This is a genomic window from Moorena sp. SIO3A2 (assembly GCF_010672265.1).
Taxonomy (GTDB): domain Bacteria; phylum Cyanobacteriota; class Cyanobacteriia; order Cyanobacteriales; family Coleofasciculaceae; genus Moorena; species Moorena producens.
The window spans coordinates 382,481-440,151 of the sequence record NZ_JAAHHC010000001.1 but is presented as its reverse complement, the minus strand read 5'-3'; the positions used below and the strand labels follow the sequence as shown (position 1 = coordinate 440,151).

Annotated in this window: 45 protein-coding genes and 2 pseudogenes (1 of these 47 cut by a window edge); 25 read left to right on the top strand and 22 right to left on the bottom strand. The window is 43.0% G+C overall.

The window, feature by feature from the left end; all coding sequences use genetic code 11:
• The 4 genes in view from F6K64_RS01905 to F6K64_RS01890 are tightly spaced (at most 5 nt apart) and all read left to right on the top strand, a layout consistent with a single transcriptional unit that may run on beyond the window.
• On the top strand, positions 1 to 946 hold the 3' portion of the coding sequence (locus tag F6K64_RS01905) for an aromatic ring-hydroxylating dioxygenase subunit alpha (RefSeq protein ID WP_287264723.1). It extends 491 nt beyond the left edge of the window; 946 of the gene's 1,437 nt are visible here — the last part of the coding sequence; its start codon lies off the left edge, out of view; its stop codon occupies positions 944 to 946.
• Positions 943 to 1,503: a 2Fe-2S iron-sulfur cluster-binding protein gene (locus tag F6K64_RS01900; protein ID WP_287248092.1), complete on the top strand. Its 561-nt coding sequence runs from the start codon at positions 943 to 945 to the stop codon at positions 1,501 to 1,503. The genes F6K64_RS01905 and F6K64_RS01900 overlap by 4 nt, the downstream gene beginning before the upstream one ends.
• A gap of 5 nt (positions 1,504 to 1,508) precedes the next feature.
• On the top strand, positions 1,509 to 2,504 hold the full coding sequence (locus F6K64_RS01895) for an FAD binding domain-containing protein (protein ID WP_287248094.1): 996 nt from the start codon (positions 1,509 to 1,511) through the stop codon (positions 2,502 to 2,504).
• Positions 2,501 to 4,630, top strand: a complete 2,130-nt coding sequence (locus F6K64_RS01890) for a xanthine dehydrogenase family protein molybdopterin-binding subunit (protein WP_287264721.1) — start codon at positions 2,501 to 2,503, stop codon at positions 4,628 to 4,630. Before F6K64_RS01895 ends, F6K64_RS01890 begins: the two co-directional genes overlap by 4 nt.
• A gap of 81 nt (positions 4,631 to 4,711) precedes the next feature.
• Here F6K64_RS01890 and F6K64_RS01885 read toward each other — a convergent pair.
• Positions 4,712 to 6,155, bottom strand: a pseudogene (locus F6K64_RS01885) (aromatic ring-hydroxylating dioxygenase subunit alpha).
• Between the two features lie 371 nt (positions 6,156 to 6,526).
• Between F6K64_RS01885 and F6K64_RS01875 the strand changes: the two are divergent.
• Both F6K64_RS01875 and F6K64_RS01870 read left to right on the top strand, forming a co-directional pair.
• Positions 6,527 to 7,711 carry a nuclear transport factor 2 family protein gene (locus F6K64_RS01875; protein WP_287251463.1) on the top strand — a complete coding sequence of 395 codons (1,185 nt, stop codon included), beginning with the start codon at positions 6,527 to 6,529 and terminating at the stop codon, positions 7,709 to 7,711.
• 185 nt (positions 7,712 to 7,896) lie between these two features.
• Complete coding sequence (locus F6K64_RS01870; RefSeq protein WP_502708025.1) at positions 7,897 to 8,571, top strand: transaldolase family protein; 675 nt, start codon at positions 7,897 to 7,899, stop codon at positions 8,569 to 8,571.
• A gap of 254 nt (positions 8,572 to 8,825) precedes the next feature.
• Here the strand turns inward: F6K64_RS01870 and F6K64_RS01865 are convergent, their stop codons facing one another.
• From F6K64_RS01865 to F6K64_RS01855, 3 genes are read right to left on the bottom strand one after another with little or no spacing between them, the layout of a single operon-like run.
• Positions 8,826 to 9,716, bottom strand: a complete 891-nt coding sequence (locus F6K64_RS01865; RefSeq protein ID WP_008184828.1) for a TauD/TfdA dioxygenase family protein — start codon at positions 9,714 to 9,716, stop codon at positions 8,826 to 8,828.
• A gap of 14 nt (positions 9,717 to 9,730) precedes the next feature.
• On the bottom strand, positions 9,731 to 10,969 hold the full coding sequence (locus tag F6K64_RS01860; protein WP_287263824.1) for an FAD-dependent oxidoreductase: 1,239 nt from the start codon (positions 10,967 to 10,969) through the stop codon (positions 9,731 to 9,733).
• A 2-nt stretch (positions 10,970 to 10,971) separates the two neighbouring features.
• Complete coding sequence (locus F6K64_RS01855; RefSeq protein WP_287251468.1) at positions 10,972 to 11,589, bottom strand: glutathione S-transferase family protein; 618 nt, start codon at positions 11,587 to 11,589, stop codon at positions 10,972 to 10,974.
• A 94-nt stretch (positions 11,590 to 11,683) separates the two neighbouring features.
• Between F6K64_RS01855 and F6K64_RS01850 the strand changes: the two genes are divergently transcribed.
• From F6K64_RS01850 to F6K64_RS01840, 3 genes are all read left to right on the top strand, one after another.
• Positions 11,684 to 12,850 carry an XdhC family protein gene (locus tag F6K64_RS01850; RefSeq protein ID WP_287264719.1) on the top strand — a complete coding sequence of 389 codons (1,167 nt, stop codon included), beginning with the start codon at positions 11,684 to 11,686 and terminating at the stop codon, positions 12,848 to 12,850.
• 29 nt (positions 12,851 to 12,879) lie between these two features.
• Positions 12,880 to 13,533, top strand: coding sequence for a nucleotidyltransferase family protein (locus F6K64_RS01845; protein ID WP_008184821.1), 654 nt, complete (start codon positions 12,880 to 12,882; stop codon positions 13,531 to 13,533).
• Positions 13,534 to 13,718: 185 nt separating this feature from the next.
• Positions 13,719 to 14,225: a hypothetical protein gene (locus F6K64_RS01840; RefSeq protein WP_008184819.1), complete on the top strand. Its 507-nt coding sequence runs from the start codon at positions 13,719 to 13,721 to the stop codon at positions 14,223 to 14,225.
• Between the two features lie 97 nt (positions 14,226 to 14,322).
• On the opposite strand, the gene F6K64_RS01835 is transcribed toward F6K64_RS01840, so the two are convergent.
• Positions 14,323 to 14,691: a translation initiation factor gene (locus tag F6K64_RS01835; RefSeq protein WP_008184817.1), complete on the bottom strand. Its 369-nt coding sequence runs from the start codon at positions 14,689 to 14,691 to the stop codon at positions 14,323 to 14,325.
• A 322-nt stretch (positions 14,692 to 15,013) separates the two neighbouring features.
• Positions 15,014 to 16,759 carry an esterase/lipase family protein gene (locus F6K64_RS01830; protein WP_008184815.1) on the bottom strand — a complete coding sequence of 582 codons (1,746 nt, stop codon included), beginning with the start codon at positions 16,757 to 16,759 and terminating at the stop codon, positions 15,014 to 15,016.
• Between the two features lie 951 nt (positions 16,760 to 17,710).
• On the opposite strand from F6K64_RS01830, the gene F6K64_RS01825 reads away from it, so the two are divergent.
• Entirely contained in the window at positions 17,711 to 17,869 is a 159-nt protein-coding gene (locus tag F6K64_RS01825) for a hypothetical protein (protein ID WP_154659803.1), read from the top strand.
• Positions 17,870 to 17,874: 5 nt separating this feature from the next.
• On the top strand, positions 17,875 to 19,287 hold the full coding sequence (locus F6K64_RS01820) for a reverse transcriptase family protein (protein ID WP_008184813.1): 1,413 nt from the start codon (positions 17,875 to 17,877) through the stop codon (positions 19,285 to 19,287).
• Positions 19,288 to 19,521: 234 nt separating this feature from the next.
• Here the strand turns inward: F6K64_RS01820 and F6K64_RS01815 are convergent, their stop codons facing one another.
• The 3 genes from F6K64_RS01815 to F6K64_RS01805 all read right to left on the bottom strand — a co-directional run bounded on the left by F6K64_RS01815 (position 19,522) and on the right by F6K64_RS01805 (position 22,262).
• Positions 19,522 to 20,238: a hypothetical protein gene (locus tag F6K64_RS01815; RefSeq protein WP_008184811.1), complete on the bottom strand. Its 717-nt coding sequence runs from the start codon at positions 20,236 to 20,238 to the stop codon at positions 19,522 to 19,524.
• 209 nt (positions 20,239 to 20,447) lie between these two features.
• The gene (locus tag F6K64_RS01810) at positions 20,448 to 21,128 is read right to left on the bottom strand and encodes a hypothetical protein (RefSeq protein ID WP_008184809.1); all 681 of its coding nucleotides are present in this window, start codon (positions 21,126 to 21,128) and stop codon (positions 20,448 to 20,450) included.
• A gap of 270 nt (positions 21,129 to 21,398) precedes the next feature.
• Positions 21,399 to 22,262 carry a methyltransferase domain-containing protein gene (locus F6K64_RS01805; RefSeq protein ID WP_287251526.1) on the bottom strand — a complete coding sequence of 288 codons (864 nt, stop codon included), beginning with the start codon at positions 22,260 to 22,262 and terminating at the stop codon, positions 21,399 to 21,401.
• A 181-nt stretch (positions 22,263 to 22,443) separates the two neighbouring features.
• Between F6K64_RS01805 and F6K64_RS01800 the strand changes: the two genes are divergently transcribed.
• Positions 22,444 to 23,778 (top strand): TrkH family potassium uptake protein, encoded by a 1,335-nt coding sequence (locus F6K64_RS01800; protein WP_008183134.1) that lies wholly within the window; start codon positions 22,444 to 22,446, stop codon positions 23,776 to 23,778.
• Positions 23,779 to 23,903: 125 nt separating this feature from the next.
• A complete protein-coding gene (locus F6K64_RS01795) occupies positions 23,904 to 24,599 on the top strand; it encodes a potassium channel family protein (protein WP_044492856.1) in 696 nt (231 codons plus the stop codon).
• Here F6K64_RS01795 and F6K64_RS01790 read toward each other — a convergent pair.
• Positions 24,596 to 25,987 (bottom strand): tetratricopeptide repeat protein, encoded by a 1,392-nt coding sequence (locus F6K64_RS01790; RefSeq protein ID WP_008183130.1) that lies wholly within the window; start codon positions 25,985 to 25,987, stop codon positions 24,596 to 24,598. The two genes, F6K64_RS01795 and F6K64_RS01790, sit on opposite strands and share 4 nt — an antisense overlap.
• Before the next feature lie 99 nt (positions 25,988 to 26,086).
• On the opposite strand from F6K64_RS01790, the gene F6K64_RS01785 reads away from it, so the two are divergent.
• The gene (locus tag F6K64_RS01785; RefSeq protein WP_008183128.1) at positions 26,087 to 27,439 is read left to right on the top strand and encodes a TldD/PmbA family protein; all 1,353 of its coding nucleotides are present in this window, start codon (positions 26,087 to 26,089) and stop codon (positions 27,437 to 27,439) included.
• Positions 27,440 to 28,051: 612 nt separating this feature from the next.
• Here F6K64_RS01785 and F6K64_RS01780 read toward each other — a convergent pair.
• Together F6K64_RS01780 and F6K64_RS01775 are read right to left on the bottom strand one after the other, a co-directional pair.
• Positions 28,052 to 30,070: an ATP-binding protein gene (locus F6K64_RS01780; RefSeq protein WP_071986863.1), complete on the bottom strand. Its 2,019-nt coding sequence runs from the start codon at positions 30,068 to 30,070 to the stop codon at positions 28,052 to 28,054.
• Between the two features lie 5 nt (positions 30,071 to 30,075).
• Complete coding sequence (locus F6K64_RS01775) at positions 30,076 to 31,014, bottom strand: phosphate/phosphite/phosphonate ABC transporter substrate-binding protein (RefSeq protein WP_008183124.1); 939 nt, start codon at positions 31,012 to 31,014, stop codon at positions 30,076 to 30,078.
• A gap of 1,496 nt (positions 31,015 to 32,510) precedes the next feature.
• Between F6K64_RS01775 and F6K64_RS01770 the strand changes: the two genes are divergently transcribed.
• Positions 32,511 to 34,271, top strand: coding sequence for a choice-of-anchor I family protein (locus tag F6K64_RS01770; RefSeq protein WP_287264718.1), 1,761 nt, complete (start codon positions 32,511 to 32,513; stop codon positions 34,269 to 34,271).
• A gap of 466 nt (positions 34,272 to 34,737) precedes the next feature.
• Here F6K64_RS01770 and F6K64_RS01765 read toward each other — a convergent pair whose 3' ends face one another.
• Positions 34,738 to 36,186 carry a hypothetical protein gene (locus F6K64_RS01765; protein WP_008183121.1) on the bottom strand — a complete coding sequence of 483 codons (1,449 nt, stop codon included), beginning with the start codon at positions 36,184 to 36,186 and terminating at the stop codon, positions 34,738 to 34,740.
• A gap of 246 nt (positions 36,187 to 36,432) precedes the next feature.
• Entirely contained in the window at positions 36,433 to 36,873 is a 441-nt protein-coding gene (locus F6K64_RS01760) for a secondary thiamine-phosphate synthase enzyme YjbQ (protein WP_008183118.1), read from the bottom strand.
• A 61-nt stretch (positions 36,874 to 36,934) separates the two neighbouring features.
• Here F6K64_RS01760 and F6K64_RS01755 point away from each other — a divergent pair, with 61 nt between their 5' ends.
• From F6K64_RS01755 to F6K64_RS01730, 6 genes are all read left to right on the top strand, one after another.
• Entirely contained in the window at positions 36,935 to 37,177 is a 243-nt protein-coding gene (locus F6K64_RS01755; protein WP_008183116.1) for a DUF8620 family protein, read from the top strand.
• A gap of 291 nt (positions 37,178 to 37,468) precedes the next feature.
• Positions 37,469 to 38,302, top strand: a complete 834-nt coding sequence (locus F6K64_RS01750; protein ID WP_008183115.1) for a cyclase family protein — start codon at positions 37,469 to 37,471, stop codon at positions 38,300 to 38,302.
• 1,186 nt (positions 38,303 to 39,488) lie between these two features.
• Positions 39,489 to 39,950, top strand: a complete 462-nt coding sequence (locus tag F6K64_RS01745) for a DM13 domain-containing protein (protein WP_008185966.1) — start codon at positions 39,489 to 39,491, stop codon at positions 39,948 to 39,950.
• A gap of 1,491 nt (positions 39,951 to 41,441) precedes the next feature.
• Positions 41,442 to 42,362: an NAD(+) kinase gene (locus F6K64_RS01740; RefSeq protein ID WP_008185964.1), complete on the top strand. Its 921-nt coding sequence runs from the start codon at positions 41,442 to 41,444 to the stop codon at positions 42,360 to 42,362.
• A 280-nt stretch (positions 42,363 to 42,642) separates the two neighbouring features.
• Positions 42,643 to 43,464: a DUF4231 domain-containing protein gene (locus F6K64_RS01735; RefSeq protein WP_044493695.1), complete on the top strand. Its 822-nt coding sequence runs from the start codon at positions 42,643 to 42,645 to the stop codon at positions 43,462 to 43,464.
• Positions 43,465 to 43,558: 94 nt separating this feature from the next.
• The gene (locus F6K64_RS01730) at positions 43,559 to 43,708 is read left to right on the top strand and encodes a hypothetical protein (RefSeq protein WP_154659835.1); all 150 of its coding nucleotides are present in this window, start codon (positions 43,559 to 43,561) and stop codon (positions 43,706 to 43,708) included.
• Positions 43,709 to 43,787: 79 nt separating this feature from the next.
• On the opposite strand, the gene F6K64_RS01725 is transcribed toward F6K64_RS01730, so the two are convergent.
• The 3 genes from F6K64_RS01725 to F6K64_RS01715 all read right to left on the bottom strand — a co-directional run bounded on the left by F6K64_RS01725 (position 43,788) and on the right by F6K64_RS01715 (position 46,628).
• Positions 43,788 to 44,861, bottom strand: a complete 1,074-nt coding sequence (locus tag F6K64_RS01725) for an ABC transporter ATP-binding protein (protein WP_008185960.1) — start codon at positions 44,859 to 44,861, stop codon at positions 43,788 to 43,790.
• Between the two features lie 163 nt (positions 44,862 to 45,024).
• On the bottom strand, positions 45,025 to 45,294 hold the full coding sequence (locus tag F6K64_RS01720) for an Asr1405/Asl0597 family protein (RefSeq protein WP_008185958.1): 270 nt from the start codon (positions 45,292 to 45,294) through the stop codon (positions 45,025 to 45,027).
• Between the two features lie 74 nt (positions 45,295 to 45,368).
• Positions 45,369 to 46,628: an RNA-guided endonuclease InsQ/TnpB family protein gene (locus F6K64_RS01715; RefSeq protein WP_008185956.1), complete on the bottom strand. Its 1,260-nt coding sequence runs from the start codon at positions 46,626 to 46,628 to the stop codon at positions 45,369 to 45,371.
• 497 nt (positions 46,629 to 47,125) lie between these two features.
• On the opposite strand from F6K64_RS01715, the gene F6K64_RS01710 reads away from it, so the two are divergent.
• Together F6K64_RS01710 and F6K64_RS01705 are read left to right on the top strand one after the other, a co-directional pair.
• Entirely contained in the window at positions 47,126 to 47,437 is a 312-nt protein-coding gene (locus F6K64_RS01710; RefSeq protein ID WP_131827085.1) for a hypothetical protein, read from the top strand.
• Between the two features lie 33 nt (positions 47,438 to 47,470).
• Positions 47,471 to 51,568, top strand: coding sequence for a HEAT repeat domain-containing protein (locus tag F6K64_RS01705; protein WP_008185952.1), 4,098 nt, complete (start codon positions 47,471 to 47,473; stop codon positions 51,566 to 51,568).
• Positions 51,569 to 51,705: 137 nt separating this feature from the next.
• On the opposite strand, the gene F6K64_RS01700 is transcribed toward F6K64_RS01705, so the two are convergent.
• The 5 genes and pseudogenes from F6K64_RS01700 to F6K64_RS01680 form a co-directional block, all read right to left on the bottom strand.
• Entirely contained in the window at positions 51,706 to 51,939 is a 234-nt protein-coding gene (locus F6K64_RS01700) for a hypothetical protein (protein ID WP_131827084.1), read from the bottom strand.
• 96 nt (positions 51,940 to 52,035) lie between these two features.
• Complete coding sequence (locus tag F6K64_RS01695; RefSeq protein WP_008185951.1) at positions 52,036 to 52,746, bottom strand: hypothetical protein; 711 nt, start codon at positions 52,744 to 52,746, stop codon at positions 52,036 to 52,038.
• A gap of 143 nt (positions 52,747 to 52,889) precedes the next feature.
• Complete coding sequence (locus tag F6K64_RS01690) at positions 52,890 to 53,024, bottom strand: hypothetical protein (protein WP_267872050.1); 135 nt, start codon at positions 53,022 to 53,024, stop codon at positions 52,890 to 52,892.
• A gap of 130 nt (positions 53,025 to 53,154) precedes the next feature.
• Complete coding sequence (locus F6K64_RS01685) at positions 53,155 to 53,355, bottom strand: hypothetical protein (protein WP_008185945.1); 201 nt, start codon at positions 53,353 to 53,355, stop codon at positions 53,155 to 53,157.
• A gap of 588 nt (positions 53,356 to 53,943) precedes the next feature.
• Positions 53,944 to 55,108, bottom strand: a pseudogene (locus F6K64_RS01680) (CobW family GTP-binding protein).
• A gap of 217 nt (positions 55,109 to 55,325) precedes the next feature.
• Here F6K64_RS01680 and F6K64_RS01675 point away from each other — a divergent pair.
• Both F6K64_RS01675 and cysS read left to right on the top strand, forming a co-directional pair.
• Complete coding sequence (locus F6K64_RS01675) at positions 55,326 to 56,522, top strand: RNA-guided endonuclease InsQ/TnpB family protein (RefSeq protein ID WP_008185941.1); 1,197 nt, start codon at positions 55,326 to 55,328, stop codon at positions 56,520 to 56,522.
• Positions 56,523 to 56,619: 97 nt separating this feature from the next.
• Positions 56,620 to 57,671, top strand: a 1,052-nt coding sequence (cysS, locus tag F6K64_RS01670; RefSeq protein ID WP_287264716.1) for a cysteine--tRNA ligase, incomplete at its 3' end; no start/stop codon positions are given.

The following is a 57,671-nucleotide window of genomic DNA, read 5'->3' as shown; positions in this document are numbered from 1 at the left end:
AGAAGACCCGGACGGTTGGATTTGCTTGAATACGTTTCGGGATTTGCCTTATGATGCCCTAACATTGATGGAAAATGTACTCGATCCCAGTCATATTCCTTACACCCACCACCGCAGTGTCGGTAACCGCGCTAATGTATCTCCTGTGGAATTGGAGGTTGTAGAATCCGGGAAGTGGGGATTTAAAGGGGTTTGGGCAGAAGGTCCCCGTAAAGGAACCCTAGGACGACAGGATACGACCTTTATTGCTCCTGGACTGATGTGGCATGACCTCACCTCCAAGCAGTTTGGCAGGACACTAACAGTTGTGTACGCAACTCCCATTCGCAAGGGAGAGTGTCGGCTATTTGCCCGCTTTCCTTTTAAGTTTTCCTCCAAATTACTAGGGTTATTTCTGAAACTAACTCCTCGGTGGTATTCCCATATTGGGCAAAATAATGTTTTGGAAGATGATCAGATTTTCTGGCATTACCAAGAAAGATATCTCGAACAACAAGGGGGTAGTGGTAATTTTAATAAAGCGTTTTATTTGCCAACTAAAGCCGACCTATTTGTATTCCAGTTGCGTTTTTGGGTGAATCATTATAGTATCGACCCATTTCCAGGAAAAACTCTACCACCATCACTACCTAAGGAAGTTCTATTAGAAAGGTATCATTCCCACACGCAAAAATGCGCGAGTTGTCGTGGGGCTTTAGCGAACTTGCAACGGTTAAGGCTGGGATTAGCTGTAGGGACTGCACTGGTTTGGGTATTGCTTCCGTTACTGGTATTTATCCACCCTGAGGTATCTATTGTTACTGTTATTATTTTGACTGTAGCTGTTTTAATTAGTGGGGGAGTTTGGTTGGCTTTGGGTAAGTTGGAGCGGCAATTTTACAAAGGAAGGGAAATTCCACCCCGTAATTGGCCAGAGAAAGTTTACAAGGAGGCGAAGCCTAGATGAATGTGACTCTTACCATTAATGGTGAACAGCACACCCTCACCATTGAACCCCGTGTAACACTCTTAGATGCCCTACGTGAATATTTGGGATTAGTCGGGAGTAAAAAGGGGTGCGATCATGGACAATGTGGAGCTTGCACTGTTTTAATTGAGGGTCAGCGAGTTTATTCCTGTCTCGCGTTGGCTGTAATGCAGGAGGGAAAAGAAATTGTCACCATTGAAGGCTTGGCAACAGGGGATACTCTCCATCCGGTGCAGGAGGCATTTATTGACAATGATGGCTTCCAATGCGGCTATTGTACCCCAGGGCAAATTTGCGCTTCTGTGGCTCTTTTGGAGGAAGTTAAACGGGGTTGTGTTAGCGCGGTGACACCAGATTTGCATAGTCCTCCGCAACTAGCTGAACTCTCCGAGGCGGAAATTAAGGAACGACTGAGTGGGAATCTCTGCCGATGCAGTGCTTACAATGGTATTGTGGCAGCCGTACAGCAGGTAATTGGACAAAAACCACCTTCTCCTGTGGCAGCGGTTATGGTTAGTGAATCTGGGGATCAGTAAGCATCATGAATAACTTCACCTATACCCGTGCCACCTCCTGGTTAGATGCGGTAAACCAGGCAGTTGCTGACCAAAACTCGATGTTTATTGCTGGTGGAACGAATTTAGTTGACCGTCTGAAAGTATTCTTAGATCAGCCATCGCAACTGATTGATATCTCTCGGTTACAGATGCAGAACATTGAACCGATGGCTGATGGTAGTCTGCGTCTGGGAGCGCTAGTTAGTAATACAGCAGTGGCAGACAATAGTGATATTCGCCGCAACTATCCCATGTTAGCTAGGGCAATTCTATCTGGCGCATCTCAGCAAATTCGCAACATGGCTACAGTGGGGGGAAACCTGCTGCAACGTACCCGTTGTCCCTATTATTACGATACCGCCTTTGCTTGTAATAAACGGCAACCAGGGACAGGCTGCCCCGCAATTACGGGAATTAACCGTAGTCACGCCATCCTTGGGGCCAGCGAGCAGTGTGTAGCAGTCCACCCGTCAGATATGTGTGTTGCCCTAGCTGCATTGGATGCGGTGGTGGAAGTAGCAAGTGCCCAAGGGCAAAGGCAAATACCTTTTACAGATTTCCACCGTCTACCAGGAAATACACCCGAGCAAGACACCAATTTAGAACCAGGGGAGTTAATTACGGCTGTGATTCTGCCGAGCTTATCCTTTGGGAAATCTGGGGTTTATTTGAAAATACGCGATCGCGCTTCCTATTCCTTTGCTTTAATTTCTGTGGCGGCGGCGGTAAACTTGCAAGGGGAGCAAATCCAAGCTGCACGCTTGGCAATGGGTGGGGTAGCACACAAGCCTTGGCGAGCAACAGCAGCAGAAGAGTTTTTGATTGGTAAGTCTGCGGATGTAGCAACATTTACCGAGGCTGCAGAAATTGCCTTGGACTTAGCCAAACCTTTAACTCACAACGGTTATAAAGTTGAACTGGCAAAGCGGGCGATTCGTCGCGCCCTCATGGTTTCTGCTCAAGGAGGAGGGGTAGCATGAATCAAGTAACTGGTACTAATATTAACCGCAAGGATGGACGAGCAAAGGTTACAGGGACAGCAACCTACGCTGCTGAACATCAAATTCCTGGTTTAGTTCATGGTTATCTGGTGACTGCTAACATTGCTCATGGGCAGATTAAAAGTATTGATACCCAAGCAGCAGCAACAGCACCAGGGGTAATTGCGGTTTTCACTCATAAAAACCCGCCGACCGTATCTAAACCAGCTAACGATTTTTTAACCTCAAAAATCTACGAGGCACGACTACCCTTATCAGATGACCAAATTTACTACGCAGGGCAAATTGTTGGTTTGGTAGTCGCAGATACCTTTGAACGGGCACGTCACGCTGCCCATTTAGTTAAGGTAGAATACGTCACCCAAGAACCAATTCTAGAAACCAGCAAAGCCACCTTTAACGAAGCTCCACCCATGCTTGGGCAACAGATGACGTTTGAGAAGGGGAATTTTGCTGCTGGGGACTTTGCCAGTGCCATGGCAGGTGTAGGAGCCGAGATTACAGCTACTTACACAACTTCCAGCGAACTACACGCACCGATGGAACCCCATGCTATCATTGCTCACTGGCAAGATCCAGACACCCTGACTGTCTACGAACCATCCCAGTGGGTAATCGGTAGTCAGCGTACCTATGCAGAGCTGTTTGGACTTCCCCCGGAAAAAGTCCGTATTATCACACCTTTTATTGGTGGGGGTTTTGGTTCTAAAGCCTTCCCTTGTCCCCATGCCATTCTTGGTGCAGCAGCTGCCCGTCAACTGCAACGTCCCCTGAAAGTTGTTCTCAGCCGTCGGCAAATGACCGCCAACGCCGGACACCGGTCTGAAACGGAACAAACGATTCGTTTAGGGGCAAATGCTGATGGTAGCTTGATGGCGATCGACCATGGGGTTAAATCCTGTACCTCACCAGTTGAGATTTTTACTGAACCTTGTACAGGCATTACACCAGCTATGTATGCTGCACCCAATCTGCGAACCCGTCAGGAATTGGCGGTGATGAACGTCGGCACACCTACATTCATGCGTGCCCCAGGGGAAAATCCGGGGTTATGGGCACTAGAATCAGCCATGGATGAATTGGCGTGGGAGTTAAAAATCGACCCAGTGGAACTGCGGTTAAAAAATGAAACTAAGGAACACCAGCGCCAGGGTTTACCTTTCTCTGCCAAGGATTTCGGGGAATGTTTGCGGCTGGGTGCGGAACAATTTGGGTGGCAAGATAGACCAAAACAGGTGCGTTCCCTCACCCGTGATGGTAAGCTGATTGGTTGGGGCATGGCGGCATCAACCTTCCCCGCTTTACGGGGTTCAGCCACAGTCACAGTGCGGTTGTTAGTCGATGGTACTGCCCATATCCTCACTAGTGGTAATGACATGGGTACTGGTGCATATACCATTGTTGCAGGTACAGCAGCCGAGGTATTGGGGCTAGCTGTAGAACAGGTACGGGTGGAGATGGGAGACTCCTTACTCCCAAATGGTGGGATGGCGGGTGGTTCCCAAATGACAGCAACCCTTGTACCAGCAGTGATGGCGGCTTGTGAAGAGGTTTTACAGACAGCTAAAGCGAAAACAGCCCAAGAAGCCTTTGCCACCCTGCATCAGTCGGGACAAGCTGCTTTTGAAGCGACAGCCTCTTCTGCAGCCGGTGAAGAGGGCAAGAAATGGGCATTCCAATCCTGGGGGGCACATTTTTGTGAAGTCAGCGTAGATGAAGACATTGCCCGCTTGCGCGTCAACCGTTGGGTGTCTGTGATGAATATTGGGCGAGTAATGAATGCCAAAACTGCAGCGTCTCAGATACGAGGTGCCGTAATTATGGGTATTGGGCACGCCTTGATGGAAGCCTGTGATTTGGACCCCAATATTGGCTATCCTGTGGTTTACGACCTGGCTACCTATAATTATCCCAGTCATGCAGATATTCCCCGGATTCAGGTGACATTTGTGGGGGAACCCGACTATAACTTCAATCCCGCAGGGGTGCGGGGTGTGGGTGAAATTGGGATTACAGGAGTATCGGCTGCGATCGCTAATGCTATTTACCATGCTACAGGTAAACGTATCCGTGATTTACCAATTACACCGGATAAGTTGTTGTGACACACGGAATGGGAAGGCGTTGCATTTAACGCCTTTTATGTTATGTGATCATGTTTATGTGATCATATTTATGTGATCATGTTAATTTTCATATAAGTCAACCACGGGTAAACCTTTTTTGGGAATGCTGCTGATAAATCTTTCCCGAATTGAGCCTAGTTTATAGGAGCAAATTAAACTCAATATGCCCAACAAAACTGGGATCAAAACTAGTCTTATCTGCAGATTAATTAGTATTAGTAATAACGCTAAAATTGCCAAGACTGCGGTAAAATTTAGACAATAATCTTTGATTTTATCTATCAACACGCTTAGATTGCCGACAACTAGGGCAATGCTTTGTATGTCTGTGCCAGCGATCATATAATTGCTCATCACTTAATTCTTGGAAAGGTGCTTCTGTTAATCCCTGCCATGCCGGTTTACCACCGGCAAACTCATCTAACCATTTGCGAAAAGTAACGATGCCAACGTCAGCTACTGAAGGCATAAAATATGACTTTTGCCAAGTTTGATTCCCTATAGATTCGTTAACAGCTTGGGAGTGCATCATTGATAAATCTTGGTTACTCAACTTATAACTAGATGAATGTTTTAACCCTGTTGGTAAATATTTAGGCAGTAGTTCAAACCAGAAGTTACGTTTTTGTGGAGGACTATCATTCATAATAAACTTACCAATGTGTTTACAATAACCTGGTTTTGTGGGCACAAAATATAACTGAAATAAAGCACATTTACCATTGGAATATTTGTAGATTGTTGTATTAGAACAGGGTGGGGTAAAATTCCGCGTCGCATCCATATCTTTGTTAAAAATATTGTAACCAGAATGCTTTAACGTAAAACCAGCCTCAGCAGACATTTCTCCAAATACTTCAAACTGTTGTATGGGAAGCGCTCTTTCTGGAGAAAATCCAGCAATTCCTTTATGTAAAAATTGGGCGTGAGAAGGGTCAAAACTACTTTCAACAGAGACAGTGTAACCAACAGGAACTTCTGACATAAACCAATCTGTCTCAGACTTATAAAGCTGAGATTCAGCCATTACCGCAGGCTGTTTTAAAGTGCAATCTTCAAAAGCAGTAGGACTATTATCTGCCCATATCCATAATAATCCTTGTAGCACTTGAGTAGGATATGTTGTTACTTGCGAACGCTCACTATTACAAGCAGTTTCTAAAGCCTTTTCATCACTCAACATGGGGATAGTTGTACATTTTCCTGTCCCATCAAAACACCATCCATGATGACGACAAATTAGGTTACCATTTTCATTTATACTTCCTAAAGATAACTGCGCCAATTTGTGAGGACAAGTATCATCCATTGCTACCCATTTTTGATGTTTGTCTCTCCAGATTACCAGCTTTTTACCCAGCAAAGTGATAGGGGTCGGACGAGAGGGTTCCAGATAGCTGATCGGAGTGATGGGATACCATTGTTTAGTCCATGTAAATTTTTTTTCTTCTTCCCATTGTTGCGAGTTATTTGTAGCTTTTTTATCTTTGAGTTCTGAGGTCATTACTCAATCTTTTTATTTATGGTACTTAATATGATTTTATTATAATGAACAGCTAAGGTAAATTAAACTCAAGGGTAAGCATTCAGGTGATGGGGTTGACAAAAAGGGAAGGAGGCAATTGAGACCTGGAGTTCAAAAGCTGGTCATGCTGCGGGATTGTTGCTATTGTCTTTGAGGCACAAGTCCCAGCAATGGTAGTATTTCCAAGGGCCACCCACAAGTTCCACCCGATAATAATCGAGCAGAGCGCTCTTTGCGTTTGGCAGTGACAACCGCGTAAAGTGGCAGGGGGGTCTCTCTCCTGGAATGGGTTTGAGCGTTCGGCAACATTACACCTGAATGCTTACTTAAAATCTAAAATCTAAAATCTCATGACCACACCTGCCCATAATCTGATCCAGTCCATGTATGAAGCAATCAATCGTAGGGATGTTAACGCTGCGATGGAGTGGATAGACGACCAGTGTATTTACGAGGATCTCAACTTTTCCCAACCATTCAAAGGAAAGGAAGCTGTCAGACAACTTCTGGAAGAATCCTGTCAAGGTATCCCGGATGATTTAAAATTTGTCATTGACGATATCACCACAGGGGATCCCCTGGCAGTAGGAGTACTATGGCACGTTGAGTTAGACGGCATTCCCTTTCCCAACGGACGAGGTGTTAGCTTTTATCGTTTTTCTGAGGTAACTGGCAAGTTAGTTTTAGCCCGTGATCTGGTTGAACCCCCCATAAAACCAGGGAAGGCCGCATTCTTTATCATCCGACTGGTATCTCCGCTGATACGGCGACTGCTGAAACCTCGGCAAAATAAAAGTACCAGGCAAATCTCTACCTTAGGCCAAGGGATTCCAAAAAGTCAAGGGTTTCTTGCTATAGTATTTGGGTTAATAGCGATCGCTTATATTTACATTCTGTTGCTATCTCCGCCAGGGCAACTTATTCCAGGGGAACCCGCTTGGGCTATTCAACCAGAAACTATAGAGGAAATAGTAAATGAATCTCTGAATTTTTTCTTTATTTTACCCCTTTTGAACCTCGTAGGCATTCATTATCTAGAAGCACCAGTGGTTCATCCTAGCTTAGAAGCACTCTTCAACTTTGCCGAAGCTTGGATTTTTATGTTTTTACCTCTACTCCTCGTCGATAGAAGGACAAATCATCTCCCCAAGATTCTCATTTGGAGTCTGGCGATGTTCGGAACCAATGCTGTTGTTACCCCTTATATGGCACTGCGCTATAATACACCAATTCCTCCAGTAAAGGAGGAAACGAACAAGGGAATATTAGCTCATGTATTTGGTTGGACAGGAATGATAGTGGGGATCATTGCCTTAGTTTGGGGGGTTATGGGACGACCAGAGTTTGGAGATTTGGTCGAGAGAATGAACTATTTTGGGGAGCAATTGATGACGAACCGACTTACATTAGCTTTCTGTGTAGATTTATTACTTTTTTCCCTTTTTCAGGCTTTACTTTTGAGGGCAGTTAACAGCAGGATTGGGTGGTTTCGATTTATACCTTTCTGGGGACTTGCGCTATGGCTAATTCTATGATTTGCTTGGAGGTTAGCTCAGCAGAAGCGAAAGCAATTTGTTGCCCAAAATCACTTTTATTCTCAAATCATAACTATATGGTTTTGGCATCATCTGGTGTTCAATATCAAAAAGTTTACCTTAAAGCTTACATAACTGTGCTGCGGAGCATTTTCAGTCAGGAAAGGTTTAATCAGGAGTTAATAATGTTAGAACTATATTTAGACAGTGCCGATGTTGAACAAATAGCACGTTTTCACTCTTGCTTACCGATTAAAGGAATAACAACCAACCCCAGTATTCTGGCTCAAGCCAACATCGGTGTCAATCAACTACTTAAAGACGTAAATCCTATACTAGGAAATGAGGTACGTTACCACATTCAAGTTATCAGTCAATCTGTAGATGAAATTATCTTGGAAGCTGAGAAAATAACAGCTTTACCCTATGATATTGTGGTTAAAATTCCCGCCACGGAAATAGGTCTGGTGGCAATGAAACAGTTACATCGGAAGCAGATACCTCTATTAGCTACGGCAATTTATACAGTTCAACAAGGTTTTTTAGCTGCACTAGCAGGTGCAGATTATTTAGCTCCTTATGTAAATCGAATTGATGTTTTTGGGGGAAATGGTGTCACAGTTGTGGAGCAACTTCAACAACTTGTCCAACAACAAAATCTAAGTTGTTGTTTATTACCTGCTAGTTTTAAAAATTCGCGTCAAGTTTTAGAAGTATTACAAGCAGGAGTTGGTGCGATTACTTTGCCTGTAGGTTTAATGGAACAAATGGTTTCACATCCGGCTATACCTTTGGCAGTTGAAAAATTTAATACTGATTGGCAACAAGTCTTTGGTGATAAATTAGCTTTTGAAACTTAATGTGACCTGAGTTTTGGATAAGAAAACAGGCAGATAGAGAGACCATACATAAACATACATATAGAGTTTATTGCAGTTATGAGGTACAGTCTTCTTGGACGTTAATTCCCTGTTAGGTGCGCTTGACCCATTAAGAATTAAATTCGCCACGGGTCGCACCTCTTGATCCAGCGCATCGCTATTCCCTATGCCCTCTTATCTCTTCCCTGTTCTCTTTTTCCTTGAGCGACTTGTCAAACTGCTGATACATTATTTCATTGACAATCCACAACTCCTAACCGTAATCCAATACGCTGGTATTTGGTAGAATCATAGAAAGTTCCCCGGTGCATTACTTGTGAGTTATCCCAAAAAATAATATCTCCTGGCTCCCAAACATGGGAATATACAGGGGTGCGTTTTAAAACAGTCTGAAACAAATCTTGCCAGTATTGTTTGGCTTCTTCTCGTTTATCTTCCATACCCAGAGGAATTGCTGTGTTCCAAGAACCCAAATATAATCCTTTTTGACCCGTAACTTTGTGAGTTGAAACAATGGGATGGACTTTTTTAGGAACATCATCCCAGTCAAGATTTTGACGATCAAACATGGGTGGCATTTGATACATTGATATTCCTTCTAATTCCTTTTGATAACTAGGATCAAGATTGTTATAAGCTTCTACTAAGTCTAAATATTCTGTGGTGTGAGGTTGTCCATTTTCTCCCTCTTCAGGAACTTTTATAGTGTAGAGCATGACAACATACAGTGCATTCATATCTAATTCTTCTCTTCTGGGTACTCCATCTTTATCTTGATGCCACACCCGGGCTCCATAAATCTTTTCAGGAGGTTCTTGATCAAATCCTTTAGGATTACCTAAAATAGCTGTATATTGGCTCTGGATATCTGGAGGGAGATCGGGGTCTAAAGAAAAAGAATTACCTCCAAACATCAAATTTCCAAAAGTTTTTATGGCAAATTCTTCTAACTCCGATGCAGTAAGCTGTTGATTTTTGACAACAATCACACCATGTTCCCATAGAGATTGTTTTAATTCATGTCTTTGTGAATCGGTCAGATGCAGTAAGTTACATCCTGGAAGGACTTCCATTCCTAGTCTAGATTTATATTGTGTTTGTTTTAATGGATTTTTGATAATCATAAAATTTACTGTTTCTAGAGACTAGAATAATTATAATCGAATTTAACCTCAGGCTTATAGTTAAAAACCCAATCTTGATATTCTTCGCTACTCATCTGTGACTGTTCCTGGATTTGCTGATTAGCAGTCTCTCTATCGGTTGTGTAGTAACGCATTTCACCCAAAGCGCTACGGGTTTGCATCAGTTGGGTACGGGGTATACGACGGTGTTCATAAGTAGCCAGAGCTTCTTCAATGCTCGATGCTTGGGAACAGCAAAATGCTAGTTCATAGGCGTCTTCAAACGTACTATTGGCTCCCTGTGCCATAGCAGGAGCCATTGGGTGAGCCGCATCACCCAACAACGTAACTCTGCCTTGACTCCAATATTTTAGCGGTAAGCGGTCGCAAATTGGTCCGGCCAAAATGCGCTCTGCTGGTGTTGCTTCCACAAGCGATCGCAATGATTCTCCCCAGTCCGCTAATTGATCGAGAACCCGAGATTTGACCTCAGCCGCATCTTGGGAAACAATACAATCTGGTAATAACTTACGATATAGCCAGGAAATATGCCCATCACCGACATTTAGGAGGTACATAAATTCTTGATTACCTTTCACAAATCCGAGTTCACCGGGATTAAGTAATTCTTGGTTACATTTGATAACAGTACGCCAAGACATACTTCCTAAATAGCGGGGTTTACCGTCTCCAATTAAAGCTTCTCTAATGGCAGAATTTATACCATCGCCTCCAATTAGCAAATCTGCACTAACCTTTTCCCCGTTATCAAAATATATTGACACGTGACGGTCGTATTGTTCAAAACCGATGCAGCGATGGTTAAGATGAATACTATCAGATGGTAACTTAGATGCCATAATTTGCTGCAAACGCCACCACCAAACAGTTATCAATGGCTGACCATATTTATCATCAAATCTGCTTGCTGGGTTAGTGCGAAGTGTTTCACCTTGAGTATTCTTTAAAACGCTTTTCCTAACCTCACAACCTGACTTTTTGATAGTTTCTACTATCCCCGGTTCAATAGCATCAAGGAAATTTAAACCATTTGGTAACAACCCCAAACCACCACCAACGGGCCGAAAATCTTGAGCTTTTTCGTAAACTTGGACATCATACCCCCATTTCCGGAGTGCTATAGCAACAGCCAAACCTCCAAGTCCAGCACCAATAATCGCCACTTTTTCCATAAATGGTTTGGATGACTTCCCCATTTGAGTTTTTTCTTGTGCGCTTGCCTGTAGTTTCATACTTAATTTAACGGCATAGGAACAGTTGACTTGACCGACTCACGCTCGTGTAATTTCTCGAACCAATTTCCTAAGTTAGGATACCGCGAACCCCAATCTTTATCCAAGCGAAGGCTGTAGTAACCCAAGGAACATAACGCTGCTACATCTGCTGCTGTCCATGTGTCATTGCCTAATAAGTATTGAGATTGGGCTAATTGTTGATCAAAAATTGGTAAAAGGCGATTAATTGACGTTTCTAATTTGGTTCGATAATCAGTTACCTCTAAATTATTAGTCAAATTTAAAAGCCATAAATTGATGATATTATCACCTAAATAATCAGCGATTTCTTCCCATTTACGACATTCAAGCTTTGCCTGATAATTACTTGGATAAAAACTAGGTTGTGGATAGGTTTCGTCTAAATACTCTGCAATTAATGTAGAATCCCAAATAACTGTACCATCTTGTTCTACAAACACAGGGACTTTACCAATGGGAGAAATTTTAATAAATTCAGACGGTTTATTCTTAAGATTAACTTCTTTGAGTTCGCAATCTAATTTTTTTTCAGCTAACAATATGCGAATTTTACGAGAAAAGTTTGATTGCTGGTGATAATACAATATTCTATTCATCAAATATCTCCACAAAAGCCACGAAAATTTTTACTTTACATCATTGAGCCCAAATTGTTAAGCTTGGCTATAACAGGAGTGTCCAGCAGCCAAGATGAAAGAGCTAAATAATATTATAGCAGCATTTGCCCAAATTCAACACAACAATGAACAAGTATTTCTTGCTACTGTTGTCAATGCTCAAGGCTCTACCTATCGCCAACCTGGTGCGCGAATGCTGATCACATCAAGTGGTAAAATGGTAGGAACCATTAGCGGTGGTTGTTTGGAAAATGATGTATTTGAGCATACTCGCGTTTCGATGCCAGACGGAAAACCCATAGTCATCACTTATGATACCACTGCTGATGAGGACATTATCTGGGGATTTGGGCTGGGTTGTAACGGTGTGGTAAACGTCTTTATTGAGCTTCTAAATCAAGATAATCCCCTTAACCCCTTAGCTTTTATTCATCAATGTTTCTATAACCAGCAGCAAGGTATTATTGCCACTGTTATTGCTGTGGAAGGTAGGGTAAATGTTAAGGTTGGGGCGCGTTTAATCCTGCAATCAAATAATACTGTAAATACTGATATTAAAGACGAGTATTTGACTGCTGCTTTGCTCAAAGATGCTCAAGCTGCTCTGGAAAATCAACATTCAAGTTTCCATCAATACCAATTAGCAGTCGGTAAAGTAGATATTTTTATCGAGTTGATTAAACCCCCGCCACATCTAATAATTTTTGGTGCAGGTCGTGATAGTGTACCTGTAGCAGAGTTTGCTAAAGCCTTAGGGTGGCGAGTCACTATAGTTGATTGTCGAGGGAGTGAGGTAACTCAAGAGCGTTTTATCATGGCTGATCAGGTGATTCTCACCCGCAGGGAAATTCTAGACAAGCAAATCTGTATTGATGATAACACCATTGCTGTGGTCATGACTCATAACTACCTCGATGATTTAGAAATTTTGAAAGTGCTAATCCCTGCTGCTATCAGCTATCTGGGTTGTTTGGGTTCAAAGCAACGCACTGCCAGGTTACTGCAAGATTTACGTGCAGCAGGAGTAGAATGTACACCCATACAGCTACAAAAGTTACACACTCCTGTTGGCATTGATATTGGTGCAGATACACCAGAAGCGATCGCATTATCCATCATTGCTGAAATTCAAGCTGTGTTAGCAAACCGTGGTGGTGGCTTTTTAAAACACCGCATGGAACCAATTCATAAACGAAATCAAGTCAATAAAATCCCAATTAAAAACTATAAAGGTTGTTGAATTTAACTTTTTAATATTTTAATTATGAAATGAAAATAACCAATTCAAAGCTAAAAATAACTGAATCAAATATTGCTATTATTATCTTAGCAGCAGGTGCATCAACCCGCATGGGTAGACCTAAACAACTCTTACCCTATCAGGGATGCAGCTTGCTTCGCCATACCATAGAGACTGCAATGGCTTCAGTCTGCAAGCCTGTCGTAGTAGTTTTAGGAGCAAATGCCCAACAGATATATTCTGAAGTTAACCAACCTTCTGTAACGGTAGTTGAAAACCTAGATTGGAATTTGGGAATGGGTTCCTCAATTCGTAGGGGAATTCTATCCCTTGCCACTTGTTCTGAAACCATAGACGCAGCAGTTATTACTGTTTGTGACCAGCCGTTTCTTTCTCCTGAAATTATTAATTATTTAGTGGCAGCCTATCATGATACGGGAAAACCCATCGTTGCTTGCCAATATGCAGATACATTAGGTGTACCTGTTTTGTTTAAACATATATTTTTCTCTGAACTAGCAACCTTAGATGAGACCGTGGGTGCCAAAAAATTAATCAATAAATACTACAACGAAGTATGTAGTATTCCTTTTCCATTAGGTGTAATTGATATTGATACACCAAGAGATTACCAGAAGTTAGAGAAAAACCAAGAGGGGCAAGAGCTCCGGAGTTTTATTTGACAAAAAAACAAGACCTCCTAGGTTTACATCTCAAATACAAACCCTATAGTAGAGTGCGTTATTAACGCACCTTACTGGTATAGTTATGGCGTAAGTCCTGTTAGTGACAAGCCCCATCCCCTTGTGGATGGGGCTGTTGACTGTTCAATATAAAAAGAGTATAAAACTCATAGCTAAAGGCAAAAATGGAGCAAATAAACTCAGAAATTGACGCAATTCGCCAGAGCATTGCCGCACTACGTGCTGAACGTGATACCCTAACCCGCCAGGAAATTATCTTAGAAGACCAGTCTCCAGAAGCGATCGCTCAAGCCTACCGTCGTCAAGCCAGTGAAAACGCCCAACGCTCGGTAGAGATACTAGGAATCGATAATGCGATCGCAGCCTTAGAAGCCCAGTTGGAACAAAAACAGCAGCAGTTACAGCCAGCACTTACCATCAGTCAACCCCTAACCCTGGAAGACCAAATAGAACAAGCCACACAACAAGCTTATGACCACGCTGAACGGATTAATGAACTGGCAGCGGAACTAGCAGAAGAACTCAAAGCCCTAAAAGCGATCGCTCATGACCTGAGTCCCATTTATTGGAAGTTGTATCATCGACCCTTTGTTACTGGATTCAGAAGTACCTCAGTTCCCTATCTTCGTTCCGATCACGATGTTTTAAGGATTACCAAACTAGTAATTTAAATTTAGTCATTAAAATTAGTAATTCAAACGGATAACCTAAGATTAGGTTATCCGTTTATCCGTGTTTAAACATCCAGGTTTATTTTATCTTATACCATTAACCACCACTAACTTTAGCTTTGTAGCCCAGTTTAATCATTATTTGCACTAGTTTATCAGTATGATTTCCTTGAATTTCAATAGTATTATCTTTAACTGTACCACCACTACCACATTGGCCTTTCAGCTGTTTAAGTAACTTGGTTAAGGTTTCTGGTGATGATTGAAATCCACTAATTACTGTAACGGTTTTTCCCTTACGTCCCTTCCGTGATGCCTGTACCCGCAAATCTTGCTGATTTGGGGGAAGTTCCTGAATCGGTCGTTCCACTGCAGCGTCGTTGCTAGTGCCAAATTCCTGGTAGACAGTTCGATTGCCAGAGGTTTTGGAGTCAGAAGCATTGCGTTTTGATTTTGATGAAGCCATTGGTTAAATCTAGTATCAATCTATTTACAATTCCGGTTAATTACTTGTAAGCATTCAGCCGTCAGTGGTCAGCCGTCAGCTTTCCGTAACAGAGATAAACCAATGCTTACCGGTTTTATTCAAAAGCTGTTCGGTGTAGCTTGCCCATAGCCCATAACTACCTCAAGTAGCACCTCAAGTAGCGCATAAGCTGATACGCGACACGCTGATAGCTTACAATCACTTACCAAATAGTGGCTGGATTTTTGGGTCAGGGTAATCGGTAATCGGTAATCATCAACTACCAATTACCCATTACCCATTACTAATTAACCATTACCCATTACTCTATCCCGGAAAGGAACGGTTCTGGATGTCCCTGTTCAGGAAGACAATCAATTTCGATCTGGAAGGTTCCTTCAAATCCAGTGTCTTGCACTTGAAATTCCCAGGCACCATCCACTTCTTTCATCTTATCAGCGGGATTGGCGGTAAAATCTGGCTGAGAAAATTTTTCATCGCTATGGAGGTAGAGTTCTATGGGTGTCTTGGCAATCAGAACCCGAATATAGTATTGTTTGCGGAAGATGACATTGTCAGAGAAACCAAGACCTAACAAATCCCGCTCACCGACGTAAAAGTCCAGCCGTAAGACCATGTCTTTCTCTTGGGCTGGGATGCTCTCATCCTCTAGAATCGATATGGTATTCAAGTACCCTTCCCAGATCAGATTTTTGCCATCTGCCCAAGGAAATGCTGGCTTTTCGTCGGTCAAATCCTCTTTAATAAACGGACCATAGCAGTTTTCCGCAGCCTCACTCTGGTGGAACAGTTCAAAATCCACCAGACGGGGTTTAATGGATACTCCCAGAAAGAACTCACTTTTGCCAAACCAATCCTTACCCCGAGTGATTTGGCCGTTGACAAAACGTAAACGCGATCGCACATTCCCAAAGAAAAAGCGCGTTGCTACTTCAAATGCTTCTCGGGAAGTAATCACGGAGTCGAAACCACCGTGGGATTTGTGGATAAAGGTACGGGGTGCCCCAGGAATTTGGGCAGAGAATTGCTTAACTAAGCCATCACTACGGTTATAGTTAGAACCAAACTCATATCTCGGGGAGAAAACGCGGTTGAGAAAGGAGGCTTGTCGCAAATTGTAAGACTTATAGTTGGTGCCAACAATAGTTAAAAGTCGTTCTAAGGGAAAGTGTTTCTCAAAATTTTGGAACGAATAGGGGTTGTTGAGCTTACTTTGATTTTTGAGATTAAAGCGCTCTAATTCTTCTTGAGCTCCTAGTTCTCCCCCAAAACCCAGCCAATCTTCTAAGATTTGGAAGGTAATGCCTTGGTGAGGAGTGCCCAAAGTGATAATTTTATTGATGTAGTCTTCAGCCTTAAGACCAAGGCTGGGATAGGTGACTTGAACTGCTTCGCGAGCGATTAACCCACCCATAGAATGGGCGATGATGTTAACCTTAGGTTTAACACCTGCTTGATTCGCCGTTAGTTCACGAATTAAGTAGATCAGACGCACCAAGGCATTACCATAGGTGTCAAATTTACGCTCTTTTAGGTCATAGTAGCGAAATACCCAAATAGAGCGCCAAGGCTCTTTGATAGACTCCAAAAAGTATTCTGACATCTCTGGGTTTATGACTACTTTATCCCCTGAAAAATATCTTTTTTGTTCAGTTTTGTCTGGATAGTTTAAAGTATAGGTTTCTTCTTTGAGGCGCTTAAATTTATCGAAAATACCATTATCCTTTAACCACTGAAGTGATGATGGCAGGGGTTTGCCATCCTGGAGCATTTGCTGCAAAGACTTTAGTTTCCGAGGCAGGGTTGGTTCATCTTCAATTTCCCGACTACTAAAGGTCACCACGTTAGTAGCATCCTGGTATTGCCAGTCTGACTTGAGGAAACTCAGGATTAATCCTTCATAAATCTCATTTGTTCCCTTTTTGTGTTCATAGACACTGCCTTGGTTAAAGCCCTGGTAGGTTAAGCGCTGTTCCTCTTCAATATTGAGACCGCCAAACCCACGAATTAGGATAATTGGTAAAGGAGTACGGGTAGGTACAGACATTGTCATCTCCTATCACATCTGATCTGTTAATTCATCGATCTTAGCTGCTGATTTATCTATAGACCATCAGTGTTTTTCGTCAATTAAAAATTGATAATTGAAAATTACCTCAGTTCGACATAACCAACTATCCTCCGAGTCAGGAGCTTCGAGTCAGGAGCTTCGAGTCATAATAATTTATTTTCCAGGAATTTTTACGATAAATTGGTTTATGTATCCACTGCTTAGCCTTTCAATCAACAGGTAGGACAAATTCAATCATTTCCTGATGGACATTAAAATAGAGTAAAAAAAATTAATCATAAACTACTTGTGATAATAGTTGTGATTACATTAGCATCGGTCAATAATAAATTTTTACACTAGCTGTTCTAGCTATGAAACAACTGAAAAAAATCTTGATTGTGCTCGATATACTTTGCCTGTCTGTGTTCTATGGTGATTATGCCTATGCCGATTAAGCCATCCCAGGTTGTCAAGACGCATATAGCGCTACCCGCAAGGCAAGAGGAATCCCCCCTAACCCCCCTTAGTAAGCAGGGCGGGCATGCATGCTAAAGTTGACTACAAAAACTTAGGTGCGCTTTCCGCATTAAGAATTAAATTCGCCACGGGTCGCACCTTTTTCAGCTTTTATAAATTTCCTAACCTTAATGCCTAGTGATATATAACGGGATTGCGAGTGTATCTCAAACTGAAAATCTGGCAACATTAGTCAAAAATGAATCTGCTGTGATGTATCGAAAGGGCTGCCCCTTACCGCTCTGTCTATCACCTTGGAACACTCTTGTGCAAGCAGCTAAAATTGAAAAAGCGCAGTTGACAATCACCCATAACTGCCTGTACCGGTGCCACCAAAGGGAATTTCCCCCATCAGCGACTTCATCAAGACAATGGGAAAAAATGTATAGCGGTTTATAGCCTAATCAGGTACAGAGGATTTTTTATCTCTTGCCTCTTGCCTCTTGCCTCTTCTTTGTTCCGGTGATCCGCTGTTCCCTATTCCCTGCCCATAGCGCTATAACAAACAACCTTGGCCTTTTGGCCTTTTGGCCACGCTACGCGAACGGCCACGCTACGCGAACAACCAACCTAAAAACTAAAAAATAGTTCCCATGTCAGACCAACCCCGTACCCGTCAGGAACTCTACGATCGCATCCGCCAAATAGGTAAAGAAGAATTCGTCCTCGAAGAAATGATTCGCTACGGATTTTGGCCAGCACAAGGTGAGATGCCAGAAGATCCAGCTGATGAAATTCGACGGCGGGGAGAACTCCAGCGAGAACTAGCCCAACTGCGCCAAGAAAGTAAGAAACTACAAAACGAACAAGCACTGCGTAAGCGGTTGCTAAAAGAACGGTTAGCCCAGTCTAGGCTTAAGCGTCAGGAAACCAAACAACGACGGGAACAACAACGGCTCGAACGTGCCGAAGCGTGGGCTATACGCCAGGAACAGGAAATACTCTATCTCGGTGAGCAAGTATCCCCAGGTCTAAACCATACCGAAAGCGATCGCATACGATTAGAAACCTATAAATTACCGCTGCTTAGCACACCCCAACAAATTGCTCAAGCCATGGGGATTACCCTCGGACAACTACGCTTTCTCGCATTTAATCGCAAAACCGCCACCATATCTCACTACATTCGTTTCAAGATTCCCAAAAAAACCGGTGGAGAGCGATTAATTTCCGCACCCAAACCAAAACTAAAACAAGCACAACACTGGATTCTCAGCAACATACTAGAAAAACTAGAACTAGACAATGCAGCTCACGGCTTTCGACGCGATCGCTCCATAGTAACCAACGCCCAGCCTCATGTTGGTGCTGATGTCATTATCAACATTGACCTCAAAAACTTCTTCCCATCCATTTCCTACCAACGAGTCAAAGGACTTTTCCGGTCATTCGGTTATTCAGAAGCAGCAGCAACAGTATTTGGATTACTATGTACAGAAGCGGACATCGAAGAAGTCGAACTAGATAGCAAAACCTACTACGTAGCCACAAGCGATCGCCACCTCCCCCAAGGCTCCCCCGCTTCACCAGCCATTACCAACATATTGTGCCGTCGTTTAGACCACCGACTAACCAAACTAGCCACAGACTTAGGCTTTATTTACACCCGCTATGCCGATGATCTCACCTTTTCCGCCTCCGGTAATAGCCTCCGCTTTATCGGTAAACTCCTAAAACGCACCAGCTCCGTAGTAGCTCACGAAGGGTTTACTATCAATCAACAAAAGACCCGAATCCTACGGAAATCCCAGCAGCAAGAAGTAACAGGAATTGTAGTCAACGACCATCTCAATATTTCCAGAAAACAATTAAAACGCTTCCGTGCCACCCTCTATCAAATCGAAAAAGACGGTCCAGACAGCAAACACTGGGGAAACTCCAGTAATGTAATCGCAGCGATTCAAGGCTATGCCAACTTCATCGCCATGGTCAATCCCGAAAAAGCAGCCCTCTTTCAAGCACAAATCCAACGCATCAAAGAAAAATGGTTATCTAATAGGGATTAGGTATCAGCTTACCTTATTTTTGAATTAAGAATTAAGAATTAAGAATTAAGAATTAAGAATTAAGAATTAAGAATTAAGAATTAAGAATTAAGAATTTGTAATTCTGCATTCTACATTCTACATTCTACATTCTACATTCTACATTCTACATTCTACATTCTGCCTTCTGCATTCTTAATTCTGCATTCTGACAGACAACCTTGGCCTTTCGGCCACGCGATCGCGTTCAACTAACTACCGCTTACCTTGTAAATTTATCACCTCCTTATGTACACTCATACCAATCTGAAGAGACTGATTAAGTAAGCGACCATACTCACCAGTTTCCTCACTCAGCTCAAAAGCCATCAAAGTAGCAAAATTATCATCAAGATTGCTTAACAATACCTGACGACTGTCAATTAAATTATCATGACTTCTGATTAAATTTTCTACTTGTAAAGCATTCACTAAACTTTGTTTAGTAATAGCTAGAGAGTCAATAACTTTTTTACGGCTTTCAGATTGTTTCAACTCAGTACTTGACCCCTCAATCGCCTCTATCCGTTCAGCTAACTCAATCGCTTTAATCACACCATTATAGTTATCAACCTGATCCATTAACCTAACCAAAGACTTAATTCGCTTCCCTTGTTTATATAAATATACATTCCCAATCACTATTCCTGACACAAACAATCCCACCAATAGACTAAATAGCCCCGTTGTCCCAGCCTGGTCTTCAGGCAAATTGCCAGAATTTTTCATAAAAATCAGGATTGGAGGCAAAAATAAAATTAAACTCAGACCCAATATAAATATCTCAGTTAACAGAACCGATAACATATGCTTAGGCTTCTTAAAGATAAACCCCCGACAAAAATCAATAGCCACAAGCTTAGCAAAATTCAGATCTACCAGGTTTCTGATATCTTCTGACGTAATCTGTAAATTCCCTAAATTTGATGACATATCATCTCGCTCCTGTTACACCATTTTCTGATATCTTTAACCAATCCCAATCACCCACCAGTCAGTAGTGAAAATCACACCGCGAATAAATCAAGTCCTCTTACTTCCACCCAAGCAATCCCATCCGTTATCGATAGAATAAATAGCGCTGCGGGCAGCGCTATAGCTGCCACAAGTGTGGCTTCAAAACAACAAATCAATAGTAAGCCTTAACCCCAACCCAGCACTTTACCAATTAACTCCAACAAATGCAGATAAAAATTACTCTCTAGCTCGCGAAATACGGCAAAAGGTTCCCCAGGATCTCCGAAAAATGGTCTGAGGGTCCATCCCAATTGGCTCCCAACAAATCCATACAGCACTAACCAAGCTTTAAGAAGTCTAGTGCGAGATTTGTTTTCTTCAGCTTCTTGCTCAGTGATCAATCCCATGCATTGGTAAAACACATTGACACCAATTAACCCAGTGATGCCAAATATTACTATATTTAAGAGCTGAAAAAATGTATAATCATCAATCGAGAGACGGAAAAAGAGAGTGATAGGAGCAAAGCCAAATAGCATCACACTAATCACAGATGTCGCCGCCAAAAGCAAAGCTAGGTACTGCCCAAAACTACGTTTAGAGCCTGAGCTAATCTCATAAAAATATAAAGTCGGTAAACAAATCAACAGCGTTAACAAGTATAGCGCCGGTAATTTGATAGCTGAAGAGATAATCTGGAGAGGGCTACTAAACGAGCCGATAATTGCACCATAAATCCCAAAAAATGCCGAGCTGGCAATTAATAAAGAGATAATTTTGATATCAATCCTAATCCCTTGGTCAACCTCCTTCAGGAATCTTTCGCGATCGCCCAAAAACTCCATCACTATAGTAAAGTGGTTCATGACTTACCCCTAGTTAAAATTTAAAGCTACAAAATACAGTTAGCTATAGGAGCATGTCACTTATGCAGAAAATTTGGACTAAAACTATAGCCCCCTCATCGGTTTTAGCTTGCTCTGATAGTACCTATAGCAATCCTACTAAATCATTTTTTCAATCAGCAAAATAGGAAATCCTTGCTGGGCAAGGGTTATAGCGATTCGGCCACTATATTTCACGAATCAGATCGGATTGCTATAGTTCATATGTTCTACAACTCCGACCTGTTCCCTTCACTTGGTTCCAGACAACAACCCATAACGAATCAAGCCCCGGCGATACCCTCGACTCATCAACCCCATCGACAGTGCCGCTTCCACAATTTTCCAATTACTATTGAGCAACCCTAAAAGCGCTTTCGGCTCAAAAGCAGAATCAATCACAATATCCCAAAACGGTTCAACCGCATCTGACCAATCCGCCGTCCGAATAGTTTGGAAATTCAAATTGCCAGCAATTTCCTCATACTCCTGCAAAGAAATCACATAAGGCAAACAATAAACCCGATAAATCTCAGCCAAATGCTGCTGTTCATCTGTTGTCAATTGTCCCGTCGCCAAGGTTATCGGACGATGACACCAAGTTGCCATTAAAAACCTTCCCCCAGGTTTCAGCACCCGATAACATTCTTGAAGAAACTGTTGCTTATCCGGCATATGTTCTCCACTCTCCATCGACCAGACAAAATCAAAGGTTTCATCAGCAAAAGGCATATCCAAAGCATTAGCAACCTGAAACTGAACCCGTGTTGCCAACCCAGCCACTTGCGCTCGTTCAGTCCCTCGTGATGCTTGAACTGGACTTAAGGTAATTCCAGTAACATTTGCTTCAAACTGTTGCGCTAAATAAAGTGAACTCCCACCAATCCCACAACCGACATCCAGAATAGTACTAGCTTGCTCCACTTCAGCCCAACAGAGCAATTCCTCAATCAAGTCAATTTGTGCCTGATGTCGGTTTTTCTTCTCAGTACCCGCCCAGCCATAATAGCCATGGTGCATATGTTCACCCCAAACTGCTTCCCACAAGCCAGAAGAGGCATCATAAAATTCCTGAATCTGTTTTTCAAGACTCAATTTTTCAAGACTCAATGTCATATTATGTCCAGTAGCATCGTTCCGTATCACCAACTATAGCGGTTCTCACTTCCATAAACCATACCCAATTCGACGGGAGAAGGCTGTGACCCGCTACTAAGGGAAAAGGGTCTTGACAGATGGCAAATCACAAATAAACAATGACAAAGACAAATGACCAATGACCAATGACCAATGACCAATGACTATTCCCCGAACCATTTGCCTTGGATTCCTTTCCGTAATTGCCATCGGAACTATTTTGCTAATGATGCCATTTGCTGCTAGTGAGGGCACATGGACTCACCCGATGGTGGCACTATTCACCTCAACCTCTGCTGTTTGTGTTACTGGTCTAGTGGTTGTCGATACTGGCTCCTATTTTTCCTTCTGGGGACAGTTGATTGTGCTTGCCCTCTTTCAAATTGGTGGTTTGGGCTATATGACCACCACCACATTTCTCATTTTAATACTAGGGCGCAAGTTCAAATTGAAGCAGAAAATCGCCATTCAACAAGCTTTAGATCGACAAGGTTTACAAGACAGTGCAGCATTAATTCGTTCCATCATTGCCACAGCAATAATTTTTGAAATCACAGGCATTTTTCTACTTTTACTAGTGTTTGTTCCCGATTATGGATTATACCAGGGATTCTGGTTAGCCATTTTTCATAGTGTGAGTGCTTGGAATAATGCCGGATTTAGTCTTTTCCCAGACAGTTTGACAAGTTATCAGTCATCTCTTCTCCTCAATCTAGTGATCACAGCTCTAATTATCTGCGGTGGCATTGGTCAACAGGTAATTTTTGAGTTCTATCTTTGGTTGCGCGATCGCATTCTCCGACGACGTCAGTCTCTGGAATTTTCCCTGAATTTTAAAGTAGTCACTAGCACCACTATCTTTTTGTTAATAGTGGGAACAATAGCATTTTTATTCATTGAGTTTAATAATGATAACACTCTAGGAGCTTCAACATTATCAGACAAATTTATCAAAGCCTGGTTTCAGTCAGTGACCACCAGAACCGCAGGGTTTAACACCATTGATCTTGGTAAAATGACCACAGCAGGTTTATTTATTACCATTACCATGATGTTTTTTGGAGCCAGTCCCGGGGGAACAGGTGGTGGCATCAAGACTACAACAGTAAGAGTTTTAGTTAGTTCTACCCAAGCAATTTTACAAGGAAAAGAAGACGTTTATCTATATAAGCGTCAGGTACCAATTGAACTAATTCTAAAAGCGATTGGAGTCTTAGTAGGGTCATGCGCTACAGTAATTATATCAACACTTTTAATTTCACTAGCTGAGCCAACCCTGGATTTTATTCAGATTTTATTTGAAGTCGTCTCAGCCTTTGCTACTGTCGGTCTTTCCACAGGGATTACCCCAGACGTTTCTACCTGGGCAAAGCTAGTTTTAATTGGAACAATGTACATTGGCAGGGTTGGAGTTTTGTTGCTCATGGCATCCCTACTAGGAGAACCCCGTCCCAGCGCAGTTCAGTATCCAGAAGAAAACTTACTTGTGGGATAATCCTAGGGAAAAGGTCTACTTGCTTGCCAATGGCAAATGGCAATTAATACTTAAGAATAAACAAGTAAGACGTAAAAAATTACTAAAACTACAAGGGATACACTAAGCAAGTCACAGGAGGCATCGTGAATCTATCATTTTTAACATTCTTGCGTAACCTACCCAAAGAAAATAAACAGTTTGCCGTTATTGGATTAGGGCGTTTTGGTCGAGCCGTCTGTTCCACACTCTACCAACTTGGCTATGAGGTTCTGGGTACTGATATTGATGAAAAACTAGTTTCCCAAGTGTTAACCAATAAAATAGCTTCCCATGCTGTGCAGCTCGATTCAAAAGAACCCTCAGCATTGAAAGAAGCCGGGATTTTGGAATTTGATACAGTAATTATTGCCATCGGTAACTATGTACAAGAAAGCATTATCACCACCCTCAACTTAAAAGAAGCAGGAGTTCCTTACGTCATTGCCAAAGCTTCCTCAGAAGTTCATGGCAAGCTGTTAAAACGGGTAGGAGCCGATCATGTAGTTTTTCCTGAGAATGACGCAGGTTGTGCTTTAGCACGCTCCCTCACCAAACCATCCATCTTGGAATGGTTTGACCTAGACTCTAAGCACAGTATTGTCGAGGTCAGAGTGCCAGAAAAATTTGATGGCAAAAGCATTATGGAACTGGAATTGCGCAAGCGCTATGGCTTGACTGTCCTGGCTATCAAGGGAGATGCTGAATTTGAGATTAACCCTGACCCTAATCAACTGCTGTACAAAGATATGCTTATGGTTATCATTGGCTCCAACGCCGATATTGACCGCTTACCCATCTAAAGCTTAGGAATCCCTCTTTCTGGTTCAGACTTTTCCGGTTCCATCTGTTCAGTTTCAGTGGAATCTACCTTAGGAGTTTCTTGGGATTCTACCTCCAGAATCTCAGGAGACTTCATCTGTGGAATTTCAGGAGAGTCTACCTCAGGAGTTTCTTGAGTATCAACCAACTTTTCTTGTGCTTCTAGCTGCTTGATGTACTCATCAACCTCTGTCACCTTCTCCTCATTACCTGCAAAGGCGAATAACTCTCTAGCTTTGACCAAAGAAGAGAGAGCTTCCTCTCGCTGTTGAGACTTTTCTAAGACTACACCCAAGTTGTAATGACCTTCTGCTAATGCCGGAGACAGGCTAAGAGCTTGCTGATATTCAGCCATGGCTTCCTCATACTGTTCTTGCTGTTGTAGAGCAACACCAAGGTTGTAGTGGGTCAAGGCGTGGTAAGGATCCAGTTGCACAGCTAATTTGAGTGTGGTAACTGCTTCGGCGTACTCACCATTCGCTGTCAGTGCTGCCCCTAGCTGTCGGTAAGCATCCACATTTTCCGGTTCCAGTTCCGTCACCAAGCGAAACCGAGTAATCGCTTCCGCCAACTCTCCTTTCTCAAACAAAATTACCGCTAATTGATACTGAGCCGGGGCCAACTTCGGGTCAACCTTAACTGCTTCCCTAAAGGATTCCTCTGCCGCTGACTTTTCCCCTTGCTCCACCAGTAATAGTCCCAACTGGTAGTGTGCTTTCACCAATTTAGGTTGAGTGCGAACTGCTTGTCTGAGTGCAGTAGTTGCTGGTCCAATCTGGTCTTGCTCGACTAAAATCAGTCCCATGTTATAGTAAGCTTTGCCATAATCTGGGTCTAGGCGAATGGTGGCTTGGTAGTGTTCGATCGCCTCTTCTTGATTACCCTGAGATTCCAGAGCTAACCCTAAGTTATAGTAAATATCGGCTGATTCGGGATTGAAAGACAACGCCTGTCGATAAGCAGCGATCGCACTATCGGGTGCCCCTTCCTTGTAAAAAGCAATGCCTAAGTTGTAATAAGCTTGTGACAACGTTGGGTCAAGGGCAATAGCAATTTGGTATTGTTCCAATGCCAGCTGGTTCTTACCCTGCTGCAAATAGGTATTCGCCAACAAATAGCGTCCCATGGCCATATAGGGGTCAAACTCAAGGGCTTTACGAAAAGCGCGCTCTGCCCCAGGAAAGTCCCGGCGTCCGTACAGTTTCACGCCAACTTGAAAGTATGAAGCCGCATCCAGGTTATTGGAGTATGGACCTTCCATCAACTGCTTGGTTCCTTTATACTCAGGAATCTTTTGACCTTGAGCTTGAGCAATACTTGTCAAACCAAAACTGATGATAGTGGTAGCTAGCAGAGGTATCCTTCTCATTCACCCTTTTCCTATAAGCTGAGACATTTTTGGTATACTACAGGATAATATTTTTTTACTAGAATAATTAGCTGCTTATCAAGCCCATCCCCACAGGAAATGACCCTAGCTGCTGCTCCGATATGCGATCGCAAAGATCAAACCCTATCCCTAGTCGATTCAGTCATTGCCCAATCCCAAGCAGAAGGGGTATTCGTCAGTCTCAGCCTTGGTGACGAATTTCTGAGCCGCTTCTCGGAAAATCAGATTACCCAGAATATCAGCCGCCAACGCTGCCAACTGACCATTACCAGTTATTTCGGTAAGCGTTGTGCCTCTGCTACCACAACAGAACTAGACCCAGAGGCAATTGCCCAAACTATCCAACGTTCTGAACAACTGGCTCGCATTGCCCCAGAAGATCCGGAATGGGTACCCCTACTAGAAGCCCAGGATTATGAGCAACGCACCCCAGCCTTCGATCAAGCCACAGCTAACCTTTCCCCCTTGGAACGGGGAGAAATGGTCAAGGGAGTATGTACCTTAACTGCTCAGGCAGGAGTCGAAGGGTCTGGTAAGCTTAGTACTCAAGCCTTTTTACGAGTTGTGGGCAACTCCCAAGGGTTACGAGCGTTAGACCAAGGTACAGAGGCAGATTGTAGCGTTACAGCCCGTATAGACGATGGTTCGAGTTGGAGTCAAAGCACCGCCTTTGCCATAGAGCAGTTACCGATTTTAGACAAGTCATCGATAACAGCTCTAATTGAACGAGCTAAAGCCTCACGTCACCCCCGTAAGGTGAATCCAGGTACCTACCCAGTTATATTTGATGGTGCTGCCTTTGCGGAATTGCTGTCTTGGGTAATCTGGAATATGGATGCTCGGGCAGCGGATGAAGGACGCTCCTTTATGTCCCATAGTGATCAAACCGGTAAGCCCACTGGTAACCGCTTGGGTCAGCCAATGTTTAGCCCTATAGTGCAGGTACAACGCGACCCTGCTCATCCCCTACTCCAATTAGGCACTTGCTTTCGGGATGGATTGAGTAATCGCTACACCGAGGTGATTAAGGACGGTATTCCCCAAATCCTTTACTATAGCCGCTATTGGGCAGCTCAGAAAGGCAAAGATCCAACTGGACTATTGTTTCCCATTGTCATGTCCGGTTCTAGCCAAAGTCTAGCTGACCTGATTGCCCAGACAGAGCGAGGTATTTTGGTAAATCGTGCTTGGTATGTGCGCTATGTCAATCCCAAAACCCTAGAAGTCACAGGGATGACCCGTGATGGCACATTCTGGATTGAAGACGGTCAGATTGCCTACCCGATTAAAAACCTGCGCTTTAACCAAAGCCTGCCTCAAATGTTGAAAGAAGTCGATGGCCTAAGCAAAGTACAGCGCTACGGTAACATCGTAGTTCCAGGAGTTCGGGTCAAGGCATTTAACTTTGATAGTATCACTGACAGCATTTGAGCCAAATCATGAAGGATCAAATGTGAAGAATTAAAGAAGAAAGCTGTCATGTGAAATGTGAAAGCTCAAATGTGAAAGCTCAAATGTGAAAACTTTACCTTTTATAGCGCTACGCGCAAGTCAGAAAGGTTCGAAGTCAGAAGTCAAAGGTGCGCTTTCCGTTCTCCGTAGGAGACGCGGGGCGCGTTCGGCGAATTAAATTCGCCACGGGTCGCACCTAAAAGTAAGCTATGACTAAGTTTCGGAGTTTAGGAGCGATGCAGCGCGGTCTTGGGGAGGCAGCGCGGTCTTGGGGGTTCCCCCGGAGACGAAACCTTAGACAGGCTCGCCTTTATGGTTGGTAGGTTATGCAAAAAAGGGTTAAAACTTATTGATTAAGGCGAGCCTGTCTTACGGTAACTTCAAACCACTCGCGCTTTGCCGTGGTTTCCCCGGAGACGAAACCTTAGAGAGGGTCGCCTTTAATGTCGGCAGGTTATGCAGAAAAGGGTTAAATATTTTTTAATAAGGCTCCACTCTCTTACGGTAACTTCAAACCACTCGCGCTTTGCATCAAGACAATGTCAAACATCTGAATGCGTAGTGCTATACCTTTTGCCTTCACTTAACCCATTACCCATTACCCATAATGCCCTTAGGTGTTTCTGTTTTGGGGTCATTTACTATAGCAGGGCAACGGATGCTAAAAGTAGAGCCAACACCAATCTGGCTTTCCACCGTAATTTGACAACCCATCATCTGGCAGAAGCGTTGGCTGATGGAAAGACCTAAACCCGTTCCACCATACTTTTTGGTGGTTGAATTATCTGCCTGGGTAAATGGTTGAAATACTTTGTTAAGTTGTTCTGGAGTCATACCAATGCCAGTATCAGCTACCGAGAATATCAACCAATGATCAGATTCGAGATTCGCTAAGGTATTGGAGGAGGTAGGAATATCGATTGTGGTGTAGGAAGCACTTGAGGATCTCGAATAAGGTTGGGATAACTCCAAGATCAGTTCGTTCTTGCCATTGCTATGGTTACTTCCTTCACGCTTAATGCTAAAAGTAATCGTGCCTGTTTCAGTGAATTTAGCAGCATTACTTAGCAAGTTTAACAGAACCTGCTTGAGCTTAGTCCGGTCAGCCACCATTGTGCCGAGAGAGTCAGCACTGCTGATCTTTAGACTATTGTTCTTTTTCTGCATCAGTGGCTTAGCAAGGCTTTCCAATTCCACTATCAGGGTAGTAACATCAAAGCTTTCTAAGTACAGGTTCATCTTGCCCGCTTCAATCTTTGAAATGTCTAGAACATCACTGATCAGTGTGAGCAGGTGCGTACCAGAGTTCCAAATCTCCTTTAAGTCAGAGACGAACTCGTCATAGCCTAACTCCTCGGCATCTTCCCAGAGCAACTGACTTAAGCCAAGAATACCGTTAAGGGGTGTCCGTAGCTCATGGCTCATACTAGCCATAAAGGCACTCTTGGCATGGTTAGCTTCTTCAGCCGCTTCTTTTGCCTGTTGCAACTCAATCTGAGCCAACTTGTTCTCCGTAATATCCCGGACAATGGTCAGCACTTCTTTATCTCCACTGACCACAATCCGTGCTTCAAAATGGCGGCGTTGGCCATTAATAAACCTCTCATGTTCAAAGATTTGGGTCTCCCCAGTTTCCAAAGCTTGCTGAACATTGCGGATATAAAGTTGAGCTATCTCTAGTGGTAATGCATCATACACCGTTTTACCCAAGACTTGATCAAAAGACCCAAAAGAGTTCTGATTCCTTGCCACTTTATAATCTAGAAATGTACCATCGTGACTAAAGTGCAACATTAAATCTGGAATAGCATTGAGCAAGGCTCGATTTTTACCTTCACTTTGGCGCAGATCTGCGGTTTGCTGTTCCAAACTTTCAATGAGTTTTCGCAGCCGGGAAGTCATCCGGTTAAAGGAATCTGCCAACACCGCTAGCTCATCCTTGGTGTGAACAGTAATCTTCTGGTTCAAGTCCCCAGCCGCCAGACGCTGGGTTGCAGCAGTCATCTGTTGCAATGGTTCAGTGATTGACCGACTCAGCAGCAGTGCCAACAGGGTACCGGCAGCGGCTGCAGTTATTGCCACCACTAGACCTTGATTGCGTACCGCAGCAATTTTATTGTTCAGGGGAGCTGTAGACAGTCCGACACTAATCGCTCCCACTGTCTGATTCCCGAGAATCACTGCTTTCCCAACAGTAAGTTGGTCAGCATCCCAATCAACATATATCTTATCACGTTTTAGCCTTAGCAGCTTCTCGCCAACAGGGTCACTCTCGATACTATACACCTGACCATCTACCGAATCGGCTTTGGCTACGATCCGTCCATCTTTTTGGTAGATAAAACCCTCCTCCACTAACCCCTGATCCCCCAGCTGCTCCATGACCTGCTCCAAAGAATCAGGATCTGCAAGGTAGAGCGCATCAGCAGTCACTAGGATCAGAGTATTAAGCAATAGATTAGCCTGTTGCTTGAGTTCTTTACGAAAGGTTTGTTGCTCACGGTGCAGAGATAGCATGGTGACACTAGCCACTGCCACAATCACCAAGCTAGTCATGGTCATTGTCAGTTTAGTGGCTAATGGCCATTGTCTCCAGCTAAATCTGCCCATGCAATTTACCGATTCTCAACAATGTTGTATAACTGTTGCATCCTTTCCAACCCCTGTAGAGTTGGGAACTCATCAAACTTAGCAGTCTTCTGGAACTTAGTCAGCACTTCTTTGCCCTTGGGGTCGTTATGCATGGTACTCAGGATACTCTTGAGCTGAGCCAGTAACTCAGGATCCATATTGCCTGGAACCATCACGACTTGCCGAGGTACTTTTTCTGTTTCAGCCAAGATACTCATGGCTTGGCGGACATCCTCGGGGACTTGCTCGAAAGTCTGGTTATCCACTGCACCAGCGTCTGCCTTTGAGCTAATCACCCATTGGATAGTATTTTCATCATCATCACTGAAGATATACCCCACCTCATTAGCTGCCACTACATCACTGCTTGATCCCTTTTCATTAGGCTTCAAACCTGCTTCAATCAGATAAGCCATAGGTAACATATAGCCAGAGGTCGATTGTCTATCATCAAACGCGATCTTCTTACCCTTGAGGTCAGCTAGGGATTTAATCCCTCGGTCTTTCATAGTAAAGATAATCGTGTGGTACTCAGCATCACCCCGTTTCCAGCGGCGCAAAATTGCTTGAGCACCAGACTCTTCATTAATCCTCATGGCTGGGTAGAGGCTATCGAAGTATAGGTGTACCTCCCCTTCTTTGAGCCAGTTGATCATGGTAGGAAAATCCGAGGCAATTTTTACTTCGCCAGTTTTAATATCGAACTGACTCAACTTGTCAGCCAGGTAATTTGCCAGGGGCTGGAAGCGGCGGATCTTTTTAGCTGGATTTTTTGAAATATCACCTAAGACAATCACCTTCGTGTCTTCAGAAATTGTTGATGGCTCTAAGTTAGGCTTTGATTGATCTGCTGGTTGAGTACAGCTCACTAATGAAGTGAGCAGACCAACGAGCATAACTTTTCCTAACAGCTTGGTTAACATAGTGTCCTACTCTCAATTACAGTTAGAACCGATGTCTTCACAGGTAGATACTAGGGTTAGCCATGTCAGGATGGCTACCTTAGCCAACTTAGCAAAGTTTTCAGTGAATCTACCTAAGAATAGCGATTTACTGCAGGACACTCTACCTCAACACAAAAGCCCATAGGTAAATTCACTGATTCGGTTATCCCCTTGAACTGTAGATGCCTTAGTAATTGCTTGGGTTAGGTGAAGATCAATACAGGAAAACTTAATGCCAGAACACCCTAGTGCAGTTGGGCTAGAGCGAGTTGCATGCTTAGAGGGAATGACACACTCGCCTGATGGACAAAGGGAAAAGGTATTCCTCTTACCCCAAGGCCTTTTCCTTAGCCCTTTTCCTTGTCCTAGTAGGTATTGCCTCCGAACAATCATCTCTTTGAAAGTACCTTAGTTTCACCAGTTTCACCTCCCCATAGACACCCTGTGCTAAAGCAGACCTTGCATAGCTCGAAGCTCCGGTTTCTTGAGAAGTCATAGATTACCTCCCGGTTAGACAATGACTCTTGAGCATCGGAGTAGATGCATTAGTGTGGTAGAACCTAGGAGCTATTTTATATGGTATCACTTTATCTGGTCATATCACATTATCTACTTACTAGCAATTGTTTTGACAACTTAATAGTTATGGGATCTTAATGTACACCTTATACTAGACTATATCGAATTGCATTATTGTAGTTTTTTATAGTTTATAATTGTATTTTTTTGTATATTTAGTGTTTTTTTTAAATATATGGAATATATTCCCATTAACAATAGTAAGCTAAATATCAAATAATAACGACATAATTAAATTAATGTTAAACAATTTTATATTAATTTAATTATTTTTCGTTCCAGGATTAAGTTATAATTGAAAATTATACTTGGTCGTATAACTAGCTCGACGCTCTAAATTTGGCGTAAAAAGGTTAACTACCCTAAATAATATTGATACGGCATTTTACACTCTGCTATACATAAATAATATTTAATATATTTGTTAAAAACAAATAACAATAGCTAGTTTTATATATAAAAAACTATAACAAAACAAATAGTAATTATGATTAATATTCAGAGTTATAATTAAGTTTTTAGATAAAAACTTAATCAGATATCCAAAACTATGCTAATATTTCTTAATCATATTCTGTAAATTACCGCCAAAGTGGCGTGAAACAAAGTTGGATTAGCTTTTAAATTAAAGTTATCCCATCAGGCTGTGGTGATTCCTTATTTAAAGATTGAGTAAAGAATTTGTGAAGTTTCAGTAAAGATTTGGTGAAGTCTCAGTGAATATTACTAGAACTACACGAAATTGATCACTGATATAAAAAATTGCTCATATAAATTGCATCATAAATTGGATCAGAGGCATTTCATTTACAGTATTAGCTAAGTATTACCTATACCTAGACACAGCCAGGAACACCATGGTAAAACATCAGAGTCCATCCATTTTTCCTAGAAAAATGCCTAAAATCATACAATCAACCTTATACTCAACATTGCTGTTGGGTATACTAACATCACCTGCCGCCGCCTTCTCCCTAAACATCAAACCGATTTCTACCTTTTCCACGGGAATCTTCGATGATGGAGCGGCGGAGATATCGACTTTCGATCCACTCAGCCAAAGGTTATTCGTTACCAATGCTAGTAGCAATCAAGTCGATGTCCTGGATTTTGTCGGAGGCAACCTCTCGTTATCCACCACCATCCCCCTGGCATCGTTTGGGGCAACACCAACCAGTATTGCCTCTAGCAATGGCTTACTAGCGGTTTCCGTAGCCAATGAAGTGGGAACTGATCCAGGAACAGTGGCTTTCTTTGACACCAACGGTAACTTCAAAACATCGGTCACAGTTGGTGCCTTGCCTGACGCGGTAACCTTTACCCCAAATGGCAGAAAGTTACTAGTTGCCAATGAAGGAGAGCCAGCCTTTTCAGAGACTTTAGGTCAGATCGTTAATCCAAAGGGGTCGGTTAGTATTATCGACCTTCTTGACCCGAAGCATCCTACTGTCAAGACTGCAGACTTTAGTTCGTTCTCAAAACAGGATCTGGAAAACCAGGGAGTGCAGCTGTTTGTCGATGCATTCGAAAAAATTGAGGCTTCATCCCAGGAGGAATTCGGCATTGAGGATTTATTCGAGTCTCCGATTACCCCTGATCGGGATATCGAACCGGAAAACATCACTGTCTCACACGATAGTAAAACTGCCTGGGTAGCACTTCAGGAAAACAATGCCATTGGTGTTCTCAATCTAGAAACTAATGAGTTCTCCAAGGTTGTGGGTCTCGGTGTCAAAGATCACAGTGAGCCTAATAATGGTTTAGATACTAGCGATAGAGACGATGCTATCAATATCGAAAACAGGCCAGTGTTTGGGTTATTCCAGCCAGACCAACTTGATGTCTATACCGTTGACGGCATAACTTACTTAGTTAGTGCTAACGAAGGCGATTTCCTCCGGATTGAGGGTGACTTAGACGGTGAAGAAGAAACGTTTTTCGAGGAAGATGAACGGATAAATGACTTAGTGTTAGACCCAACTGCCTTCCCTGATGCGATCGCTCTACAAGAAGATGATGTTCTAGGACGTTTGCAAGTTTCAACGATCAATGGTGACCCTGATGGAGACGGTGACTTTGACCAACTGTTTGCCTTTGGAGGACGCTCCTTCTCAATTTGGGAGGTAACACAGGATGGCTTAGAGCTAGTTTTTGACAGTGGCGATGCTTTTGAACAAATAACTGCTGACCTATTTCCGGATTTCTTCAACGCTGAGGGTGAGGAAAACAACTTTGATACCCGCAGCGACAATAGAGGTCCGGAACCCCAGGGCATCAGAGTGGTTGAGTTATTCGGTCGCACCTTTGCCTTCATCGGTTTTGAGCAGATTGGTGGCTTCATAGTCTATGACGTTACCGATCCTGAAAATCCATTCTTTGTCAATTACATCAACAACCGCGACTTCCTAGGAGATCCTGAGGCTGGTACAGCAGGGGATCTTGGTCCTGAAGGATTGCTTTTCATCTCAGCAGAGGATAGTCCTAACGACACACCGATGCTAGTTCTTAACAATGAGGTCAGTGGCACAACTACTGTCTACTCAATCGAACAAGTACCAGAACCAAGTTCTCTATTGGGTCTGTTACAGGTTATTGCTTTAGGGTGTATCGCTTGGAAGGGAAAGCTTTCAACAACATGTAAAGAGACTAGCCTTTAAAGGCAAGTAAGACTGGGGGAATAATATCTCCTCCAGTTTAATCACTGACTATGCAGGTAAATCGTTAATTGTTAATTGTTAATTGTTAATCGTTAATTGTCTATGTAATTATTTAGGTGTAGGGGTTGACAAACTCTGTAACGTGTAAATTTGGCAGCAAAAATCAGCAGATTTGGATTGTTTAATACAGTTTGAGTCAGGCCGCTGGCAAAATGCTCAAAAGAGCTTCTAAAGCCACCCCAAAACCTGAATAATTACATTGTAAATTTTAAATTTTAAATTTAAAATACACACCACAGCCTTTACTCTAATCAACTTAATCTAAATTTAATCTAAGTTTTATCGAAATTTAATCTAATCAATGTAATAAAACTGTTTTAATTTGGTATTAATCCATCTGCCCATTACTCCCTAAAATAATTTATGATTGAGGGTAAAAAATTAATTAATTGGGTTATGAATTTGGTCAAGGCCAAGGAATCTGGGGATTAGCGGCCAACTCGCTAGCCACTGCTGCTGCGCCGTATTGATTCAGATGACTCGGATCAGCAAAATACTGATTTTGGTTTAGCCACTGCCTCCCCATATCGATAAAGATAAATCCTTGATCAGTTTGTTTGAGCATCCACTGTTGCAATTTCTGTTCACGACTCAGACGCACTGGATCTAAATAGTCTTTGGTAAGGGGTAAGTTAACCACCACTAAGGGAATATTTTGTTTCTTCAAAAAGCTTTTAATAGCATTGACAGCAGTAGTCTGCTTACCGGCAAAACTGAAGGGCTGATAATCGGCATCATATCTCCCTGACACTCGTGGATGGCTCCGATAGTAAATTTTTGGGTTAAAGGTGCCATTCATAGGGAGAAAACCATTAGCATTGATGGCAAAAGTACTATAGCCAGTGTTGGCGGGAGTTGACTGTTTTGAAACCAGTTGCAGGTTGCAGGTTGCAGGGTCTAGGTTGCAGGGTCTAGGTTGCGGATTTGAAGTTAAGGTCGCTGTTGCCCAAAGTCTAGTTTCCGGTGCCCATTTTTGATAAATTTTACTAGTAACACTGGAAATAGTAGACTCAGAAATAGCTTGGCAAGTATTGGCTGATTCCTTTTGACTTTTAGGAAGTGTGGGGCGATCGCCTGCCAACAAACGTTTATATCCCTCAGAGGCGACAAGGGATTGATAGGTGCGGTCTACTCGTCCACTATTGAAGGCACGCACCCCATCAGCCCAGATCACTAACCGTGGCAATTGTTCTGGAGTCAGGAGCTGACGGAGTTGGAAGTCAACAAATTGAGCTGTGGCACCATTGACCCCAAAATTGAAAACCTTTAGCTCTCCTTTGCCTAATATCCCTAAGGATTTTTGGAGTTGCTGAGGATCAAGCCCTTGCAATGCCCGGGAACTACCTACAATGAGAATGTCAGGCCTACCAACGGCAGCAATATAGGATAGATAAAGCCGCAGCTGCTGATCAAATATTTCGTTATCAAAACTAGAGAAGGGCAAGGATGACGTGGTTGCTACTGCTTCTAGGTAAGCTAACTCTAGGTTCTTGATATATTCAGCAATTTTTTTTTGAGCAAAAATCCGTTTAGGACTGTCTGCTGGGATAGCTTGCAAATCCTCAATGGCTTGAATCCACTCATTGATCACAAAATTCCAATCTTCTGTTGATCGAGCCAATTGTGCCATACCAGTTGCTCTTCGTTCTTTTTTCATACCCTTGGTAATCGGATCAATAGAAGAGCAGGCTGGGGGAGAAACCTGATCGACTACTTGATTGCCAGGGGATACTGCTAGTGAGGGGAGTAGTGTGTTTCCTGCATGGTAGAGTGGCGTAGTCTTCCAAAAGCCAGCGGCAAGTAGAAGTGATACTATGGTAGCGCTACTGTAGAGTCTAAACCAGAATTTCGGCATAGTTTCGCTCTTGGTACCCTCAACTTACTTCAATCAGTTCAAACAGAACTATGTTGACACTCCACCTTCTGAGAAGGAAAAGGATTATTAGTGAGAGCGAGTCCAATATTATCTAGTTTAACACAACTTTGATACCAATGTATTAACAGAGTTTGCTCAGTTCATTCTATCTATAATTATCTATAATTAGGATAAGGAGGTTTAGTTAAACCGTTCTGCTTCAGCCAATTCGTAGTAAGACAGTTTTTAGGTTTCACCACATAGTTGAATTAAAACAGTTCTGTCTCTAGGTCCATCTAATTCAACGAATAAAACCGATTGCCAGGTGCCCAAAGCTAATTTGCCATCAATAATAGGAATATATTCGCTGTTGTTTAGCATCATTGCCATTAGGTGAGAGTGGGCATTGATCGGCTCATCAGGAGGTACAATCCTTAAGTGCAGGTCATTATGGAGATATTTACCATCTTTAGGGGCTAGCTTGTTTAGATGGACTTTGATATCTTCGAGTAATCGTTCTTCATATTCATTAATTGCTAACGCAGTAGTTGTATGTCTGGAAAAGACTAAAGCATGACCGTTTTTAACCCCAGTAACCTCTAGTAATTTGCTGATGTAATCGGTGATATTGTAGATGGCGATAGGTTCGTGGGTTTTAAGTTCGATTATTTCACTCTTGACCAGCATGACTGCACACCAATAAACTAATAACGTTGACAAGTAAACTAAAATTCCAGAAATTTTGAAGATGAAAGAGCAACTGCTCCGTTGGCTTAACCAAGTTTTAATGTTCGATGTTTTTCTAGTCTTATTGAGCTTTTTTTGGTTTGCGATCGCATTGGTTGGTCGTTCGGTTGGTATTCCCTTAGGACTGGAACTATGGTACAGCCTTTGGGAACCAGTATTTACTCCCGCCATTGGCGTGCTGATGGCTGGAGCCATAGTTAGTGGACTAATTAACCAGATTTCTAAGCGTTTGACGTCGAATTGAGTGAATAAGTGCGTCAGTACGTCAGTCCTGAGTAATGAATATAGGAAGTAACTGGTCTATAGCATTTTTGGTATGGGTAGAACATATGGATAAAGCATGGATACTGATTCGTAAGCATATGCGCTACGCGCACGCTACGGGAAAAGCAGTCAGCTGACTGCTGATAGCTGATGGCTGATAGCTGATGGCTAATAGCTGAATGCTTACACTGATTCATTCTTAATCCTTAATGCTTCATGGTTTATGCTGAATCCTTGATACTTCATTTCATACTTTTTATAGGCAAGAGCCATGTTGCGTAAAGCTTTGTTGGTCTTAACCATGATTGTCATAGTCGGTTTGGCAAACCCGAGCACTGCCCAAACCGCTGAGTACCCCAGTCTTTGGGATAAATTAGCAGAACTAAAGTCTCATGAGTTTGTGGATTTAACCCATACCTTTCATCCCCAGATTCCCCACTGGCCAGGCTTTGATCCTGAAACACGCACCACAACCTACTACTACGATGAGATGATTGGCACCAAGGGGTCTGGATTTTGGGCACAGCGCTATAATATTCCTGGTCAGTGGGGTACCCATGTTGATCCGCCAGCTCATTTCGTCAGGGGTAAACGGTTTCAGGATGAAATCCCGGTCACTGAAATGGTGCTACCCCTGGTGGTAATCGATGTCAGCGACAAGGTCAGTCACAACCCCGACTATCAAATTACCCTGGAAGATGTACAAGCTTGGGAACAGAAATATGGTTTGGTGCCAGAAGGGGCATTTGTAGCAATGCGTACGGATTGGTCTAAGGCTTGGCCAAGTATGACCAAAATGCGTAATGCTGACGCTAATGGTATTGCCCATTATCCTGGCTGGAGTGCTGAAGTACTGAAATATCTTTACGAAGAACGCTACATTACTGCTTCCGGTCATGAACCAACTGATACTGACCCTGGAATTGCCACTAGCCAAGGGGACTATTCCCTAGAAAACTATATTCTCAGCCAAGACAAGTATCAGATTGAGTTGCTGACTAACTTGAATCAGGTGCCGGAGTATGGTGCGATCGCAATAGTAACGTTTCCTAAGCCCCTGAAAGGTTCTGGTTTTCCAGCAAGGGTGTTCGCAATTATTCCCTAGTGCTGGAATTTACTGCTGCTGTTTAGTGCTGCAGTTTAAGTTAGCGATCGCATTGATCGATTCATGATTATCTCTAGCAGTAATAAATCACAAATCAATCGAATGGGTATATAGAGCTTAGCGCTATATATATTTAGGAACCTTTTGGAGATTCAGTTAGCTTCATCCGCGCTTATGCCCCACGTCAGCACCGTTCGCGTAGCGGCGACCTAGGATCAAGGTCGGCGTGGTTAGAAGTTACTGTAAGAATAGTGGTTAGAAGTTACCGTAAGGATAGGGTCGCCTTTCTAGTTGGCAGGCTATGCAGAAAAGGGTCAAAATTTATTGATTAAGGCCTCAGACTAAGCCTTTATTCTAAGGTTTCTTCTGAGGCCTTAATCAATGGAGGTGCGCTTTCCGTCGCCTACGGCGAACGGAAAGCGAACGGCTAATTTAATTCGCCAGGGGTCGCACCTAAATTTAACGACTGTGGGCGATAATTCTTGGCTCTTCGGTCTCAGGTTATAACAGTGGTGGATATAAACTCATTCAAGTCTGAATTTAGGATGTTTTTAAGCTCAAGAAAATTATCCTCTCTGGTTTCCGTGAACAAGAAACCAAAGACAGGGTACTCTTTGTAATCAGTTTTTCTTAGTTCTATTGGTTTTTCAAAATTTGAAACTAGCTGATCATAATCAAATGAGTTAATACTATCTACATCTATACCAGTGGAGTTATCTAAGATTACAATACTAAAAATTTTTCCTTCTTTAGACCTCTCCAAAAAACAAACTTATGGTAAAATAAGATAAAATTAATCACTTTTATCAACCTCAAAAACCATGAGCTACACTTGGAACTACATCCAAAAAAATCCTAAACAAACAAAAAGATTGCTANTAGCAATCTTTTTGTTTGTTTAGGATTTTTTTGGATGTAGTTCCAAGTGTAGCTCATGGTTTTTGAGGTTGATAAAAGTGATTAATTTTATCTTATTTTACCATAAGTTTGTTTTTTGGAGAGGTCTTATGGGTATTCAACCGGACTTGATATGAGTGGGTCAGTTTTGAGTGGTTCAGTTTTCTTGTCTAAATCTCATCTAACTTTCATTTATTAGTTAGGGCGATTTCAGGATGGTAGTTCATTATAATAATTAAGCAACTAAAACAATGATTCAATTCATTTTTTATTACTAGGAGGAAGTGTTATGAAACGTCTAATTGTTGGTGGTTTATCCGTATTGTTAATGGCAGCAGCAACTCCGGCTGTGCAAGCAGAAACAACTGTTGTTAAACACAACTCTTTAAACAATGCTCTGCTCAGTCAACGAATAGCCTCTACTATCGCCACAGGAAGCTTTATCACCGTTGATAGAGGGCATCGCACTCAAGGAAATGCCAAGATTGTCAATGAAAATGGTAAACGCTATCTAGAATTCGATCAATCCTTTAAAACTGGTAGTGGCCCCGATGTGAATGTAGTCCTGTATCGGAACAGCAGTGTACCTCGTAAAATTCAACCACGAGACTATGTAACCCTTGCCCGACTCAAGCAATTCAGTGGTGCTCAACGCTATGCTATTCCTGACGACTGGAATCTTGATGAATTTGGCTCTGTAGCAATTTGGTGTCGTCGGTTTAACATCACCTTTGGTTACGCTTCCCTATAAAAGAGGTACTTTCGTCCTGGGTTAATGGGAGTAGGGAGTCGGGAGTCGGGATGCAGTACGGTCAAAGGGAGCTAGTTGCTCATCGCTTCATCCGTTCCGTCGCAAGGTAGCCAGCTCCTGATCTTCCCCTACACCCTACACCCGGTCACCCCACACCCAGCAAGGCTTTTAAGGCTGTTTGTCACCCCGTCAGGAACAATGTAGGCTTGAACCTCCCCATCCGTCGCAGGAATGGGGTATCCTTTGCACAACCACCGTTGGTTGTTATCGACCTGGGCGTAACTTTCCCGCGCACCGTTCCCGTAGCGTGGCCTATGGCCAGGGTACCTGAGTAGGGTCAATACCCAGTTTTTTTTGAGACCCTTACTTTTTATATTAACACTATTTGAGAGGGAAAATTCATCCCCAGAGACGAAACCTGATGGTGAGGGTCGCCTTTATGGTTAAAGATGAAACGTAAGTATTCAGCCGTCAGCCGTCAGCCGTCAGCTAATCAATGGGAGGTAAGCACCGATCGCAGAATTAATTACCTACTCGCCATCTCTGTAACCCTTACATTGTAAGGCTTTGAGTTTTGTAAAATGTGTAATCAATTTTGTGTACCTGCTTAGTAAATAAGCTGGGGGGTGCTGGTACGGCTGGTTGAAAATCCCTGCTGGTTTTACTAATCCGACCCCGTGCAGTTCTCGTGCCTGATCGCTGATCGCTGATCGCTGATCGCTGAATACTTACGATGAAACCTTAGAGGTTGTCTGAGAAGTCTCATTTGCTACATCCAAGCCCCCTAAATCCCCCAATTTTGGGGGACTTTTAGAAGCAAATTGACTCTTGTTCCCCCCAAAGTTGGGGGGCTAGGGGGGCAAAATTCAGTATCAAAAAACTTTTCAGATATCCTCTTAGACAGGGGAGCCTTTCTGGTCGGCAGGTTATGAATAAAAAGGTTAAAAATTTTGTAATAAGGCTCCCCTGTCTTACGGTATAGCAGAAGTCAGAAGTCAGAAGTCAGAAGTCAGAAGTAAAACTATTGCTATACTTAGCTTTGAGACTTTTGTCATGTCCTAACTGCCCTGGCGACTGCTATAACTCCCAAGGCAGGCTATGCAAAAAAAGGTTAAAACTTATTGATTAAGGCGACCCTCTCCTTACGGTAACTTCAAGACCTAAGAGGACGGGGTATTCTTTTCCCTCTCAAACTCTCCCACTCTGATAATTACCGGGATATTGTTGGGCATAATCTTCGAGTTTCTTGACTAAGGTATCAAATTCTTCGTTTGTCATGGGTTAATCTCCTATTGACTAAGTCTGTTTGACCCAGTGTCTAGTTATAGTTAGCCCAAGTTGGTAGTCTTCTTGATCAAGAAAACGCCTTTTTGAGAATTAAATTTATTTGACAATTTAATTATTTCCCCAATTTCCCCGCAAAGATCAGGTAACGCTTAACCCAACGCTCTAGAATAACAGTGAACACTAGGGGTAAGCCAGAACAGTAACGTGCAGCTAAAGCAAGTCATTATTATTCACAAAGCTGGAGACTCCCAAGGAAAACGTTGCGCAGAAAAATGCGCTCGGGAGTTGGAAACACGCCAGTGCAAGGTTCTGATCGGACCAAGTGGCGCGAAAGATAATCCCTACCCAGTCTTTTTAGCTTCTGCCACCGAAGCCATTGATTTGGCAGTGGTTCTCGGGGGGGATGGGACAGTATTGGCAGCCGCAAGACATCTGGCTCCGGAAGGAATACCAATTTTGGCAGTAAATGTTGGAGGTCATCTGGGATTTCTGACCGAACCTATCGAAGAATTTAAAGACACTGAGCAAGTATGGAACCGACTATTAGAAGACCGCTATGCAGTTCAGCGGCGGATGATGTTAGAGGGGGCTGTGTTTGAGGGAAACCGCACTGACCTGACACCAGTTAGCGGACGCTTTTTCGCACTCAATGAAATGTGTATTAAACCTGCCTCTGCCGATCGGATGATTACCTCAATTCTGGAAATGGAAATTGATGGAGAAGTAGTGGATCAATACCAAGGGGATGGACTAATTGTTGGGACTCCCACTGGTTCCACTGGCTATACTGTTTCCGCTAATGGTCCAATTTTGCACGACTCGATTGAAGCGATCGCAGTAGCACCGATTTGTCCGATGAGCCTTTCCAGTCGTCCTTTCGTGCTCCCCTCTGGCTCTGTTGTCAGTATCTGGCCCTTGGGGGATTATGAACTAAACACTAAACTCTGGATGGATGGTGTGCTCGCAACCTCTATTTGGCCTGGACAACGGGTGGACGTGCGTAGAGCAGATTGTCAGGCCAAGTTCATTATCCTACGGGAACAGTATTCCTATTACCAGACCTTAAGGACTAAGCTTCAGTGGGCTGGTACTAGAGTCACCTACAGTAACAACCACCGCAATTGAGTCAATTGCTTAGTTAATGGGGAGAGTGGGAAGTGTGGGGAGTGGGGGGAGTTTGAGGAGTTTGGGGACAAAATTTCAAAAATAAATCATAACGGAGGGTTAACGGTGGGATTTCTGAGTATTCTACCAATCAGCAATGCCCACTAGACATCTCCAAAAATTAACCTCAAACCCTTGCACTGCCTGGGTCAAAACCGAGTTTCTGGAGATGTCTACTTGCTATAATTGTGTCTAGTCAATTATGTTCATTACCATTAACTGTTTTGATATTCAGATAAAAATGACTAATTTTGAAGCAATTCCAGAAACTAAAATTCCTAAGACAATAGAGCAAATCTCGTCTTCATCAATTTCAAGACCTTCAGTTTTAATCAATATCGGTTCTTATTTATTCCTGGCTGGTGGGGTTGGGGTTGGAATGGCCTCTATTTTTATCTCACACCGTCAAATATTGCTAATCGTTAGCGCTGCTTGTGTTGCGGTTTTTCTATTTCTGTTTCTATTTAATCAACAATTGTGGCAAGACTATAAAGAAGCTAATCATCAGTCGCAACTGACCAAAAAGTCTAAACTATGTAGTGGGCTCTGGTGCGGTAATAATTCCATAGAGAATAACCCGATAACTCTAGCGATAGAAAAAGCATTAACCTATAGCCAGGAGTTAATTGACGATTATAAAAAGACCCGCAGAACCTCCCGAAATGCTTACTATGTTGCCCAAATGTTAACCATTATTTTATCGGGAATAACACCAATTTTAGTCTTGCTAGACAAATTAGAAACTGGTTCTGCATTACTAAAGTGGCTCCCAGTAATATTTCCAGCTGTTGCTTCTATTGTTGCTAGTGTGTCTACTTCCTTTCCGTTTCAAGAAAATTGGATTGCTGCCAACACTACTGTAGAATTGTTAGAGGCGGAACAGGAAAAATTTGTCTTGGGAGTTACTCCAGCTTATCGCTTTTCTGATTCACCCGATGGCGCGCGACGTCAACAACAATCACAAAAGGCCATAGAACATTATATTGTTCAGGTGAATAAGATTCATCTCAAGCAAGTGCAATCCTCTGATGGCAATCAGTCAGCGGAGAAGAATGAAGAATGAAGAATTAAGAATGTAGAATGAAGAATGTAGAATTAAGAATTAAGAATGTAGAATGTAGAATGAAGAATTAAGAATGGTGAAGGCAGAATAGTGAATGGTGAATTTAGAATGCAGAATCCAGAATGGTGAAGCTAGAAGCCAGAAGCCAGAAGCCAGAAGCCAGAAGCCAGAAGCCAGAATGGTGAATTCTAAATTCCCAATTCTAAATTCTAAATTCTCTTCAATTCTAAATTCCCAATTCTAAATTCTCTTCAATTCCCAATTCTAAATTCTAAATTCTAAATTCTAAATTCTCTTCAATTCTAAATTCTAAATTCTAAATTCTAAAATATCGGTACTGATGGGTCAGCTACAGACAGTCGCACCCGCTTCCCTACGGGTAACTGAGTGCTAAGGTTGGTGCGAGCGTGGAGTTTTGTGCCGGAAGCGGTTTGTAAACAGTAGCGGTATTCACGACCTAGGAAGTGTCGGTCTTGAATCACTACGGTGGAGTCATCATCAGCCTTGAGAAGTACATTTTCTTCCCTAAGCATCAGCTCCCCTTGCTCCAGCTGATCCAGTTTTGTATTAAGTATGGCATCATTGACTCTGATGGCAAAGGAGCCTACTTCTGTTTCCCATAGGTCTCCTCTGCGTTGGGCTGGTAAAAAGTTGGCTTGGGTGACGAATTCTGCTACAAAGCGAGAGCTGGGATTGGTATAGATTTCTTCTGGTGTCCCCAATTGCTCTAATCGACCAGAACGCATTACTCCCACTTGGTCGGATATCGACAAGGCTTCTTCTTGGTCATGGGTGACAAAAATAGCAGAGGTGCCGGTTTCTTTGAGAATAGCTCGCACTTCCTGACGCAACCGCAGACGCACTTGGACATCCAGATTGCTGAGGGGTTCATCCAATAGAATTAATTTAGGTTGCGGGGCTAAGGCACGGGCTAGGGCTACTCGCTGCTGCTGACCACCAGAGAGTTCGTGGGGATAACGTTTGCCCATGCCAGCTAATCCGACTAATGCGATCGCATCTTCCGTATTACCCTTGACACAGACACCACTCTTCTGTTTCCGATTCTGCTTAAGCCCAAACGCCACATTCTCTGCTACGGTCAGGTGAGGAAATAGAGCATAGTCTTGAAATACCATACCAGTATTGCGCTGTTCTGGTGGTAACCAATACCCTGGCCCAGTCACTTTCCGTCCTGCCAATACCACTAGTCCCGCTTGGGGTCGCTCAAACCCAGCTACAATCCGCAGTAAAGTCGTTTTGCCACAGCCAGATGGCCCCACTAATCCCAGTAAATCCCCTTCATGGAGGGTAAACGACACATTCCCCACTGCTGGCTCAGTGGTTTGATCAAAGTGTTTAGTAATCCCTTCTAAATGTAGAATTGCTGGTTTTGTCATGAATTGATAGTGAAAGTTATTTTGTTGAAGGTTGAATGTTGGCAGGTTGAATGTTGGCAGGTTGAATGTTGGCAGGTTGAGTAGACCTGACAGGATCAGTAGTTTAATCTGAGTTATGGAAAGCTGACGGCTGACCGCTGAGGGCTGAATGCTTACCTACTAGTTACAGTCTCTCCTTGCGCCTTTTGCTAGGAAGCTGCCAGCAATCATCGAGCCAGGATATTAACTCCTGGCGCGGAAGGGTTAGCTGTCTGAGGATACTCCAAATTTGAATCAAAGCCGTGACATTATCGATTTCAGCTCTCAAGGGCTGGTCAGTCTTACAGTGACAGGGAATCTCTAGCTCTTGCAAGCGCCGATAGACTTGCCATCGGTCTCCCCACTTGATCTCTATCACTTGACTGGCCTCTGATTCAGATATAGATGGATCCATAATCAATAATGAAATAGTTTTTTAGTGACATCCTCCTACACCAAATCAACGATTATGGTGTAGGCTTCCCAACCTCACGATTGGGCATTCCTAGTTTTTCTCTTACGAGATTTTGCCTCTGACCTAGATCGGGTCTCCCCAACCCCCGGCAGACCGACTGCATAGGCGTTTTCTATTCCGCAGAGTCCCTGCGTACTGACTTGTTCTAAACCACGCCACCTGATTACTTGGGCAGCTGCATGGTCTCTATCCGTTCTATATCCACAACCATTACATTGATGTACCCGCTCCGAAAGCCCCTTTTTGCCGGTATGAGTTCCACACTTGGGACAGGTTTGGGAGGTGCCATTAGGATCGACACGCCCACAGTAGACCTGGTGCTTAGATGCTACCCACTCCAAGATGTTGAGAAACTGACCAAAGGCGGCGTCGAGGGTATGCTTCCTAAGCATCCCTCTACTCATTGCCAAAACATTCAAATCTTCAACGAAAACCATCCCCACTCCTTCAGTGGAACAAAGATGATTCGCCAGCTTGTAGTGGTAGTCTTTGCGGGTGTTAGCAATGTGGTTGTGGAACCTGGCCAGCTTTAGTCTCACTCGTTCTCGATTTTTAGAACCCTTGTTAGTTCTGGCGTACTTGCGTTGCAGCAATTTCAGCTGGCGGTGCAAACTAACCAGAAATCGGGGTCTACAGATCAACTCAGACTCAGATGTTGCCAGAAAGCAGCTAAGCCCGAGATCAATGCCGATGGCCTTACCATGAGGCTTAACTTCCGGTATCGAGATATCAGAAGAAATAGCAATAACTGCTTCCCATCTATCAGCCTTTCTCAACACCCTTACCTGTTTAACCACAAACCCATCAGGGATAGGTCGATGCAGGTTGATCGGCACTTTCCCCAGCTTGGGAAGTTTGATTTGCCAACCCGTAATTGGGTTGGATTTGAACTGAGGAAAAAGTAGGGACTTGAGTTGCCCATACTTCTTGAAACGAGGAAAGCCAAAGCCTCTTGTTTTAAAAAAGTCCCAAGCATTATGCAACCGACGAAGAGTAGTTTGAAGTACTTGCGAAGGGGCTTGTTTCAGGCGGGGAAATACTTCCTTAGCTTTAGGGAGGGCGTTTTGCTGATCATAATAATTAGGAAAAGGAATATCAGCTGGAATGATGTATTCCGACTGCAAAGAGCAACAATTAACACGACATTTGCGCGAATTTATCCAGTCTTTGATTTCTCCCAATCCTTGGTTGTAAAGCAGGCGAGAAACCTCCAACCATTCGAGCAATTGTTGCTCTTGAATGGCGGATGGATAGATTCGGTAACAGTAGTTCATTGTTAGACTCATACCACTTTTAGGGGTATTGAAACCCAGAAAACTACCCTGGGAGGTTCATGTATCCCCCAGACCCCCCGCTAGTTAAAAGCTGGAAGCAAGCTGCCTTGGTTAAGGGAAGATTTGAGCAGCCAGGGATTAGTTATTGCTAATGCTCATAGACTAGTTTAGTCTATTTAGGTTTCAAATGCAAAGCTTTCTCAACTAATTTACAAAAAAAATATTATTAGGACTTACGAAGTTTACTGGGTTTTGCCCCCCTGCCCCCCAATTTTGGGGGGTAATGATGTCAAAGTCCCCCAGAATTGGGGGATTTAGGGGGCAATTGCCTAAGTCTTGATTATTTCAACAGTTGCCAGTGGGAGAATAGCACTGGAACACCGGGAGATGGCGTGATCAGGAGATGGAAATATCTAGGGCAAGGGGTGTAAGCACTTATAGATAATTTTGTCAACTATAATTGCAACTACAATCCAGCAATAGATGTAGGGTGGGCAGTGCAGCAGACCAATCAGATCAGCTCCCCATCCCATCCCAAAGCACTGCCCACCAACTGCCTGGAAATAGAAACTGGCAAGATGCCAGTTCTACCAAGATGCCCATTCCACTGGGTGAGCATAGCAGTAGAGCGGGCATCCTGCCCGCCCCAACATATATTGAAACTGGCAAGATGCCAGTTCCACTACAATCGAGCAATAGATGTAGGGTGGGCAGTGCAGCAGACCAATCAGATCAGCTCCCCATCCCATCCCAAAGCACTGCCCACCAACTGCCCGCCCACTATAATGAATGACAAGGGTGCCAGATAATTCAACCTTCATAATTCATACAAGATCCTTAAGATGATCAATTGGGATCCCTATCTAGCATCAATCCGTAACACCTACGCCAAATGGTGGCAAGTTTATACCCTCACCGATGTCCAAGGCCGCAAGCCCAAGCCGCAGCAACAGACCCCTAGACTGTTTAACTTTAACCTGATGGTCCAAACCATCAAGTCGGAGCAGCCACAACCAGACGAAAATCGGGAAGAAATTGAGCGCTTACCTGTCCTAGAAGGATTGCTCAAGTATGCTACTGACCATGTTTTACTAGTGGGTCGTCCGGGTTCCGGCAAATCCACTGCGTTATTGCGATTGTTGGGGGATGATGGGATACCAGGGAAAATTCCGGTGCTGGTGGAACTGCGATATTACCAGACATCCGTGTTGGAGTTAGTACGGAATTTTCTGAAACGCCATGATGTACTGCTGGACTCCACCGATATCGAAAGACTATTGTTTGAGGGACAATTCTGGTTACTGATCGATGGGGTAAACGAGCTACCGTCAGAAGCAGCACGTGTGGATTTGACTCAGTTTCGGCAGAATTACCAGAAGCCTACTCCCATGATTTTCACCACTAGGGATTTAGGAGTTGGTGGTGACTTGGGGATTCAGAAGAAGTTGGAAATGCAATCCTTGAGTGTAGAGCAAATGTCGGAATTTGTCCGAAAGTATTTGCCACAACAGGGGGAGCAGATGCTTCAGCAGTTGGGCGATCGCTTACGGGAGTTTGGCCAAACTCCCCTACTATTAATGATGCTATGTGCCCTGTTTCAGGATAAGGGAGAGATACCGTCAAATCTGGGTTTAGTCTTTCGCTCATTTACCCAGTTCTATTCTGATAACATCAAGCAAGATGTTAGGGTTTCCGAGGAATCAAGAGGATTTTGGACTGACTTGCTGCAACAGTTAGCTTTTGTGATGACAACTGGGGATAAGCCCAAAGAGATTACTGTTGCTATTCCTAAGACAAAATCCCAGGAATTTTTAACTAACTATCTAGGTCAGAATGGTTGTATCGATCCTAAAGTTCGCGCTAGAGCTTGGCTAAAGGATTTACTCAACCATCACTTGATTCAACAATCAGGAAAATTGATTGAGTTTCGACACCAAATGATCCAAGAATACTATACAGCCGAATATTTATTGAAGCAATTACCAAGTATCAGCGATCAGGAGTTACAACAGAACTATCTCAATTATTTGAAATGGACAGAACCTCTGGTGCTGATGCTGCAATTGCTAGATGATCAAGCCCAAGCCCAGCGTGTTGTCAAGTTAGGATTAGCAGTGGATTGGCAACTGGGAGCGAGGTTAGCAGGAGCAGTAAAACCGCAGTTTCAGGAGCAGACTGTTGGGTTGGTGCTTGGGTTAAAGGTTCCGAAGTTAGTTAAGCTTCAATTGTTGGGAATAACTGGATCAGACAAAGCGATACCTGAGCTAAGTAAATTCCTGAATCATAACAACTTTGCTATGCGTTGGAGTGTGGCAAATGCTCTCGAAAAAATTGGGACAGAAGCCACCATAGACCTGTTAAGTAAATGCCTGAATGATGACGAATCAAATGTGCGTAGGAAGGCGACATATGCTCTGGCTGAAATTGGCACAGAAGCCACGATTGCTGCCTTAAGTAAATGCCTAGATGATGACGACTCACTTATACGTAGGAGGGCGGCAGAAGCTCTAGTTGAAATGCGGTCACCAGCAACTATCGATGTTTTGATTAAACTCCTTAAATCTCAAGACTATCGTGGAAGTTATAAAGTGACCTATGCTTTAGCTGAAATCGGTGATAAATCAGCTACTAAGGCGTTGATTAAACTGTTGGAAGATAAAAATAATAAGATTCGGAGAGATGCAGCTAATGCTCTCGGAGCAATCGATTCAGAAACGGCTGTTGATGGTCTTCTTACCTGTCTAGATGATCAAGACTTTATGGTACGGATAACGGCAGTGACAGCCTTGAGTAAAATCCAGTCACCAGCAGCTATTGATGGGCTACTTAAATTCCTGGAAGATGAAAACTATAAAGTCTATTATACTGCAGCAGATGCGGTGATAGAAATCTTCTCACTATCCGTTAATGATGATCTGATTAGACTCCTCAAATATAAAAATTCCTATGTGCGCATCAATGCTGCAAAAGCTCTGATTAACTACCAATCACCAGAATCCCTAGTAGTTATTGATCCTCTGATTAAACTCTTTAAATATGAAGAGCATTATGTAAGGTATATTGCGAAACCAGCTCTGGTAGAAATTGGTTCATTAGATGCTATTAATGAACTGATTAAACTCCTAGACGATCAAGACGACGAGCTACGTTACCTGGCAATAGAGGCTTTGGGAGAAATTGGCTCAGAAGCGGCTAGTGATGGGTTAATTAAATGTCTGGAAGATGACCACTATTTAGTGCGTCGTGAGGCCGCAACTGCTTTGGGTGATATTGGCTCAGAAGCAGCGATTGATGGATTAATTAAATGTCTGGAAGATGACCACTCAGATGTGCGTTGGATGACAGCAGAGGCTTTGGGTAAACTTAAGTCAGCAGCGGCGATTGAGGGGTTAATTACATGCTTGGAAGATGAAGAAGATTTGGTGCGTAGTCAGGCAGCAGAGGCTTTGGGGAATATTGGAGCAACGTCTGCGATTGATGGATTAATTAAAGTCCTGGAATATGATGACTATTCTGTGCAGAAAAGGGCAGCAGATGCGTTGGTTAAGATTGCTTCACAATCCGCCACTAATAAGTTGATAAAAATCCTAGAGCATGAGGATTTTGATGTGCGGATGATAGCGGCAGAAGTTATCGGAAAAATTGGCTCACAATCTGCTATTTCAGAATCTGCTATTGATGGACTAATTAAATGCCTGGAAGATAGCTATAATTATGTACCTGAAAGGGCAGCCGAAGCTCTGGGAAAAATTGGCACAGAAGCTACTATTCCTAAACTGATTAATCGCCTCAAAAACGAAGAATTTGTACAAACTAATGATGGCATAAGCTGTGATCAAACCATAAATGTCCTTAACGCCATTCAAGAGCGCTACCAAATCTACAACCCAACCTATAGTCCCAAACCCACTCCCAAACCAATTGCCACTCAAACCATGTACATCCTCCACCTCTCGGACCTCCACATCACCACCCCTGACCAAGCTACCCTTTGGTCAAACCAACTCGCCCAAGACCTAATTCAAGACCTTCAAATCCCTCACCTTGACGCTCTTATCCTCTCCGGTGATATCGCGAATTATTCCACTCCAGAGGAATACCAGGCTGCACAACAGTTTCTCCACAACCTCCGCCAAGACTTTTCCCTAGACTCGAAGCAAATTGTTCTAGTTCCCGGTAACCATGACCTCAATTGGGAACTTTCAGAGGAGGCTTATGATTTTTGGTATCGCAAAAATTACCAAGGTACACTAACAGAGGGTCACTACATCGAAGAAAGTGAACGGGTGATTCTAGTCCGACATGAATCCAAATACCAACAACGGTTAGCCCACTTCAGCGAATTCTATCAAGCTATCAAAACTCAACCCTATCCCCTCGACTATGACCAGCAAGGGATTATCGACTATTTCCCAGACCAACAGTTACTGATCCTAGGACTAAACTCGGCTTGGCAACTGGATCACCACTTCAGAGACCGGGCTAGCATCCACTCCGGTGCTCTCAGCAAGGCCCTGGCCGAAATTCGCCGTAACCAAGACTACCGCAACTGCCTGAAACTAGCGGTTTGGCACCATCCCCTCAATAGTGCTGGAAGCGATCGCATTACCGACCAAGGATTCATGGAACAACTCGCCCAAGCTGGATTCCGCTTCTTCCTCCACGGACACATTCACAAAGCCGAAACCAGCCTTTTCCGTTACGACCTCAGTCCAACTGGGCGCAAACTCGACCAAATTGGTGCTGGCACCTTTGGGGCACCCACCAAAGAACTCATACCCGGTTATCCTTGGCAATATAATCTACTGAAAATTAAGGATAATCAGCTCACTGTCTACACTCGCCGTCGGGAAGAAGAAAATGGTGCTTGGAAACCTGATTCACGGTGGACTCAGGGTCCAGGAAAAGGTGGTTTGGATTATTATTCCATTGAGTTGTAGAGAGTAGGGAGTAGGGAGTAGGGAGTAGGGATTGAGCGCAGTTTTGCCTACTGATCTATAGCAGTTTTTATCCTAATGAGGTACACATAATTTTTGCCCTGTTCCCTTTTCCCCTCCTGGGAGGGGTTAGGGGTGGGTTACTCTTCCCTATTCCCTGTTCCCTGTTCTCTAAAACCCAAGAATTTTGGCGTTGCTGAATCAAGGAATGAATGCGCGATCATCTGGTTTTGGTCAAGCCCCCGTGGGTCCCCCAACTTTGCGGTGCGACCCAAGGGCGATTTACTCGCCCTAGGAGGCGCGCACCGGAAGGGACGCAAGAAAGTCTTGTTCCCCCACCGGTGCGCTTTCCGTCGGCGAATTAAATTCGCCACGGGTCGCACCGCAAAATTGGGGGGCTAGGGGGGCAAAACCATACCCAGAATCAGCAACGCCAGAATTTTCACCTCAACCAAGTAAAAAATACTGTATTAATGCTTACTTAATTCAGCTAGATAATCCTTAACTAACACTTCGATTAGCATTGGATCTAAATTGCTATGGTGAAATTTGATAGCTAAAGGCACCGTTAGTCTTTGCTGATTATTGTCGTAGGTTCGCTTTCCAAAGTAGAAAAAACTCTGGGTATTTCCACGACCTGTCTGCATAGAAAAACTTAAAAAATCCAAGCCAGGAAGATTACCAACAAATTGACCTAGTTGGTAAGCATAGTATCTATCATTATTATTGGGCAATATAGGATTAGCGAAAATACTGTCTTTGCTATTTCTGTATAGTTGATAAAATTCAAGCCATCCTAATTTTGTGGCATTATTAATGATCATTTCTGCAAATCGAACTTCGCCTCCCACTGCTGTCGGACAAAATAATGGTGGATTATTAATTTGATACCATTTATGGTTAATAAATCTCCACCAGAAAGGAGGATGTTCTTTCAGGGCTTTAAGTAATTTCCAGATTAAGAAACACGTAAAGGTTGAATAGTCATTTTTGAAATTATCGTTATAATTAGTTTCCGCATCGGTTAAGTCTAATCTTAAGGTAATATCTAAATAAGGATTTATTACCTTTGTTTCGTCAATAAAAAAGTCTAGTGCCCAGCCGACATAACTATTTTTGTATTGATCAGTATCTAAGGGTATAGCGTCGTATTTGTCTAAATAGTAATTTAAATCGTCCATGATTTAAGTATTAGTTAAGGCTAATAGTATTTTAGCTAAGCATTCAGCCGTCAGCCGTCAGCTGTCAGCCGTCAGCTTATTGTATTCAAAAGCACCGATTGCGCGTAGCTGTTCGCGTAGCGTGTGCGTAGCACATAAGCTAATCACTGATAGCTGATAGCTGATAGCTGATAGCTGATAGCTGATAGCTGATAGCTGATAGCTGATAGCTGATAACTGATAGCTGACCGCTGACCGCTGATAGCTTCCAAAAAAATAGCCGTAGAAATACTATCCACGGCTATTTCAACTCCACAATAAGTCAGTTGAAATTGTGATATCACTAAGTTCCCAAATCTAACCCGATGTGATGATTTGATTGGCCAAAGGTCACGCAAGGGGGGGAAATCCCCCCAGAAATTTAAAGTGTTATGGCAACAGCCAATACTTGGTTATGGTAGTCATCACTTCCCCGGGAACATCAGTTGGTTCCAGAGGGGTCCATTCAGCAATCGACCCATAGCCTAGGGAATATAGCATCTGCATACTATAAATGACGGCTTCACGAGAACCTTTCAGGACGTGCTTAGCGGGTTGTTTTTTGAAATTTTGGGAAAATTTTTTGGACATCACTAAAAAACTGAACTCATTGTGATTATAGTGATTATTGGAATGATTATAATTTAGTTTTTCAAGGGTTTTATAAAAGTTTTTTTGGGGAGTTTTAGGGGTAATTAATAATTAATAATTAAGAATGTAGAATTAAGAATGTAGAATTGAGAATGTAGAATTAAGAATTGAGAATTAAGAATTGAGAATTAAGAATTGAGAATTAAGAATTGAGAATTGAGAATTGAGAATTGAGAATTGAGAATTGAGAATTGAGAATTAAGAATTGAGAATTAAGAATTCAGAATTAAGAATGTATAATTTAGGACGTTGCTGAATTGAAGTATGAATGCGCAATCATCTGATTGTGGTCAAGACCCCTAAATTCCCATCTTTAAAAAAGCTAAGCATCCGCTAATTCCCCCCAAGCGAGCAATCCCTCGCTTGGGGGGCTAGGGGGGCGGGGGACCCAAGAAAGTCTTGTTCCCCCCAAGCGAGCAATCCCTCGCTTGGGGGGCTAGGGGGGCTCAATCATACCCATAATCAGCAACGCCGAATTTAGGATTCTGCATTCTTAATTCTTCATTCTACATTCTTAATTCTTCATTCTTAATTCAACAATTGCTTACCAAATCCCCTGCTGTGTATTGGTAGACTCTGAAGAGATACACTGGTTTAATTGTTCACGTAATGTATCATGATCTAAATCTTGACCAATCAGCACTAATTGATTTTTTGGTTCACCTTTCCACTCATCATCTTCAATAGAGAAACGCTTACCACTGAGGTGGAAGATGTGACGCTGAGGACTTTGATCAAACCAGAGAATTCCCTTAGCGCGGAACACATTAGAGGATAACTTATTGTCTAGGAAATCCTGAAACTTCCGAAGCCCTAGGGGCTTGTCACTCTCGAAAGAAAGGGAAGTGAATCCGTCAATTTCTAGGTGATCGGAGTGATAGTGATGAGCGTGATCATGGTCATGATGGTCATGGTGGTGATGATCATGGTCATGGTGATCATGGTGGTGATGATCATGGTGATCATGGTCATGATGGTCATGATGGTCATGATCATGGTGGTGATGATCATGATCTGATGTTTTGCTGTCGAAATACTTATCAGACTCAAAGAGACCAACACTGAGAATTAAAGGAATTGGCACTTCGGCTTTAGTAGTTCTCAAAATCCTAGCATCAGTTTTCATATCTCTGAGCCGGTTTTCCAAGTGGTCTACATTGGCTTGATCGACCAAGTCAGTCTTGTTGAGGATAATAATATCCCCATAAGCAATCTGATTAGTTGCCGCGTCACTATTAAATAGATCGATACTAAAGTTTTCTGAATCTACCATAGTGACAATAGAATCAAGACGAGTCATATCTCGCAATTCTGTGCCCAAAAAGGTTAGCGCCACTGGTAAGGGGTCCGCTAATCCGGTAGTTTCCACCACTAAATAATCCAGCTTTTCTGGATGCTCCAATACGTTGTAAACTGCTTCAATTAAATCATCATTAATGGTGCAGCAGATACAGCCATTATTCAGGGCGACCATATTATCATCAGTATTGATAATCAGCTCATTATCAATACCAATTTCACCAAACTCATTAACAAGGACCGCTGTTTTGACGCCTTCTTGGTTACTTAAGATATGGTTAAGGAGGGTGGTTTTGCCGCTACCCAGGAAACCGGTAATAATGGTAACGGGTAAGCCTTGTTTCGGGGCTTCCATCCCTTGACCAGATGGGGAATCAGTCGGTAAAGTTTGCATAAGGCAACTTGTGAAAACAGTTGAGAATCAAGATATACCAAGATATCGTATTTTATCTAAAACAGCAATTCATCTCCAGCTAACCCTACGGGTATAACGGGAGACGGGGCGTATAAAGTGCTCCCGCAGGTGACCCACACAGCCCCTCATGAATTGCGCTTACTTGACACCTTACACAGAATATATTATAATGTAAGTATATACCAAAGAGTAAATAATGGTCGAAAAAGCTTACCGTTACCGTTTCTATCCAACCCCTGAACAGGAAACTCTGCTGAGGAGAACTCTAGGATGTGTAAGACTTGTTTACAACAAAGCTTTAGATGCTAGGACTTCAGGTTGGTACAAACGCTCCCGACGGATAAGCTACAAGGAAACTTCCTTAATGTTGACAGAATGGAAAAAACAGGATGACTTGTTCTTTTTGAATGACGTTAGTTCTGTTCCTCTTCAGCAAGGATTAAGACATTTACAAACCGCTTTTACTAATTTCTTTGCCGGTCGAGCTAAGTATCCTAACTTCAAGAAAAAACGTAATGGTGGTAGTGCAGAATTTACTAAGTCAGCATTCAAATGGGAAGATGGTCAAGTCTATCTTGCCAAATGTAAAGAACCTTTACGGATTCGTTGGAGTCGTCAGTTACCTGCAAACTGCACTCCAAGTATTGTTACACTTAGCTTAGACCCATCTGAGCGGTGGCAGATCTCAATTAGGTTTGATGACCATAGAGATTTGAGCTTACCGACCACAGATAAACAAGTTGGCTTGGACTTAGGAGTTACTAGCCTGATCACAACAAGCGACGGAGATAAAATTGCCAATCCCAAACATTTTAAAAAGCTCAAGAAAAAGCTAGCTAAATACCAAAAAGCTTTGTCACGAAAACAAAAAGGTTCTAATAATCGTTACAAAGCCAGGTTAAAGGTTGCCAGGGTGCATGCACAAATCAAAGACTCTAGACGAGATTTTACCCACAAGCTAACTACTCAACTGGTCAGAGAAAACCAATTGATTGCGTTTGAAGATTTAGCTGTGAAAAATCTGGTCAAAAATCACAAACTAGCTCAAGTTATCAGTGAAGCCAACTGGGCGGAAATAATTCGTCAGATTAAGTACAAGTCTCAATGGTATAATCGAGAAGCCATTTCCATTGATAAGTGGTTTCCTAGTAGCAAACTGTGTTCTGTTTGCCTAAATCGTGTTGAGTCTTTAGCTTTGAATATTCGGGAATGGGATTGCCTATCCTGCAATGCTCACCACGATCGTGATATCAATGCATCAATTAACATTTTGGCGGCAGGACTTGCCGTGTCAGTCTGCGGAGCGACCGTAAGACCCGAAGAGAGTAAATCTCGGAAGGCTGGTGCGAAAAACTCCCCCAAGGGGAGAAGGAAACAGAAACCTAAGTCGTGAGTCTTAGGAATCCCTCGTTATAATCTTTGATTTAACCAGGGAGGATGTCAAAAGTATATCTATAGCCCACTGTTGGTGATTTTATCTTTTCTTTGTCATGACCCTAAACCTTTACAATACCTTAACCCGCCGCAAGGAATCCTTTGAGCCATTGGAAACTGGTAAAGTCCGGATGTACTGCTGTGGCATTACGGTGTATGACTTGTGCCACTTGGGTCATGCTAGAACTTGTATTGTCTGGGATACCGCTCGTCACTACTTACAATGGCGGGGCTATGATGTGAATTATGTCCAAAATTTTACAGATATTGATGATAAAATCCTAAACCGAGCCCGAAGGGAAGGCACCTCTATGGAGGCAGTGTCGGAACGCTTCATTGATGCCTATTTTGAAGATATGGCAAGGCTGAATGTCCAAGAGGCTAATGCTTACCCCCGCGCGACTCATAGCTTAGATGGAATCAAGCGACTGGTGTGTGAGTTGGAACAAAAAGGCTATGCTTACGAAGCCGATGGGGATGTGTACTATTCAGTGCGTCGGTTTGAGGAGTATGGCAAACTCTCTGGCCGCAAGTTAGAGGATTTGCAAGCAGGAGCCAGTGGACGGGTAGATGTAGCCGACTCGGTTGGGCCTAAGAAGAAAGACCCCTTTGATTTTGCGGTTTGGAAAAGCGCTAAGCCAGAGGAACCATCCTGGGAATCCCCTTGGGGACCTGGTCGTCCAGGTTGGCATATTGAATGCTCGGCGATGGTGCGAGATATGCTCGGGGAAACGATTGATATTCATACTGGTGGCTCTGACTTGGTTTTCCCCCACCACGAAAATGAAATTGCTCAATCGGAAGCAGTAACTGGTAAAAGCCTAGCCCGTTATTGGTTACACAATGGCATGGTCAAGGTGGATGGAGAGAAAATGTCTAAGTCTTTAGGCAACTTTACTACTATCAGAGACTTACTCGACCGTCCCGTTGACCCCATGGCAGTGCGGCTATTTGTGTTAATGGCGCAATACCGTAAACCAATAGATTTTACTGATGATGCGATCGCATCTGCTACCAATGGCTGGCAAACTCTCAAAGAAGGCTTGCTGTTTGGTCATAACTATGGTATACAATTAGGATGGCAAGACCAATCAGCCACACCCAAACC

Coding starts and splice junctions, on each gene's coding strand:
- F6K64_RS01845 (WP_008184821.1), top strand. CDS start 12,880: ATGAAAATAACCAATTCAAAGCTAAAAATAACTGAATCAAATATTGCT.
- F6K64_RS01765 (WP_008183121.1), bottom strand. CDS start 36,186: ATGCCGAAATTCTGGTTTAGACTCTACAGTAGCGCTACCATAGTATCA.
- F6K64_RS01720 (WP_008185958.1), bottom strand. CDS start 45,294: ATGGATCCATCTATATCTGAATCAGAGGCCAGTCAAGTGATAGAGATC.
- F6K64_RS01815 (WP_008184811.1), bottom strand. CDS start 20,238: ATGTCATCAAATTTAGGGAATTTACAGATTACGTCAGAAGATATCAGA.
- F6K64_RS01900 (WP_287248092.1), top strand. CDS start 943: ATGAATGTGACTCTTACCATTAATGGTGAACAGCACACCCTCACCATT.
- F6K64_RS01760 (WP_008183118.1), bottom strand. CDS start 36,873: ATGCTGGTCAAGAGTGAAATAATCGAACTTAAAACCCACGAACCTATC.
- F6K64_RS01875 (WP_287251463.1), top strand. CDS start 6,527: ATGACCACACCTGCCCATAATCTGATCCAGTCCATGTATGAAGCAATC.
- F6K64_RS01850 (WP_287264719.1), top strand. CDS start 11,684: ATGAAAGAGCTAAATAATATTATAGCAGCATTTGCCCAAATTCAACAC.
- F6K64_RS01820 (WP_008184813.1), top strand. CDS start 17,875: ATGTCAGACCAACCCCGTACCCGTCAGGAACTCTACGATCGCATCCGC.
- F6K64_RS01890 (WP_287264721.1), top strand. CDS start 2,501: ATGAATCAAGTAACTGGTACTAATATTAACCGCAAGGATGGACGAGCA.
- F6K64_RS01840 (WP_008184819.1), top strand. CDS start 13,719: ATGGAGCAAATAAACTCAGAAATTGACGCAATTCGCCAGAGCATTGCC.
- F6K64_RS01780 (WP_071986863.1), bottom strand. CDS start 30,070: ATGGGCAGATTTAGCTGGAGACAATGGCCATTAGCCACTAAACTGACA.
- F6K64_RS01830 (WP_008184815.1), bottom strand. CDS start 16,759: ATGTCTGTACCTACCCGTACTCCTTTACCAATTATCCTAATTCGTGGG.
- F6K64_RS01745 (WP_008185966.1), top strand. CDS start 39,489: ATGAAACGTCTAATTGTTGGTGGTTTATCCGTATTGTTAATGGCAGCA.
- F6K64_RS01675 (WP_008185941.1), top strand. CDS start 55,326: ATGGTCGAAAAAGCTTACCGTTACCGTTTCTATCCAACCCCTGAACAG.
- F6K64_RS01865 (WP_008184828.1), bottom strand. CDS start 9,716: ATGATTATCAAAAATCCATTAAAACAAACACAATATAAATCTAGACTA.
- F6K64_RS01895 (WP_287248094.1), top strand. CDS start 1,509: ATGAATAACTTCACCTATACCCGTGCCACCTCCTGGTTAGATGCGGTA.
- F6K64_RS01775 (WP_008183124.1), bottom strand. CDS start 31,014: ATGTTAACCAAGCTGTTAGGAAAAGTTATGCTCGTTGGTCTGCTCACT.
- F6K64_RS01805 (WP_287251526.1), bottom strand. CDS start 22,262: ATGACATTGAGTCTTGAAAAATTGAGTCTTGAAAAACAGATTCAGGAA.
- F6K64_RS01860 (WP_287263824.1), bottom strand. CDS start 10,969: ATGAAACTACAGGCAAGCGCACAAGAAAAAACTCAAATGGGGAAGTCA.
- F6K64_RS01800 (WP_008183134.1), top strand. CDS start 22,444: ATGACTATTCCCCGAACCATTTGCCTTGGATTCCTTTCCGTAATTGCC.
- F6K64_RS01835 (WP_008184817.1), bottom strand. CDS start 14,691: ATGGCTTCATCAAAATCAAAACGCAATGCTTCTGACTCCAAAACCTCT.
- F6K64_RS01790 (WP_008183130.1), bottom strand. CDS start 25,987: ATGAGAAGGATACCTCTGCTAGCTACCACTATCATCAGTTTTGGTTTG.
- F6K64_RS01770 (WP_287264718.1), top strand. CDS start 32,511: ATGCCTAAAATCATACAATCAACCTTATACTCAACATTGCTGTTGGGT.
- F6K64_RS01785 (WP_008183128.1), top strand. CDS start 26,087: ATGACCCTAGCTGCTGCTCCGATATGCGATCGCAAAGATCAAACCCTA.
- F6K64_RS01855 (WP_287251468.1), bottom strand. CDS start 11,589: ATGAATAGAATATTGTATTATCACCAGCAATCAAACTTTTCTCGTAAA.
- F6K64_RS01715 (WP_008185956.1), bottom strand. CDS start 46,628: ATGAACTACTGTTACCGAATCTATCCATCCGCCATTCAAGAGCAACAA.
- F6K64_RS01870 (WP_502708025.1), top strand. CDS start 7,897: ATGTTAGAACTATATTTAGACAGTGCCGATGTTGAACAAATAGCACGT.
- F6K64_RS01755 (WP_008183116.1), top strand. CDS start 36,935: ATGAAAGAGCAACTGCTCCGTTGGCTTAACCAAGTTTTAATGTTCGAT.
- F6K64_RS01735 (WP_044493695.1), top strand. CDS start 42,643: ATGACTAATTTTGAAGCAATTCCAGAAACTAAAATTCCTAAGACAATA.
- F6K64_RS01695 (WP_008185951.1), bottom strand. CDS start 52,746: ATGGACGATTTAAATTACTATTTAGACAAATACGACGCTATACCCTTA.
- F6K64_RS01705 (WP_008185952.1), top strand. CDS start 47,471: ATGATCAATTGGGATCCCTATCTAGCATCAATCCGTAACACCTACGCC.
- F6K64_RS01750 (WP_008183115.1), top strand. CDS start 37,469: ATGTTGCGTAAAGCTTTGTTGGTCTTAACCATGATTGTCATAGTCGGT.
- F6K64_RS01810 (WP_008184809.1), bottom strand. CDS start 21,128: ATGAACCACTTTACTATAGTGATGGAGTTTTTGGGCGATCGCGAAAGA.
- F6K64_RS01685 (WP_008185945.1), bottom strand. CDS start 53,355: ATGTCCAAAAAATTTTCCCAAAATTTCAAAAAACAACCCGCTAAGCAC.
- F6K64_RS01730 (WP_154659835.1), top strand. CDS start 43,559: ATGGTGAATTTAGAATGCAGAATCCAGAATGGTGAAGCTAGAAGCCAG.
- F6K64_RS01725 (WP_008185960.1), bottom strand. CDS start 44,861: ATGACAAAACCAGCAATTCTACATTTAGAAGGGATTACTAAACACTTT.